Annotated in this window: 40 protein-coding genes and 1 pseudogene; 39 read left to right on the forward strand and 2 right to left on the reverse strand. The window is 33.3% G+C overall.

Annotation, left to right across the window (positions count from 1 at the left end; translation table 11 throughout):
• Positions 1–592: 592 nt before the first annotated feature.
• From BXY75_RS16625 to BXY75_RS16690, 14 genes are all read left to right on the forward strand, one after another.
• Positions 593–904 (forward strand): hypothetical protein, encoded by a 312-nt coding sequence (locus tag BXY75_RS16625; RefSeq protein WP_147437309.1) that lies wholly within the window; start codon positions 593–595, stop codon positions 902–904.
• 242 nt (positions 905–1146) lie between these two features.
• Positions 1147–1458: a hypothetical protein gene (locus BXY75_RS16630; protein ID WP_121908908.1), complete on the forward strand. Its 312-nt coding sequence runs from the start codon at positions 1147–1149 to the stop codon at positions 1456–1458.
• Between the two features lie 260 nt (positions 1459–1718).
• Entirely contained in the window at positions 1719–2576 is an 858-nt protein-coding gene (locus BXY75_RS16635) for a hypothetical protein (protein ID WP_121908909.1), read from the forward strand.
• Between the two features lie 18 nt (positions 2577–2594).
• A complete protein-coding gene (locus BXY75_RS16640; protein WP_121908910.1) occupies positions 2595–3017 on the forward strand; it encodes a forkhead box protein in 423 nt (140 codons plus the stop codon).
• Positions 3018–3280: 263 nt separating this feature from the next.
• The gene (locus BXY75_RS16645; protein ID WP_121908911.1) at positions 3281–3808 is read left to right on the forward strand and encodes a DUF6584 family protein; all 528 of its coding nucleotides are present in this window, start codon (positions 3281–3283) and stop codon (positions 3806–3808) included.
• 250 nt (positions 3809–4058) lie between these two features.
• Positions 4059–4547, forward strand: coding sequence for a hypothetical protein (locus tag BXY75_RS16650; protein WP_121908912.1), 489 nt, complete (start codon positions 4059–4061; stop codon positions 4545–4547).
• Positions 4548–5270: 723 nt separating this feature from the next.
• The gene (locus tag BXY75_RS16655; RefSeq protein WP_121908913.1) at positions 5271–5798 is read left to right on the forward strand and encodes a GNAT family N-acetyltransferase; all 528 of its coding nucleotides are present in this window, start codon (positions 5271–5273) and stop codon (positions 5796–5798) included.
• A complete protein-coding gene (locus tag BXY75_RS16660) occupies positions 5795–7510 on the forward strand; it encodes an alpha/beta hydrolase (RefSeq protein WP_121908914.1) in 1716 nt (571 codons plus the stop codon). The genes BXY75_RS16655 and BXY75_RS16660 overlap by 4 nt, the downstream gene beginning before the upstream one ends.
• Before the next feature lie 622 nt (positions 7511–8132).
• Positions 8133–8681, forward strand: a complete 549-nt coding sequence (locus BXY75_RS17035) for a hypothetical protein (protein WP_147437311.1) — start codon at positions 8133–8135, stop codon at positions 8679–8681.
• 229 nt (positions 8682–8910) lie between these two features.
• Positions 8911–9483 carry a hypothetical protein gene (locus BXY75_RS16670; protein WP_121908916.1) on the forward strand — a complete coding sequence of 191 codons (573 nt, stop codon included), beginning with the start codon at positions 8911–8913 and terminating at the stop codon, positions 9481–9483.
• Positions 9458–10315, forward strand: a complete 858-nt coding sequence (locus BXY75_RS16675) for a DUF262 domain-containing protein (RefSeq protein ID WP_121908917.1) — start codon at positions 9458–9460, stop codon at positions 10313–10315. Before BXY75_RS16670 ends, BXY75_RS16675 begins: the two co-directional genes overlap by 26 nt.
• Before the next feature lie 161 nt (positions 10316–10476).
• On the forward strand, positions 10477–10956 hold the full coding sequence (locus BXY75_RS16680) for a hypothetical protein (RefSeq protein ID WP_121908918.1): 480 nt from the start codon (positions 10477–10479) through the stop codon (positions 10954–10956).
• Between the two features lie 288 nt (positions 10957–11244).
• Positions 11245–11874, forward strand: coding sequence for a hypothetical protein (locus BXY75_RS16685; protein WP_147437312.1), 630 nt, complete (start codon positions 11245–11247; stop codon positions 11872–11874).
• 308 nt (positions 11875–12182) lie between these two features.
• Positions 12183–13361: a C45 family autoproteolytic acyltransferase/hydolase gene (locus BXY75_RS16690; protein WP_121908920.1), complete on the forward strand. Its 1179-nt coding sequence runs from the start codon at positions 12183–12185 to the stop codon at positions 13359–13361.
• A 769-nt stretch (positions 13362–14130) separates the two neighbouring features.
• On the opposite strand, the gene BXY75_RS16695 is transcribed toward BXY75_RS16690, so the two are convergent.
• Together BXY75_RS16695 and BXY75_RS16705 are read right to left on the reverse strand one after the other, a co-directional pair.
• A complete protein-coding gene (locus BXY75_RS16695; RefSeq protein ID WP_121908921.1) occupies positions 14131–14541 on the reverse strand; it encodes a type II toxin-antitoxin system HicB family antitoxin in 411 nt (136 codons plus the stop codon).
• 249 nt (positions 14542–14790) lie between these two features.
• Entirely contained in the window at positions 14791–14973 is a 183-nt protein-coding gene (locus BXY75_RS16705; protein ID WP_121908923.1) for a type II toxin-antitoxin system HicA family toxin, read from the reverse strand.
• Positions 14974–15334: 361 nt separating this feature from the next.
• On the opposite strand from BXY75_RS16705, the gene BXY75_RS16710 reads away from it, so the two are divergent.
• The 25 genes and pseudogenes from BXY75_RS16710 to BXY75_RS16825 all read left to right on the forward strand — a co-directional run bounded on the left by BXY75_RS16710 (position 15335) and on the right by BXY75_RS16825 (position 40261).
• Positions 15335–16072 carry a DUF6090 family protein gene (locus BXY75_RS16710; RefSeq protein WP_147437313.1) on the forward strand — a complete coding sequence of 246 codons (738 nt, stop codon included), beginning with the start codon at positions 15335–15337 and terminating at the stop codon, positions 16070–16072.
• A gap of 1203 nt (positions 16073–17275) precedes the next feature.
• Positions 17276–17965 carry a hypothetical protein gene (locus BXY75_RS16715; protein WP_121908925.1) on the forward strand — a complete coding sequence of 230 codons (690 nt, stop codon included), beginning with the start codon at positions 17276–17278 and terminating at the stop codon, positions 17963–17965.
• Positions 17962–18249 carry a nucleotidyltransferase domain-containing protein gene (locus BXY75_RS16720; RefSeq protein ID WP_121908926.1) on the forward strand — a complete coding sequence of 96 codons (288 nt, stop codon included), beginning with the start codon at positions 17962–17964 and terminating at the stop codon, positions 18247–18249. The genes BXY75_RS16715 and BXY75_RS16720 overlap by 4 nt, the downstream gene beginning before the upstream one ends.
• A gap of 243 nt (positions 18250–18492) precedes the next feature.
• Positions 18493–19122, forward strand: coding sequence for a dioxygenase family protein (locus tag BXY75_RS16725; RefSeq protein ID WP_121908927.1), 630 nt, complete (start codon positions 18493–18495; stop codon positions 19120–19122).
• Positions 19123–19357: 235 nt separating this feature from the next.
• Positions 19358–19783, forward strand: coding sequence for a lipocalin-like domain-containing protein (locus BXY75_RS16730; RefSeq protein ID WP_121908928.1), 426 nt, complete (start codon positions 19358–19360; stop codon positions 19781–19783).
• A 241-nt stretch (positions 19784–20024) separates the two neighbouring features.
• Complete coding sequence (locus BXY75_RS16735; RefSeq protein ID WP_147437314.1) at positions 20025–21056, forward strand: M48 family metalloprotease; 1032 nt, start codon at positions 20025–20027, stop codon at positions 21054–21056.
• A 243-nt stretch (positions 21057–21299) separates the two neighbouring features.
• Positions 21300–21470 carry a hypothetical protein gene (locus BXY75_RS17185; protein ID WP_170152918.1) on the forward strand — a complete coding sequence of 57 codons (171 nt, stop codon included), beginning with the start codon at positions 21300–21302 and terminating at the stop codon, positions 21468–21470.
• Positions 21471–21502: 32 nt separating this feature from the next.
• Positions 21503–22345 carry a hypothetical protein gene (locus tag BXY75_RS16740; RefSeq protein WP_121908930.1) on the forward strand — a complete coding sequence of 281 codons (843 nt, stop codon included), beginning with the start codon at positions 21503–21505 and terminating at the stop codon, positions 22343–22345.
• Positions 22346–23230: 885 nt separating this feature from the next.
• Positions 23231–23443 (forward strand): annotated as a pseudogene (locus BXY75_RS17215) (winged helix-turn-helix domain-containing protein); the annotation flags it as partial.
• 54 nt (positions 23444–23497) lie between these two features.
• Positions 23498–24160, forward strand: a complete 663-nt coding sequence (locus BXY75_RS16750; RefSeq protein WP_211331838.1) for a restriction endonuclease — start codon at positions 23498–23500, stop codon at positions 24158–24160.
• A 738-nt stretch (positions 24161–24898) separates the two neighbouring features.
• A complete protein-coding gene (locus BXY75_RS16755; protein ID WP_121908932.1) occupies positions 24899–25318 on the forward strand; it encodes a DUF1801 domain-containing protein in 420 nt (139 codons plus the stop codon).
• Positions 25319–26083: 765 nt separating this feature from the next.
• Complete coding sequence (locus tag BXY75_RS16760) at positions 26084–26317, forward strand: hypothetical protein (protein ID WP_121908933.1); 234 nt, start codon at positions 26084–26086, stop codon at positions 26315–26317.
• Positions 26301–26603 (forward strand): type II toxin-antitoxin system RelE/ParE family toxin, encoded by a 303-nt coding sequence (locus BXY75_RS16765; RefSeq protein WP_121908934.1) that lies wholly within the window; start codon positions 26301–26303, stop codon positions 26601–26603. Before BXY75_RS16760 ends, BXY75_RS16765 begins: the two co-directional genes overlap by 17 nt.
• A gap of 285 nt (positions 26604–26888) precedes the next feature.
• A complete protein-coding gene (locus tag BXY75_RS16770; protein WP_121908935.1) occupies positions 26889–27347 on the forward strand; it encodes a hypothetical protein in 459 nt (152 codons plus the stop codon).
• Positions 27348–27605: 258 nt separating this feature from the next.
• Positions 27606–28322, forward strand: coding sequence for a hypothetical protein (locus tag BXY75_RS16775; RefSeq protein WP_121908936.1), 717 nt, complete (start codon positions 27606–27608; stop codon positions 28320–28322).
• A gap of 231 nt (positions 28323–28553) precedes the next feature.
• On the forward strand, positions 28554–29396 hold the full coding sequence (locus tag BXY75_RS16780; protein WP_121908937.1) for a phospholipase D family protein: 843 nt from the start codon (positions 28554–28556) through the stop codon (positions 29394–29396).
• Positions 29397–29684: 288 nt separating this feature from the next.
• A complete protein-coding gene (locus BXY75_RS16785; RefSeq protein ID WP_121908938.1) occupies positions 29685–30404 on the forward strand; it encodes a DUF6090 family protein in 720 nt (239 codons plus the stop codon).
• A 48-nt stretch (positions 30405–30452) separates the two neighbouring features.
• Positions 30453–31178, forward strand: a complete 726-nt coding sequence (locus BXY75_RS16790) for a DUF6090 family protein (RefSeq protein ID WP_121908939.1) — start codon at positions 30453–30455, stop codon at positions 31176–31178.
• A gap of 656 nt (positions 31179–31834) precedes the next feature.
• On the forward strand, positions 31835–32701 hold the full coding sequence (locus BXY75_RS16795; RefSeq protein ID WP_121908940.1) for a branched-chain amino acid transaminase: 867 nt from the start codon (positions 31835–31837) through the stop codon (positions 32699–32701).
• 25 nt (positions 32702–32726) lie between these two features.
• Positions 32727–34403 (forward strand): dihydroxy-acid dehydratase, encoded by a 1677-nt coding sequence (gene ilvD, locus BXY75_RS16800; protein ID WP_121908941.1) that lies wholly within the window; start codon positions 32727–32729, stop codon positions 34401–34403.
• 23 nt (positions 34404–34426) lie between these two features.
• A complete protein-coding gene (gene ilvB, locus BXY75_RS16805) occupies positions 34427–36148 on the forward strand; it encodes a biosynthetic-type acetolactate synthase large subunit (RefSeq protein WP_121908942.1) in 1722 nt (573 codons plus the stop codon).
• A 5-nt stretch (positions 36149–36153) separates the two neighbouring features.
• Complete coding sequence (gene ilvN, locus BXY75_RS16810; protein WP_121908943.1) at positions 36154–36690, forward strand: acetolactate synthase small subunit; 537 nt, start codon at positions 36154–36156, stop codon at positions 36688–36690.
• An 8-nt stretch (positions 36691–36698) separates the two neighbouring features.
• Positions 36699–38168, forward strand: coding sequence for a ketol-acid reductoisomerase (ilvC, locus tag BXY75_RS16815; protein WP_121908944.1), 1470 nt, complete (start codon positions 36699–36701; stop codon positions 38166–38168).
• Positions 38168–39427, forward strand: coding sequence for a threonine ammonia-lyase IlvA (ilvA, locus tag BXY75_RS16820; RefSeq protein WP_121908945.1), 1260 nt, complete (start codon positions 38168–38170; stop codon positions 39425–39427). Before ilvC ends, ilvA begins: the two co-directional genes overlap by 1 nt.
• A 294-nt stretch (positions 39428–39721) precedes the next feature.
• Positions 39722–40261, forward strand: a complete 540-nt coding sequence (locus BXY75_RS16825; RefSeq protein WP_121908946.1) for a hypothetical protein — start codon at positions 39722–39724, stop codon at positions 40259–40261.
• The last annotated feature ends 789 nt before the right edge of the window (positions 40262–41050 follow it).

Raw genomic sequence — 41050 nt, forward strand, 5'->3', positions numbered from 1 at the left:
TCCGAATAATTGGAACTAAACGAGGAACAGAAAAACTGTCGCTGCTTCAAGCCGCACGCTGCGCCAAGCGCCACGATTATTATACAAACCCGTTACCTTTAATACTCGGAAAAGAATTCGGCTGAATTATTTTCCGAACACCGAACTTTGGAAAAAGCTAATCCTCGAACGAACGAACCACTCTCCTATCTGATTTTAAAACTGATTAACTTTTATTCAACTTTCTAATAATATGAAAGCTTCAATTTCCTTTCAACTTCTGATGTAACTACTCATTCTTTTATTCTCGATTCGATAAGGCAATAACTGAATACGAAGTTTATCGTTAATCATAAGGTTCGTGTCTCGTAAAAAAGGTAACACTGTATATGAAAACATGGCTTAGTTGGAAATTGAATTGAAATTATTACTTTTAATCAAAATATGATTCGTCGGAATAATTTGAACACGCTTGCCTTTCTGAGTCTCACGCAGCTCCGAACAAATGGAACTAAGAAGAGAATTGGATAACTGTCGCTGCTTCAAGCCGCACACTGCGCCAAGCGCCAAGTTTCATATACAAACCCGTTGGCAACAAGCTAGAAAAAAAGGTATGGGAAATAAACTTATCTGTACGAATTGTCAGAAATCCTTTAATTATGGGAATATCTCTAATTGTCCCGAATGTGGAAATGAACGGATTAAAATGCCACACCGTTTTCGCCCTCCTAAAAAAGATGACACTGAAAAATGGAAAGTAGTGAAATTTCTGATTGACAACGGATTTTACTATCAACATATCACTGATGGCGGAATTGATTCGGATTACTACAATAGGGTGCGAAAATACGTCGAATATCCTGATAACATGAGAGATGCAAAAATATTCGTTAAGAAATATGCCGAAATGGCAAGAACTGAATAAGCCAGTTGCCAACTGTGTATAATTTTCATTGCTTGTTCGGTAATAATTTTGAATTTTTAGAAAATATTTAGCTAAATTGGTTCTCGGAATAAGCCGAACTAGCTTGCTCTTCTGAGTCTCACGCAGCTTCGGAAAATAAAGCTGAAACGAGACTTGGCGGCTGTCGCTGCTTCAAGCCGCACGCTGCGCCAAGCGCAACAAACATTATACAAACCCGTTGGCAACAAGCTAGAAAAAAAGGTATGGGAAATAAACTTATCTGTACGAATTGTCAGAAATCCTTTAATTATGGGAATATCTCTAATTGTCCCGAATGTGGAAATGAACGGATTAAAATGCCACACCGTTTTCGCCCTCCCAAAAAAGATGACACTGAAAAATGGAAAGTAGTGAAATTTCTGATTGACAACGGATTTTACTATCAACATATCACTGATGGCGGAATTGATTCGGATTACTACAATAGGGTGCGGAAATACGTCGAATATCCTGATAACATGAGAGATGCAAAAATATTCGTTAAGAAATATGCCGATATGGCAAGAACAGAATAAGCCAGTTGCCAACTGTGTATAATTTTCATTGCTTGATCGGTAATAATTTTGAATTTTTAGAAAATATTTAGCTAAATTGGTTCTCGGAATAAGCCGAACTAGCTTGCTCTTCTGAGTCTCACGCAGCTTCGGAGAATAAAGCTGAAACGAGACTTGGCGGCTGTCGCTGCTTCAAGCCGCACGCTGCGCCAAGCGCAACAAACATTATACAAACCCGTTGTGCGCAATTTTAGCCAACTATTAACAACCAAATTAACTAAATGAATTCTATAGGTAAAATTAAAATCTTATCAGAAAAATTAGAAGATGAAATATTAAAAGCGCTTCGAGAAAAAGGGAATGATAATCCAATGAAAGGGACACCGCTTGAAAGTATATATTATCTTGATATAATGAACAATACCGCTAAAGAATTTAAGAACTTTCTAAATTCTTCAAAAGCTAAATTTGACATAACTGATAAAGATATTGAGGAAATTGGCTCAAAAGGTTATACAGCTGTTTATTCTAAACTCTTCGATGATAGTTCAGAAGAAGTTGAACAAAAAAAAGATGACCTACCAATTGTGTCTCAAGCCGAATTAGATGAAGATGAACGAAAAATAAAACTTATGTTTTATCAATTTTGTTTTGACGATGAAGTAACTGAATTGTTTTTAGAAGATAGTGAGAATAGTAGAATAATTGCACAAGAAATGGCAGGAACAACAACTGTAACTGGAGCAATCACTTATAAGCTTTTTAAAAGTTTTTTAAAAAAATCTGATGTTGAATTTACAGAAATTGATGTTACTAAATTTAGATTTAGTAATTTAGAATTTACTTTGACGGTTGACAGAGTTGTTATTGGGAGTGATGATAACTATTTGGAGATTTTAACAAATGATTTTGACGATATACCAACCGACGATGGTTTACCACTTGCTTTGGCAAATAATTTTGTAGTTTATGTTGAAAATTTTAGGCCGAAATTTCTATATGCAGTTATAAGAAGCCCGATTTTAGGGAATTACGCGTTAAGGAAAATTGCCGAAAAAGGTGTTAGTTCAAATGTAACATTTATACCAAATAATGAAATGAATACAATTATAGATGCAGTATTGGAGTATAGTAATTAATTTAAAAAAGATAAATAGATGATTTGGGTATTAGTAATCGGTATAGTTTTATTCATTCTTTTTTCATTTTTCCGAGATGCAAATAAGGACAAAGATGATTTAAGAAATATAAGTTTAAGTGAGAAGTTCAATGTAATTGTGAATACTTTGAATAATGCAGCTTATGACGGAAAAGGGAGTGTTACAAACCTCGATAAAAGGAGTTTTAATTTATATGAAAATGGTAAAAATCAAATCATAAAATTTCAATATGGAACTGGTCATTTAACAATAAATTGGAAGTATAAATACTTTCAAAAAGAAATTGTTCACGAAAAAACTTTTAACAATGTGCGAAATTTAAGTTTATTTGAACAGAAGAAAATAGCGGACAATATGATAAATGAGATGATGAATGTTGTAGAGAAACATAAAATTGATGTAGTAAAAGATGCATTTTAATCGCAAGATTCTGAATAAAAAACTGCGCACAACACCGTATAACGCTTATGTCTAAGAGTGTTGTAAACAGTATGTTTCTGACAAATAATTAACTATCTTGTAGGTCGGAATAAAACGTAATGCTTGCCTTTCTGAGTCTCACGCGGCTCTGAATAATTTGGCAAAAAGAAGTAACTTTGTAGTTATCGCCGCTTCAAGCCGCACGCTGCGCCAGGCGCCACAAGCGTTATACAAACCCGTTGTGGTACATTTGAAAAAAAAATTTGAGTTTAGAAGAAAAATTAGCGAAAATAGAACTGGACATTCAAAACGGTCTGAAATTCAAGGCTGCGGATCGATTAAGAAATATGATTAATCAATATCCGAATGAGCCAATTTTATGGAATCGACTTTCAGAATTATATTATGAAAGTGGTTTTTTAGCCTCTGCAGGAAAATATTGGATTCTGACTGAACCAACTGAAGACCGAATTAAAAAATGTGTCGAGATTTATGAGAAATCAGTTAATCATTCAGGTACAAAAATTTTAGAGGACATAACTTTTAGAGGCGAGAAATCTAAACTCTCCGAATTTGGAAGGAAGAAACTATCCGAATTAGAATCAGATAGTAAGAAAAAATCAAATTATGTCCCTAAATTTTCTTCCTTTACGAACATTAAAAAGAAAAAGGATTACCAAAAAATTACGTTTAAAGATCAATTAATTAAATACGGCTTCTACACATTAATGATTGTAATTCTACTTTTGATTATTATTGGATTCTTCACCGTTGTGAATTCGATATTCTGATAATAAACGTACCACAACCATGAATATGCAATCATGGCTTAGTGGGAAATTGAATTATATTTGCTAGTTTTAATCAAAATATGGTTCGTCGGAATAATCCGAACACGCTTGCCCTTCTGAGTCTCACGCAGCTTCGGAGAATTGAGCCGAAACGAACGATTGATAGTTGAGCTGCTTCAAGCCGCACGCTGCGCCAGGCGCCACGATTCATATTCAAACCCGTTGGTAACAATTAAAACTTTAATCCGTATTGATAGAAATAAGTAAAAAACAACTGATTCTTCTGATTGGAATTGGAGCCTTCATTTTCAATTCGATAAACGGATTTACCTACTTAACAAAGGTTATGTTTCGCGATTTACAAGTTTGGTTTGATCAAAAACCTATTTACAATTTTTGGATAACTGAACTTAGTATGATTCTGATATTTACGCTTATTGGAATACTTGTAATTAATAAACTGACCAAAAAGCAACTTAGATCAGATAAAGAACTAATGAAAATATTTATTCTATGGATAATTGCATATTTCGTGATTCAGTTATCGCAATATTTTTATACGGTTTATGGAACTAGTTTTGTGATGGAGAATAAACATATTGAATATGGTAATTATGTTGATTTTATACGTGAAGATTATACATTGCAATCTTTCCAGTCGATTTTCATTTTTACTAGATATCTGATTTTTGCGGTAATAGTATATTTAGGACAAAAAACTGTTACCAACCATGTATAGTGTTCATTGCTTGTTCGGTAATAATTTTGAATTTTTAGAAAATATTTAGCTAAATTGGTTCGCGGAATAATCCGAACACGCTTGCCCTTCTGAGTCTCACGCAGCTTCGGAGAATAAAGCTGAAACGAGACTTGGTGGCTGTCGCTGCTTCAAGCCGCACGCTGCGCCAAGCGCAACAAACATTATACAAAACCGTTACCATAAATTGCTCGGAACAAAAATTCTTCTGAATTTTGTTCCGAACACCGAACTTTGGGAAAAGCTAATCCTCGAACTAACGAACCACGCTCCTATCTGATTTTAAATTGATTCAATTTTAATTTATCTTTCTGATAATCTGAATGTTTCGATTTCAATTCAACTTCTGATTTATTTACTCTTACAAGTTCGTTTTAATTCGAAAAGTCATTTTCTGAAAACAGTAGTCTGCCTCTATTCAATGGTTCGTGTCTCGCAACTTAAGGTAACAATGTATAATAATCATGGCTTTTGGGCTGCAAAGTACTGTGTTTACTGCAAATAATTAACTATATTGGTTTCTGAAAAATCGAGGCAGCTTGCCTTTCTGAGTCTCACGCAGCTCCGAATAATTGGAACTAAGAAGAGAATTGGAGAACTGTCGCTGCTTCAAGCCGCACGCTGCGCCAAGCGCCACGATTATTATACAAACCCGTTGGCGGTCATTGAAACAAAACCCTGAACTAATCAACAGACAATTAAGAAATGCAACTTGAAACAGTAAGACTTCATATTAGGGCTTTAAATAAACAAGAACTTTTAAAGTATATTCTTTACGACCATTCGTTGGAAGTAGTATTGAATTTAAATGAACGAAAAAGGTATGTTACTGAAAAGATAAAAAAATCAATTGAGGACAAAATCATACCAGAAATAAATGCAAATCCTGCAAATTATTTATTCTATACGTTTTGGAATATTATTAATAAAAAACAAAGATTGATGGTAGGAGATATTTGTTTCAAAGGTTTGCCAAATGAAAAGGGAGAAGTAGAAATTGGTTATGGAACATACAAAGATTTTCAAAATAATGGTTTTATGACAGAAGCAATTGGAGAAATTGTATCCTGGGCATTCAAACAAGATAAAGTTCGAAAGATAATCGCTTATACTGACCCAAATAATATAGCTTCCAATAAAGTATTAAAGAAAAATAAGTTTAGAACTCAAAATCAAACTACTAAAACTGTATATTGGTATTTAGATAAAATTGATAATGACAAAAGAAAATGAAATTAATTATATTTTTATGTATTTGTATAACCTCACAATGTTTTGGACAAAATCCTGATTCATTGTATTTAAATTTCACAAAAGCCTACGACAGCTTAAATGCCGAATCAATAGCAAACCTCTATTTAGAAAATGCAGAAGTCCTAAATTTATACGATGGCGAAAAATCATCTTCAATGAAAGGAAAAGTAGAGGTTCAAAAATATTATAAAGAATTCTTTGAAAGGTTTAAAAGTAATGACCAAAAATTAAAGCTGACATTTAAAATTGTAACTCGTGAAAAAGTAGGGGAAAACATATTGGATAATGGTTTCTACCAACTTGAATTTATTACCCAAAATATGCCTTCCTTTTTTACATTTGGTAAATTCTCAACAGTTCTTGAATTTGAGAATGATATTTGGAAATTCAAAACAGATGCCACTACTAATACAGATTTTGTAGAATATGAAAATTCAGTCGAATCCAAAATTCCAGAAAGAGATGAACCGTTATTTTCAGAGTTTTATGATAATTTACTTGGAAACTACATATCTGATGATGGTCAATTAATTGTAATAGGTCGTTCACTTTATAGATTATACGCTTATTACGAAAAAACAGGCGAATATCGTGCTTTGAATAAAGTAAATGCTACAACTTGGACTATTGGTAAAACTATAATATCAAACGAAATACAACAGACTTATAAGTTTTCATCGAATAAAATTGAGATTTACGATAATGATAAACTTGTGAATACTGCAACCAAAAAACAGCTTTATAAAAGCTCAAAAGTTACTTATGCAAATGTAAATGGAATAAAAATCGGTGGAACGTTATTTGTTCCAAATCAATCAAATGGTAAAGCAATAGTCTTGGTACACGGTTCTGGTCCACAAGACCGAAACGGTTATGCATCGATAATACGGTTATTAGCCGATATTTTATCAAGAGACGGAACTACTGTCTTAACTTATGATAAACAAGGGATTGGGCAATCAGAAGGAAATTGGGCGTCCGAAAATTTTGCGGAACTTGCTCAAGATGCGATAGCTGGAATTGATTTCTTAAAGTCAAACAAAGAACTATCATTGTCAAAAATTGGAATTGGAGGCAGTAGTCAAGCGGGATGGATTATTGCAAAAGCAATCGAAAAACGACAAGACATCGATTTTGCTTTGACAATCGGAGCAGCAGGTAGCGGAATTCCAGTTGTAGAACAAAATATTTACAATACGGAAGTAGTTCTCAAATGCGATGGGTCATTTTCTAAAAAACAAATTGAGAATATAATAACTCAACAGAAATATTTTTTTTACTTTTTAAGCAACCCAAAACAATCAGATAAATTGGACAAATTCACAAAAAGCATAGAGAAAGATGAAAAAATAAGAGATTGGCTCTTTCCTACAAGCAAACAAATGGATTTGAACAATCGAAATCAATGGTTTACAGCATTAGAAGTTAATTTTGACCCATTACCGGTTTGGAAAAAATATGATAATCCAGTTTTAATGATTTTCAGCGAATTTGATGATTCTACACCAGCCTCTAAAGTAAAATCAAAAGTGGATAATCTTAAAAAGAAAAACATCAGAACAATCATTCTTCCAAATGCTCAACACATTGGTTTAGAGAATGATTCAGTTTGTGTTAGTAACATTGGTGGATTATCTAAATTCCAAAAAGACTTTTTTAAGGAAATGAAAATATGGATAAAATCATTGTAACGGAAAAACAACGAACCGCCAACAACGTATAACGCTTATGGCTAAGAGCGTTGTAAATAGTCTATTTCTTATAAATAATTATCTATCTTGTAGGTCGGAATATGACGTAAAGCTTGCCCTTCTGAGTCTCACGCGGCTCCGAATAATTTGAAATAAAGAAGTAACTTTGACGTAGTCGCCGCTTCAAGCCGCACGCTGCGCCAGGCGCCACAAGCGTTATACAAACCCGTTACCTGCAATTAGATGAGACACGATGACAAATTGTTAAAAACTTAAATTACTATAAAATATGGAGAGTTTCATAGTAAATAGCATTAACCGCTTTAAAAAGTATTATTTAGACAATAAAGAACTACTACCACTTCTCATTTTATTACCAACAATTTTAGGAGGTATTTTACAAACTGTCCAATTGTTATTTATTGGTCCTGAATACATTCGATTTTTTTCAATAACTCAACTAGTATCAGATGGTATTTTGATTTTGTCGATATTATCTATAATTTATTTATCTTATCTCTTCCTTAAAAAATTCTATAATTTTAAACCGTTATTGACTAAGCTGACCCCACCGAATACTAACTTAAATTATGCTTTACGAAAATTCGGGTTTACTCTTTTCATGAACATATTAATTTTCGTGTTTCTATACGCTCTAAAACTATATAAGTATGAAATTGAATTTAGCATCGGTTGGATTCTGATTCATAGTTTCTTTGTTTTTTTTGTTCTTCCTTCTATAATTGAATTACTCATTCTCATTTGCTTCTTCCTAATTCGGTTTATCGTTTTTATATTAATCAAATGGAAAGGGATTGGAAAAGTAGAAACATATTTTAAGGACAAAGAAAAGGTAATAGCAGATCTAGATCCTTATATAAATGCTCTCTCTGTTATTCTCTTAATTCCGGTTATAGTAGTTATATTTGGTAGTTTTATATTACTTATACAATTTAGTATTTCCACGAACAATCCTCATAAATTGGCAAATTTAGAATGTGTTTCATCTTTAGTAAAAGACAAATTCGGAGAAAACCAGAATTCTAAAATTCTATATTTTAATGATAAATATTTTTTTGTAAAAATCAAGGATCCTAACTCAGATAAGAATGATGATAGAATTGTATTATTTGAAACAGAGAATATTCTGTTTATCGACAACTGCAGGTAACACCGCATAATAATCATGGCTTTTGAGCTGCTAAGTACTGTGTTTACTGCAAATAATTGACTATATTGGTTTCTGAAAAATCGAGGAAGCTTGCCTTTCTGAGTCTCACGCAGCTCCGAATCATTGGAACTAAAAGAAGAACAGAACAACTGTCGCTGCTTCAAGCCGCACGCTGCGCCAAGCGCCACGATTATTATACAAACCCGTTGCCAACAATTTGAAAAAAAATATGAACATATTAATTCTAACGATTTTATTTTTTTCATTATCAAACTGTAAAAAGAATGAGAATGTTGAAAAAAAGGATGATTATAATACAATCGCAACCGAATTTATAACGCAAGTTTTCTCTGATGAATTTTATGATTGTTCTTACATAATTCAACCAAATTCTGATAGAAATTTCCTTGAGGTAATAGAGAATGAAATGCCTGCCCTTAATTATCGCAATAGACTGAATAAAATCCTTAAAATTGAAAATAAAAGTAAACTTGACAGTCTAATAGGACTTTCGAAAAATTTTGTTTACGAAAAATCAATGTTCAGAAAAAAGACAGAATTAATAGACTATCGGAAATTCGATTCCATAAGAAATGATTTTGATTCAATTATTCAATTTGGAACAGAAAAAGAAATTGATGCAGTTTTCGAAGAATGTCCGAATGACTTTTATTTTATCTCCAAACCTATATTTGATAAAAATTACCAAATAGCTATAATTGATATTCAAATGGGATTTACCTGTTTAAGGAGTCATCCATCAATTTATAGACTAAATGATGGCATTTGGGAAAAAGAATGAGAAGACCAAAAACTGTTGGCAACACCGTATAGATATAGAAAAAGTTCTAACATCTGAGGTAATCGTTGACGGACAACAACGTTTAAGTACAATAATCCAGTATATAGATGAGGAAGAAACGTCAAAAGATTTTGGGAAAGATGTAGAAAAATATAAAAATCTTACTGAAGATGAAAGAAACGATTTTTTAAATTATAATGTAGTTTTTCGTGATTTAGGTGATATTGAAAGTGATCTTATAAAAGAAGTTTTTAGACGAATAAATCTAACTAAGTTTGGACTAGAACAAATTGAAATTCACAATGCTGTTTATGATGGAGAATTTATTTCTACTGCAAAGGCTATTTTAGATAATATAGAAGAAGAACAGTTTCAAATTTTCAGTGAGTCGGAGCTTTCTAGAATGTCAGATTTGCACTATATTTTATTATTAATGTCAACCATTATAAACGATGGGTATTTTTCAAGAGATACTGAAATTGAAAAGATGGTTATTGATCATAATGACGAATTTGAATATAAAACTGAAATTTTCAATAATTTTATTGCACAATTTCAGTTTATCGAGTCTCTTGATTTACCAAATGATTCAATTTGGTTTAGAAAATCTAATTTCTTTACATTATTTATTGAAATTTATGGAAAGGCTTTGCCAGAACCAGCCGTATTGAGAAAGAATTTATTAGAATTTGAAGATAATATATTAGCAAATAAAGATAAATCTAAAGACACTAATGATTTTAGTTTTTATTATTCAAATATGTATACCGGTACAAATAATAGAACTTCAAGAGTTTATAGGGGAGAAATTTTTAATAAGTATGTAATATAAAACAAGGCACAACACTGTATAACGCTTATGTCTAAGAGCGTTGTAAATACTCTATTTCTTACAAATAATTGTCTATCTTGTAGGTCGGAATAAAACGTAAAGCTTGCCCTTCTGAGTCTCACGCGGCTCCGAATAATTTGAAAAACGAAGTAACTTTGTAGTTGTCGCCGCTTCAAGCCGCACGCTGCGCCAGGCGCCACAAGCGTTATACAAACCCGTTACCAGCAAGCGAAAAAAAACTGAAATTTATCGAGAAGCTTATAAATAATCCAAGAAAAGTCTTTCTATTTGATGCCATTGGAGCATTCATTTCATCAGTTCTTTTATTTGGCGTACTTGGGCAATTAGAAAAGTATTTTGGAATGCCTAGGAGTGTTGTTTATAATTTAGCTGGAGTCGCAGTTTGCTTATTTGCTTATTCAGTTTGTTGCCATCGATTTGTAAAAACTAAATGGAAGCCTCTTTTAGGTGTTATAATAGTATCCAATTCCATTTACTTTCTGATTTCCCTTGGACAAGTGATTAAGCATTCTGAAAAACTGACTGAATTAGGATGGATTTATTTCATATCTGAATTAATTATAATCGCAACCTTAGTAAATATTGAAATTAGAACTTATTTAAATCAAACTAATATTTGAACATTTGAATAAATGAAAAACACAGCGCCTGCAGGTAACAACGAATATGCAATCATGGCTTAGTGGGAAATTGAATTGAAATTCCTACTTTTAATCAAAATATGATTCGTCGGAATATTCCGAACTCGCTTGCCCTTCTGAGTCTCACGCAGCTTCGGAGAATTGAGCCGAAACGAACGATTGTTGACAAAGCTGCTTCAAGCCGCGCGCTGCGCCAAGCGCCACGATTCATATTCAAACCCGTTGCCACACATTTGAAAAAAAACCTAAATCGAAATGACAAACGAAATGATTTTACTTTTTCACTCAATAATTGGAATACTTATTTTTGTTACTGGTTTTTTACAAATTGTTTTAAAAAAAGGAGGCAAATTACATAGAATTTTAGGCCAGATATACCTTTATGGTTGGCTTCTTCTTCTAATTTCTGGAGCTTATCTTGGCGGTCTTTTGATAACCATTGTTGGTGTTTTTGGATTTTATTTTGCTTTGACAGGTGCACGAATTGGAAATCTGAAAAACAAAAAAATCGGATTATTGGAAAAGACGATTTTCGTACTAGGCACCATTGTTTCTATTTTGATGTTGTACTATGCGATAAATCTTTATTTTAAAGGAGAGGAATCTTTTGCAATTATATTTGGCGTTTTTGGTGGAATTTTTCTTTTTACCACAATTAAAGATGTTTTTAAGTATGTACTAAATAAACCACTTGAAAAACAAACTTATGGTAAATTGGATTGGTATTTCGAACATTTTAAGAGGATGTGTATTTCATTCATTGCTGCAGTTACAGCATTTGTATCTATACAGGACGTTTTCAAAAATAATACCGCAAACTTTTTAATACCAACACTGATTGGTACAATCTTAATTATAATTGCTACTAAATTTTACAAAAAGAAACTATTAAAATAAGACTGTTACTAATGCTAAAAGAATTATTTTAAAGCCCAACATCCTGATAAAAAAACGTGTGGCAACAACGAATATGCAATCATGGCTTAATGGGAAATTGAATAATATTTCCTAGTTTTAATCAAAATATGATTCATCGGAACAATTCGAACACGCTTGCCCTTCTGAGTCTCACGCAGCTTCGGAGAATTGAGCTGAAACGAGCTATTGATGGTTGAGCTGCTTCAAGCCGCACGCTGCGCCAAGCGCCACGATTCATATTCAAACCCGTTAGTGGCAATACCGCCAGCGCAATTAATATTCACAATATGAAAAAAAATATTACTCTTATTTTTCTAACATTGAGTATAAGTTTTACAACTTTCAGTCAAACGATGAAAAACAAAGAAATAAAAATCCCAACTGTAGAGTACAGACAAGGAATATACTATTTAGAATTAGAAAGTAATACCTCATATGAAAGAGGATATCAACATGGAGCAGCCTTAAAATTTGTCATCAAAAAATCTTTAAAGAATTTTGAAAACTGGATAACGGAGAATACAACTATAAAAATCCCTGAAGAAGCCATTTCTGAATTCACTAATAATAATCGATATATCCAATCAGTAAAAGTTCAATTACCTGAATTGTTTAATGAATTTCAAGGAATTGTTGATGGAGCTCAAGTTAATTTTGACAAACTTTTTGCTTATCAAAGTTTTGATGAGTTCTATTCTTATTTAGAAGCTGGCAATCACTTTAAGACAAATGAAGGTAATTGCACAACAACAGGTGTTTTTGGTAGAAAAAACAAAGCAAATTTCCTAACACATAATAATGACCTTCCTAACTATCATGAAGACGCAGTAACTATACTAAAGATTAAGTATCCAAATTCAGATTTAGTCATACTACAACAAACTTTTGCTGGTCAGATTGGTCAAAATGGAGTAAACAATTACGGTGTAGCTGTTGGAATTAATACAATAATAGACTTGCCTATTTCTAATAAAGGTATTCCTGTTTCATTTAATATAAGAAAAATATTAGAGTCAAAAAACAGTTCTGATGCTCTTGAATATCTCAAAAAGGTTAATTTTGGAACCTCAATGAATTACTTAATTGCTGATAGAGAAATTGCGATTTCAGTAGAAACTTGGGAAGATAATATTGAAGTTATTCATAATAAGAAACAACATTATATAGCGCATACTAATCACACATTACAAGAAAACGCACCAGTTATTTATGATATAGATGCTGATGCGAACGATAGTAGCTTTGGACATACTCATGGAAGATTAAATCTGGCTAATGAAGTTTTGGAAGATAAGGCTAACAATATAGATTTTGAAGGATTGCAAAACTTAAAAACAACTCGACCTATACTTAATAGTAGCACAATCATGGGTACCATCATAAGTATTCCAAAAAAAGGATTTCCTATTTTATGGACTACTGGAGGTTCACCAGATATTTTTCACCACGTTAAATTTACATTCTGAAATAATTACAGCCACTAACACCGTATATCGCTTATGTCTAAGAGAGTTGTAAACATTGAGTTTCTTACAAATAATTAACTATCTTGTAGGTCGGAATAAAACGTAAAGCTTGCCCTTCTGAGTCTCACGCGGCTCTGAATAATTTGGAAAAAAGAACTAACTTAGTCGTGGTCGCCGCTTCAAGCCGCACGCTGCGCCAGACGCCACAAGCGTTATACAAACCCGTTACCTTTAATACTCGGAAAAGAATTCGGCTGAATTATTTTCCGAACACCGAACTTGCAAAAGAGCTACTCCTCAAACGAGCGTACCACTCTCCTATCTGATTTAATTTTGATTCGTTTTAAAAAGATCACTTCAGTCAACTGAAAAAATCACTTTCAGTCCAACTTCTGATGTTTATACTCATTTTTTATCTTCTCCATTCGGAAAGACAGTTTTCTTTAAACTGATGATTCTTCTCAACAATTAAGTTCGTGTCTCGTAAAAAAGGTAACACTGTATAATAATCATGGCTTTTGGGCTGTAAAGTACTGTGTTTACTGCAAATAATTGACTATATTGGTTTCTGAAAAATCGAGGAAGCTTGCCTTTCTGAGTCTCACGCAGCTCCGAATAATGGGAACTAAGAAGAGAACAGGAGAACTGTCGCTGCTTCAAGCCGCACGCTGCGCCAAGCGCCACGATTATTATACAAACCCGTTGGCAATAAGTTAAAAAAAAGGTCAACTATTATGATAACCTTTTAAAAATGAATGATATTTAATATCTACAATCTAATTGATTGTAACTCTTGTCCTAATAAATGAAGCTCATTCTCAATTTTTTTTGCCCTTTCTTCCGAAATGTAAATGTCTTTTTTTACAGAATATTGCCTTAAAAGACTTGGACTAATTCCTATCCTAGTTGCAAATGCTGATTTATTGATCACTTTTAATTTCTTAAATAATTCTGACAATTCAATTTGATATTCTAATTCAATACCATCATCTAATAACTTCGAGATTTCAGTATTATTAATATCTTGAGCGGTTTCAAGATATAATTCCAATGCTTCTTGTAAATTTTCTTTTAATTCTTTTAAATCTTGTCCATCCGCAGATATTACTCCTGGAATATTTTGAGTAGTGCCCCAATATACCCCATCAGCGGATTTCTCTACTTTGACTATAATTCCCATTTTTCTATCTTTAAATTGCGTGTAACGGATTTGTATAATGTTTGTGGCGTCTGGCGCAGCGTGCGGCTTAGCGCGTGGCTTAAAGCTTTACATCCAAAATTATTGCTTTTAAATTCCAAATTATTCGGAGCTGCGTGAGACTCAGAAACACAAGCTAGCTCGTGTTTTTTTTTTAAAATAATCATTACTGTGTATGAATCAGTATTTTTAAAATAATGAATAATATCTTTGATCCAAGCAAGGCATACTTTACTTCAGCCCTGCTTGCTTTAAAATTGAATTTGTTGTTCCTTTCGGAATATCCTTTCTAGGATGAGGAACAACTACTATTCCAATTTTTTTTTGATGTGAAAAAATGTGATGAGAACCCTTTATTCTATTTAGTTCCCAACCATCACTTTTTAGCATATTAATCAAAGATTTACTATCCATTCCTCATTTATCATCATTTTTAATATTACAAATATATAACATTTTTGCAATATATAACAGAAATGCAATATTATTTATTAATTATCTAAAAACAACAATAATATTGATATACACCAATTGCCAACAACGTATAACGCTTATGTCTAAGGCAGCTGAAAACAGTGTGTTTTTTACAATTAATCAACTATCTTGTAGGTCGGAATAAAACGTAAAGCTTGCCCTTCTGAGTCTCACGCGGCTCTGAATAATTTGGAAAAAAGAAGTAACTTCGTCGTAGTCGCCGCTTCAAGCCGCACGCTGCGCCAGGCGCCACAAGCGTTATACAAACCCGTTGTGCTTCATTATCAGAAACCGCTAACCAATGATAAAATTTTTCAGAAAAATTCGCCAAAATATGCTGACTGAAAACAAGTTCAGTAAATATCTGATTTACGCCATTGGCGAAATAATCCTCGTGGTCATTGGGATTTTGATTGCTCTCTCAATAAACAATTGGCACCAAGAGAAGCAACAAAAAAAAGTATTGAATAATATTTATGCAAACATAAAAGCAGATTTACAACAGGACATAATAAATATTGATGAAATTATCAATTTTTCGCAACCTTTAGAAAAAGATTATTTGGCAATTATTAATAAAACAAGAGAAAAAGATGACTTTAAGGATTGTAAATATTGCAAATATATAAATTTCGGATATCCTGACATTAACCTAAGAAAAAACGGCTTTGAACTTTTACTAAATTATAATCAGCAAAACAACACTTCCAGTGGTTCTTTATCAATTAAATTAAATAGTTTATATGTAGATTTATCTAATAAAATTTCTATTAAAATAAAGGAATTAGCCCTAAACAATAATTCCTTTACAGAAATTGTAATAACTACACAACCATGGTTTGCTGATTTTAGCTTTTATGGTGACGTTTATTATAGTGATGATTTTATTGAATATGCCTTGACCGATTTAGGTTATAGAAATAGAGCTAAATCGAGTTATGACTTGTATTTTAATGGATATATCTCCTTTTTAAAAGAGTATAAAATCAAGAGTTTAGCAATCATTGATTTGATAGATGAAAAATTAGCAGATGAATAAAATAACGAAAGCACAACACTGTATATCGCTTATGGCTAAGAGTATTGTAAACATTGAATTTCTTACAAATAATTAACTATCTTGTAGGTCGGAATATAACGTAAAGCTTGCCCTTCTGAGTCTCACGCGGCTCCGAATAATTTGGAAAAAGAAGTAACTTAGTCGTGATCGCCGCTTCAAGCCGCACGCTGCGCCAGGCGCCACAAGCGTTATACAAACCCGTTACCATAAATTGCTCGGAACAAAAATTCTTCTGAATTTTGTTCCGAACACCGAACTTGGAAAAAGCTAATCCTCGAACTAACGTACCACGCTCCTATCTGATTATAAATTGATTCAATTTTAATTTATCTTTCTGGTAATCTGAATGTTTCGATTTCAATTCAACTTCTGATTTATTTACTTTTACACGTTCGTTTTAATTCGAAAAGTCATTTTCTGAAAACAGTAGTTTGCTTCTATTCAATGGTTCGTGTCTCGCAACTTAAGGTAACAATGTATAAAAATCATGGCTTTTGAGCTGCAAAGTATAATGTTTGCTACAAATTATTAACTATATTGGTTTCTGATAAATCGAAAAAGCTTGCCTTTCTGAGTCTCACGCAGCTCCGAATAATTGGAACTAAACCGAGAACAGAATAACTGTCGCTGCTTCAAGCCGCAAGCTGCGCCAAGCGCCACGATTGTTATACAAACCCGTTACCTTTAATACTCGGAAAAGAATTCGGGTGAATTATTTTCCGAACACCGAACTTTGGAAAAAGCTAATCCTCGAACGAACGAACCACTCTCCTATCTGATTTTAAAACTGATTAACTTTTATTCAACTTTCTAATAATATTAAAGCTTCAGTTTCATTTCAACTTCTGATGTAACTACTCATTTTTTTATTCTCGATTCGATAAGGCAATAACTGAATACGAAGTTTATCGTTAATCATAAGGTTCGTGTCTCGTAAAAAAGGTAACACTGTATATGAAAACATGGCTTATCCGGAAATAGAATTATGCTAGCTACAATTATTTGTCTAAATTGGTTCTCGGAATAAAACGTGAAAGCTTGCCTTTCTGATTCTCACGCAGCTCAGAACAATTGGAACTAAGAAGAGAATTGGATAACTGTCGCTGCTTCAAGCCGCACACTGCGCTAAGCGCCACGTTTCATATACAAACCCGTTGCCCACAATTATAAAAAACACAGATATTGATAAACATTATTGAAATTATTATTGGAATCATAACATCCTTTATAATAGGTGTTATTTTGGTATGTATAGGAATTTATCTCATTCCTCATCATTGGACTATTAGAATTATCAAATATCTAAAGCCGTCATTGCTTAAAGATATTTTTCGAAGAAACAATAAATACTTCAACTCTATTTTGGGGATTTTAATGGATGGAACTTTTACTGATAATTATAAAGATGAAGAAGAGGCAAAAAGTAAAATTGATGAGATTAAAAAACTAAAGGTTGATTTAAATAAAATCGAACAAAATATGTTTACGATTGACTTGTTGTCTGATTTATTTAAAACATTAAGTTTTGCAGCTATAAATTACACAATGAATACCACTTCTGATGTTATAGAAAATATAGCGAATTATTTTAGAAATTATACTTCCAGACTTGAAGACACTTCTTACAGAAGAAATTTTGCGACTGATATACTTAACAAATTCGAAGAAATGAACACTCACATTATGGAAACTAAAGATTATGAAAGCGAAGATAGTTTAGGCGAATATGGAACAAAAATGAGTCGTGGAAGTGCCTCAAGAAATTTTGGAAGTTATTTAGAAAATGAAAAGGTGGAGTTAAATAAAACACGAAATTTGATAACTGATAGCATTAAATTAAAAGCAATCGATTTAATGAATCAAGCGAGATGAAAAAGGAAATTCAAGAATTAATTAAAAACCTTCCAAACTTATCTAAAGCATATTTATTTGGTAGTAGAGCAAAAAATACACATAATGATGATTCCGATTATGATATTTGTATTGTTATTAAGGATTTAGATAAAGATTTAGTATTCAAAACCATTACAGATTATATGATTGCAAACAAGGATTTTATCCAACCTTTAGTTTTGACAGATGATGAATTTAATGAGAAAATTCAAATAGAAATATACAAACGAGAAATTGTTGAAAACGGAAAATTAATCGCGTGAAATAACTGTGGGCAACAACGTATAATAATCATGGCTTTTGGGCTGCAAAGTACTGTGTTTACTGCAAATAATTGACTATATTGGTTTCTGAAAAATCGAGTAAGCTTGCCCTTCTGAGTCTCACGCAGCTCCAAATAATTGGAACTAAGAAGAGAATTGAAGAACTGTCGCTGCTTCAAGCCGCACGCTGCGCCAAGCGCCACGATTATTATACAAACCCGTTGGCGATAATTTGACAAGACTATGAAAAATATAATTTACATACTATTATTCTGCATGTCAGTGGTATCTTGTCAATCACAAACAAAAAAGTCAGAATCGAACAGAATTGTTGGTGGACCGTGTGAAGGCTGTGAGGCAATATTTGAGTACGGACAAAAAATATTGACTTCAACTGATACTCTTCCTGATTTTCAAAATAATGAACCTAAATTAAAAATTACTGGTACGGTATATAAAAAAGATGGAAAAACACCGGCCTCAAATGTTATTCTTTACATTTATCATACTAATAGAGAAGGAATTTATGAAACTAAAGGAAACGAAAAGAATTGGGGAAAAAGGCATGGATTTATAAGAGGTTGGACTAAAACAGATGAAATTGGTCAATATACTTTTTTTACCTTTCGCCCAGCGGCTTATCCAAATCGTCTTGAACCTGAACATATTCATATGACAATAAAGGAATCTGATAAGAACGAATATTATATTGATGACATTATGTTCAATGATGACTCCAAATTAACCAATTCTATCAAACAAAATTTAAGAAATAGAGCTGGTTCTGGAATAGTTGAACTCAAAGTAGAAGACAAAATTTTGATCGCGAAAAGAAACATAATTTTAGGTTTAAACATTCCTGATTATGACTGAATAAAAACTATCGCCAACCATGTATAATAATCATGGCTTTTGGGCTGCAAAGCACTATGTTTACTGCAAATAATTAACTATCTTGATTTCTGATAAATCGAACTCGCTTGCCTTTCTGAGTCTCACGCAGCTCCGAATAATTGGAACTAAGAAGAGAATTGGAAAACTGTCGCTGCTTCAAGCCGCACACTGCGCCAAGCGCCACGATTATTATACAAACCCGTTGTAACCAATTATGAAAAAAGCGTTAAGCAAATTAAAAATTATTCTGATTTTTTTGATTGTTAACCTAGTTGGATGCGACTCAGTGAAAAATAAAAGCATTCAAAATGAGAAGAACTTAATTATTGGAACTTGGATAATTGAAAAGAGTACTTATAACGGACAGGGTTCACCTGTAACTAAAGGAACAAATCTAAAATTTACCACAGATAATCAGGTTACATATACTCTATCCAAATTCGGCCAAAATTTTGAAGATATAAGTGCTATTGGTTTGTGGGAGTTAAACAATGGAATCGTGACAATTGACTATGGAAATGAAGAACTATATGGGGAAAAACAAGTTTGGCGGATTATCAAACTGACTGATAAAATTTTGAAATGGGAAATGGAAATGCAAAGCGGAATACAGGAAGAAATTTATAATCGGAAAAAATAACTGGTTACAACCACGAATATGCAATCATGGCTTAGTGGGAAATTGAATTATATTTCCTAGTTTTAATCAAAATATGATACGTCGGAATAATCCGAACTCGCTTGCCCTTCTGAGTCTCACGCAGCTTCGGAGCATTGAGCCGAAACGAACGATTGATGGCTCAAGCTGCTTCAAGCCGCACGCTGCGCCAGGCGCCACGATTCATATTCAAACCCGTTGTAAGCAATTAAAACCAATGAAAATGAAATATATAATTTACACTTTAATGCTAAGTTCTTTACTTAGCTATGCGCAAATTGACATTAACCAAAATACTTTTGTAAATAAAGAAATTGAGATTTGCTTAGAAATTAAAGAAAAAATGGATTTACAAAACAGTAGATTTAAAACAGAATACTCATACGATGAGATATTTGATAGAATTTTATCTGTAATTGGTATTAACAGAAATTTTGAATTAGTAGAATGTAACAATATTAATAATGCAGTTGCTTATACTCGGTTTGAGGAAAATATCGGTTATGTTAGATATATAGCATATGATGATAATTTTATGGGGAGAATTGAAAAAAATTCAAATGATTGGGCGAAAATAGGAATATTAGCGCACGAAATAGGACATCATCTTAATTTTCATAATTTAACCTATATTGATAATCTTGCAGATAAAAGAAGCCAAGAAATCGAATCTGATGAATTTGCAGGTTTTGTTCTGCAAAAATTAGGTGCGACTTTAAATGACGCTAAATTATTTATCAAAGTCAGCAATGATGAAATAGACGACACGAATTCTACTCATCCAAAAAGGAGTTCGCGATTAAAGGCAATAGAAAGAGGATACACAAATGCTAAAAACGGTGAAACAATTAAAAAAACAAAGGATAAAAGCATTTCAGATGAAAGTGAAACTCCAGTTGAGCCGCCAAGTATAACAAGTGAATTAGGTGTTTATACAACTAATGAAATCGGTGAAGATTTGAGAAATGGAATTACGGCTAGGACAAAGTATGACAACAAAATAATCACTGTAAAAGCACAAGTTTTTAGTTTAGATCTAGAAAGAGATTACAAATCGAATAAAGAAATGAAAGTAATTAGAACTTCTGATCTAGACGATGGTAGGCTTAGGAGCTTAAGAGGTAGTTTTAATTGTTATTTTAATAAAAATTCAAATCTGTCTGATGTCAAACCAAATGACGTAGTATATATTACTGGTAAGGCAAAAATTGAAAATGGAAGAATATCACTTTTTGATTGTACATTGAAACATTAACTGCTCACAACAACGAATATGCAATCATGGCTTAGTGGGAAATTGAATTATATTTCCTAGTTTTAATCAAAATATGATTCGTCGGAACAATCCGAACTTGCTTGCCCTTCTGAGTCTCACGCAGCTTCGGAGAATTGAGCTGAAACGAGTGATTGATGGCTGAGCTACTTCAAGCCGCACGCTTCGCCAGGCGCCACGATTCATATTCAAACCCGTTGGCAATAATTAGAAACACGAATCAATATGACTCTAGAACATTTCTTCCTTGATCTTCCGATTAATACTCCAATAAATCTTTCTGAAAGTGATGAGAAAAATTTTAAACCATTTTTACATTGGTTTTCATCATTTAAAATAGAAGGTTATAATCGGGTAAGAAAAAAACAATCGACCTTCGAACTTATAGCTAGATAAAAAAAACTATAAATAATTAAGTATTATTAACTATGGATACTTTAAAAGAAATACTTAGCTATCTTAAAATCTTCTTCATTGTCATATTGATTTTTTTCATGTTCAGTTTAATATTTGAGCATAAACAAAATGATAATTTTCTTCAAGAAATAAAAAATAATACAAGTATACACTCATTAGAATCTAATGATCCTGACAAGGAAATGTTTAAAAATGAATTAGAATATTACTTAAAAAAACAGTCCATATTAGACTCCGTAAGGAATAATTTAACCGTAAATCAAGTAGATAAACTAATACGAAATTTAAGCACCTCAAATATTAGTTTTAATGTCCCCAAACAGATATACATCGGTGATGAACACCCAGTAATTTTATTAGCATCTTATGGCTTGACCAAAATAGACTTAGAGAAAAGTTTGGATTCAATTCTAGGAAAAAAAAATCAAGATAAAATTGAAACACTTAGTATAAGGTCAAGTGTCTTAATAGAAGCTCATTTAACTGGTGAACATTTTTCTATAACATCTGGAAGTCCAATAAGGCAACCTTTATCCGAATTCAATGCAACTAAATGGGAGTGGATTGTAGAACCAAGGCTGAAAGGTAATAAAGTATTAACATTAACTATAAACGCAGTGCTAAATTCCAATGGAAAAGAAATTCCATTTACTCTTCAATCTTTCAACAAAAAAATACAGGTAAAGGTTAAAAATAGATTTTTATATTGGATTAAAACGAATGAAACGTTAATTCTAGGTTTACTAACACTTATCACAACTTTTTTAGCAGTGTACTACGGATATTATTTAGGTAAGAATTCTTTAAAAAATAAAAAGAAGAAGCACAAGAATGATACAAAGAATAAAAAATAACTATTGCCAACACCGTATAATAATCATGGCTTTTGGGCTGCAAAGCACTGTGTTTACTGCAAATAATTGACTATATTAGTTTCTGAAAAATCGAGGAAGCTTGCCTTTCTGAGTCTCACGCAGCTCCGAATAATTGGAACTAAGAAGAGAATTGGAGAACTGTCGCTGCTGCCGTCAACGCGCTGCGCCAAGCGCCACGATTATTATACAAACCCGTTGTGTTTAATGCTGAAAATAACGTTTAAAATTAAATGACAAAAAAACGAATTAATACTAATTTACATTATGCTCAATACGTAATAGCCCGGATTATTCTTTTTGCTGGAATTGGATTTCTGATTTATAGCATTTGGATTCAAAAAATCGGAGCAATTATTTTTCTTTCCTTCTTCGTGATTTATATTCTAATTTTGATGAAAAAGGTTTTTTACAAACCGACAGAAATAGAGTTTGATGAAAACTATATTTATATCGAAAATGGTAATGAACGGATTGAAATAAATAAAATTATTAGAATTAAAAGAAATCGACTTATATTTGATTTAAACGGGGTTGAATCGAAATTGAAATTACCGAATCTTCGAATATTCGATGGAAAGTGGATTGAATTGAAAGAACTGATTCTAAATAAAAAGCACTAAAACACAACCACGAATATGCAATCATGGCTTATTGGGAAATTACATTGAAATTATTACTTTTAATCAAAATATGATTCGTCGGAACAATCCGAACACGCTTGCCCTTCTGAGTCTCACGCAGCTTCGGAGAATTGAGCTGAAACGAACGATTGATGGTTGAGCTGCTTCAAGCCGCACGCTTCGCCAGGCGCCACGATTCATATTCAAACCCGTTGCCAGTAATTATAAAAAAACCAATCGATAAATGACAGTTCCAGATTTCCAATCATTTTTTTATCCAATTTTAAAATTTGCGTCTGACAAAAAAGAACATTCATTAAATGAAGTTCGTGATTATTTGACAGAATATTTTGAACTCACAGATGAAGCAAAATCCGAAAGAGTCCCGAGTGGAACGTAAACGAAATTTGACAATCGAATTTATTGGACTAAAAGCTATTTTTCGAAAGCTAAACTTATCGAAAATACGAAAAGGTCACATTTCATAGTTACAGAAAGAGGATTGAAGTTTTTGAACAAACACAATTCAGACATCAAAATCAAGGATTTAAAAACGATTGACGAATTTAAAGAGTTTAACGAGGGAACTAATTCTACAAATGATAATCCAAAAAAAGTAGAAAAGACAGAAATAATTTCAACTGACGATACTCAAACACCTTTAGAAAAATTAGAGGAAACATTTGAGTTTATACAAAATGAACTTGCATCTGAACTTTTGGACAAAATAAGGATTAACTCTTGGCAATTTTTTGAGGACTTAGTAATCGATTTAATGATTAATATGGGTTATGGTGGCTCGAAGAGTAAAGCTGGAAAATCAATTCAAAGAACGAATGACGAAGGAATTGACGGAATAATAAATGAAGATAAACTTGGACTAGATTTAATTTATCTACAAGCTAAATTGTGGCAAAAAGAAACAACTATTTCAAGACCTGAGGTTCAAAAATTTGTGGGCGCATTACACGGAAAAAGAGCAAAAAAAGGGGTCTTCATTACGACTAGCTCATTTACAAAGGGTGCGATTGAATATGTAAAAACAATCGACCCAAAAGTGATTTTAATTGACGGAGAAACATTGACGAATTTAATGATTGAACATAATGTCGGAACAACAGTTATAGCAAGTTATCAAATTAAGAAAATTGATTTAGACTATTTCGAAAAATAACTACTGGCAACAACGAATATGCAATCATGGCTTAGTGGGAAATTGATTTGAAATTCCTACTTTTAATCAAAATATGATTCGTCGGAACAATCCGAACACGCTTGCCCTTCTGAGTCTCACGCAGCTTCGGAGAATTGAGCCGAAACGAGCTATTGATGGTTGAGCTGCTTCAAGCCGCACGCTGCGCCAAGCGCCACGATTCATATTCAAACCCGTTACTTTCAATCGCTCGGAAAAAAAATCATCTTATTTCCTTTCCGAACTTCAAAATTAGGAAAAAGCTAATCCTCGAACGGACGAACCACTCTCCTATCTGATCCAATTTTGATTCGTTTTCAAAATCTACAATTCGGTCAACTTAAAACTTTGCTTTCAATTCAACTTCTGATGCAATTATTTTTACTCGTTATTTTCAATCCGAAAAGTCTATTCTGAAAACAATGGTTTGTATTAGTCTTTAGGCTCGTGTCTCGCACAGAAAGTAACAATGTATAAAAATCATGGCTTTTGAGCTGAAAAGTATCATGTTTGCTACAAATAATTAACTATCTTGGTTTCTGATAAATCGAGGAAGCTTGCCTCTCTGAGTCTCACGCAGCTCCGAATAATTGGAACTAACCCGAGAACAGAACAACTGTCGCTGCTTCAAGCCGCACGCTGCGCCAAGCGCCACGATTGTTATACAAACCCGTTGCCAGAAATGGGAAAGCAACATTATACATTTAAAAAACAGATAGAATGGAATTAACTAGCGATCCAAAAGTTAAAGAGGTTTTTGACAATTATCCTAAATCTGCAAAAAAGCAATTACTTAAGTTGAGAGATTTAGTTTTGAAAACAGCAACTGAAATTGACGGACTTGAAAAACTTGAGGAAACGCTTAAATGGAGAGAACCAAGTTATCTAACAAAATATGGAAGTACCATACGAATGGATTGGAAAGAAAAAACCCCGGATGAATATGCCATATATTTCAAATGTACTTCAAGTTTAGTTCAAACATTCCGAATAGTCTATAAAGACAAATTCAAATTTGGAGGAAAAAGAGCAATTATTTTTCAACTTGATGACAAAATCCCTGAAAAAGAATTAAAGCATTGTATTTCTATGGCGTTAACATATCATAAAGTAAAACACCTTCCACTTTTGGGTGCTTAGAATGACTGAATAGAATTATCACTCAAACGGAATTGACGAGTGCGCGAAAAAAAACGAAAAATGACAAGCAGATCTGAAACCACTACTGGCAACAACGAATATGCAATCATGGCTTAGTGGGAAATTGAATTGAAATTCCTACTTTTAATCAAAATATGATTCGTCGGAACAATCCGAACTCGCTTGCCCTTCTGAGTCTCACGCAGCTTCGGAGCATTGAGCCGAAACGAGCTATTGATGGTTCGAGCTGCTTCAAGCCGCACGCTGCGCCAAGCGCCACGATTCATATTCAAACCCGTTACATATTATAGCTCGGAAAAAAAATCATCTGATTTCCTTTCCGAGCGGACAATTGGTTCTTCTGAGCTTATCGCGAAGTCGGCAAATCCTGCTTCTGATATTATTACTGGTCAGTTTCATTTCCGATTGGCTTGCGACTGAATAAGGTGGTTCTCCCCTGCCCGATGGTTCGTGTCTCGCTACAAAATGTAACAATATATATCGTTCATTGCTTAAATTTTAACTGAAAGAATGATTTGTATTTAGAATTAACTATTTTAGTTCATCGGAATGAATCGTCAAGGCTTGCCTTTCTGAGTCTCACGCTTCTCTGAATAATTTGGAAAACAATCGAATTTTGCGATCGAGAAGCTGCCAACAGCGCGCAAGCCCATTCGCAACAAACATTATACAAACCCGTTGTAAAGCAGTTAAAAAATTTCAGGAAAATATAATATTTGAACGCGAATGTTGTAAATTTGAGTTATGGAAGTGAATATTCAAGATAAAAAAATAGAATTGATTCAGTGGTTGTCCACTTTGAACGATATTTCTATTATCGAGAAGCTCATGAAACTTCGCGATCGTGAAAAAACCGATTGGTGGAATGAAATTTCAACATTGGAAATAGAATCTATTGAGAAAGGACTGAAAGATGCCGATCAAGGAAAATTAAAATCTCATTCAGAAGCAAAAAAGCTTTATGAAAAGTGGTTATAAGATTCATTGGACGGATCACGCACTTTCAGAACTGAAAGATACAATTGAACACTTAGAAGAAAATTGGTCTGATAGAGAATTGAAAATTTTTAGTGAAGAATTAGATCACACAATTGAATTGATTTCAAAGAATCCTGATCTGTTTCAAGTCTCGAAAAAAGCAAAGAATATTCGTAGGGCTGTGGTTCTAAAATACAACAAACTATATTATCGAACGAAAGATAATTCTGTTGAAATATTATCATTCTTCTCAACTCGAACTGATCCAAAAAAATTAAAATTGTAGATCACCGCTTTACAACACCGTATATCGCTTATGGCTAAGAGTGTTGTAAACAGTGAGTTTCTTACAAATAATTAGCTATCTTGTAGGTCGGAACAAGGCGTAAAGCTTGCCCTTCTGAGTCTCACGCGGCTCCGAATAATTTGAAAAAAGAAGTAACTTTGTAGTTGTCGCCGCTTCAAGCCGCACGCTGCGCCAGGCGCCACAAGCGTTATACAAACCCGTTGGCTGTAATTTAAACAAAACGCTTCGTAATCAACAATTTAGCATTAATTAGAATTATAACTTATGAATACTATAATAGCAATATTTATGTTTTCTTTACTTTTCATAATTGGTATAATTGGAATAGTTTATACGATAAAGAATAATGGAAAACTGAATGAAATAGTATCTAAAGAGAAGTTAATAGAACAATATAGTAATTTAAAAATAAGCGATACTGAAACTTTAAAAATGAATTATTGGAATGGAAATTTAAAAATTTATGAGAATATCTTAATAATTGAAAACTCAACATATTTCCATCATATTATACTTGATAAGAAAAGTAAAAATGTAAAAAAACAACCAATGACAATCAGTCTGGAAAAAATAACTATTGAAAAAAATACACTGATTTTACAAGGAGTTAAACATCGTCTTTTAGGAAATAGTAATATAAAAATTAGGCTTAAATCAAATAGTGAATATGAAATAGTAGACATTAATAAATCTATAAATAATCTTATTGTTAAAAACATATAGAAAAAATATACTGAATATAAAAAACTACAGCCAACAACGAATATGCAATCATGGCTTAGTGGGAAATTGAATTGAAATTCCTACTTTTAATCAAAATATGATTCGTCGGAATAATTTGAACACGCTTGCCCTTCTGAGTCTCACGCAGCCTCGGAGAATCGAGCCGAAACGAGCGATTGATGGCTGAGCTGCTTCAAGCCGCACGCTGCGCCAAGCGCCACGATTCATATTCAAACCCGTTGTAGCCAATTAAACAAAATGAAATCTAACCTATTCAAAAAGAAACCCATTCACCTTTATGATGACCTCAAACCTGGGGCAAGAATAGATAAACTTTTGGTTGATTTTTTAGCTGCTATTCTAGAACCTGAAGGATTTAAATACTTGAAATCAAAACGGGAGTTCAAGAAAAGAGGAGAGTTTTTTGATTTTCATTTAGGTTGGCGTGGTCGAAAGTACAACGAAGGAAAAAGAACTGTTAAGTTCGATATATCTATTAATTCATTCTCACCTAAATATCGAAAATGGGAAACTCAATATTATCAACTTAACGAGAATTGGGGGAATGCTGTTGACGGTACAAGAGTAGATTATATTGATGGTTGGGACAAAGAGTACTATGATTTAGGTTGGTATGATTTAGTCAAATACGATAATATCAAACTAATGGAGAAGGTTGTGGAAAACACTAAAGTAGCTGGATTTACCTTTTTTCAAAATTATACCTCACTCGATTCAGCAATCACTAAGCTAAAAAAATACCCAATAGCTAATCTTGAAAAAATTGTCGATTTCTACATATTGCAAGATAAATGGAAAGAAGCTTTTGAATTTTTTGAGGAAAATAAAGGATGGCACGAAGAAGAAGAGAAACTGGAGGGAAGTGACCCAAATTCACAATATTCAATGAATAGGAGGATGCCTTTTGAAAAGAGAAAAGACAAGTTAAATAACTGGCTACAACAACGAATATGAAATCATGGCTCTATCGGATTTTCAAATAATGTTCATTGCAAATAATTAACTATATTGGTTTCTGATAAAATCGAACTCGCTTGCCTTTCTGAGTCTCACGCAGCTCCGAACAATTGGAACTAAGAATAGAATTGGAAACTGTCGCTGCTTCAAGCCGCACGCTGCGCCAAGCGCAACAAACATTATACAAACCCGTTGTGCTTAATGCCCGAAAAACAAACATTACGATAAATGAGTAAATTTATTACTGGCAAAGAATTAGAAGATGCCATTTACAATACAATTTGGGAAACAGAAAGTAGATTACTTATAGTTTCACCTTTTATAAAGCTCGATGACTATTTTAAAGAACTTTTTGATAAACACGAAAATAATCCAAAAATACATTTGACTTTAGTATTCGGAAAGAATGAAAAAGCAGTCCGAAAAAGTATGAGCAAAGCTGATTTTGACTATTTCAAAAAGTTTCTGAATGTCAGTATAATTTACGTTCCGAATTTACACGCTAAATATTACGGAAATGAAAAACAAGGTGTTATAACTTCGATAAATCTTTACGATTATTCATTTAAAAATAATATTGAGTTTGGAGTTTATTCTCAGCAAAGTATTTTAGATAGGTTCAAACAATCTGCTGATAACGATGCGTGGAATGAATGTATGGAAATTGCAGAAAACAGCGAAGTTGTTTTTATCAAAAGACCAGTTTTTGAGACTAAAAAAATGATTATCAACTTAGGTAAAATCTATATAAAATCAGACATTCTATTTGATTCAACGGATAAGTTTTACGGATTTTCAAAAAATGAAAAATCTGAAAATAAAAGACTCAATGATTTTCCAGAAGAATTGGAATTAGGCTCAAAAGCGGAAATTAGACCAGAAAGAGGAATTGAACACGGATTTTGCATAAGGTCTGGCAAAAAGATAAAATTCAATCCTAAACAACCAATGAACAGAGAATCATGGAAAATATGGAATGAATATGGGAATGAGGATTTTCCTGAAAAATATTGTCACAAAACAGGAAAAGCGTCTAACGGCAAAACATCTATGCGGAATCCAATAATGTGAATGCACTAAGCACAACCACGTATAATAATCATGGCTTTTGGGCTGCAAAGTACTGTGTTTACTACAAATAATTGACTATATTGGTTTCTGAAAAATCGAAGAAGCTTGCCTTTCTGAGTCTCACGCAGCTCCGAAAAATTGGAACTAAACGAAGAACAGAATAACTGTCGCTGCTTCAAGCCGCACGCTGCGCCAAGCGCCACGATTATTATACAAACCCGTTAGCCTTCATTATTCGAGTTCTCGTATTCTACTTTATTAGTTTACCTTTAGAGAAACTAACCCCTAATGATAAAATTCTTTCGGAAAATTCGACAAAAAATGCTGACTGAAAATAAATTCAGTAAGTATTTACTTTATGCTATTGGCGAAATATTATTAGTGATGATTGGAATACTACTTGCCTTTCAGGTAAATAAATGGAATGAAATTAAGAAAGATAATATTCTTCAGAAGAATTTACTTAAGGAAATAAAAATTGGTTTAATTAGTGACCTTAAAGATGTCACTAGTAATATCGAAAGGCAACAAGAAATATTAACGAATCAACAATTGATCATAAATTGGATTCAAAGCGATAAAGAATACCAAGATACAATCGCAAAGTCTTTGGCAGATTCGTATCAAGGAACATATTTTGGAGCTAATGACGGTCCTTATGAAACGTTAAAACAAATTGGGTTGAGGCGTATACAAAATGACTCTTTAAGAAACCAAATTTCGAATTTATATAATATAGTATATCCCCTATATAGAAAGTTTGATGACATTTATGCAGAAAACCAAATGGGAATGTTTGGGAAATCATCGGAACACTTAAGTGAAATAACTTGGTCGCAGCTAATAACAATAAACGATATTGATAGGTTTAAGTCTGACAATAAATATTTATTTGCAATGAAAACAACAAAGAACATTGGGAAAATATTAATTAATCTAGGAATGATTCCAACAAAAAATAGTATTGAATTTACACTTGAATTGATTGAACAAGAATTAGAAGAATAACGAAAGGCTAACACCGTTTAGCCTTCATTATGACCAACCACTAACCAAATGATTAAATTCTTTAGAAAAATTAGACAAAAAATGTTGACTGATAATAAATACAGCAAATATCTGCTTTATGCCATTGGTGAAATCATACTTGTGGTGATTGGAATATTGATTGCTCTTTCAATTAATAATTGGAATGATAGAACAAATGCAAAAAAAGCAGAATTATCATCATTAAAGGAACTTAAAAACAACCTTAAAAGTGATATTATTGATTTAGAAAATAACATCAAAACAGACTCGCTTGTGATTATTAGCTTCGATGTTATTATCAATAATTTGACTAAAACTCAAAAATATCACGATTCTCTAGCAAAACATTTTGGCAAACTTGCAGGCTTCACTAATTTTCTCAATAACAGTTCTGCTTACGAAAGTTTAAAATCTAGTGGATTAAACAAAATAATAAATGACTCTTTAAGGTTTAAAGTAATTAATTATTATGATTTACATTCTAATGAATTAAAAACTATTGAGAAAGAATTTATAAATAACGCGCATCATACATATATAAAACCTTACTTGATAGAAAACTTTTTGTATTACGGAAGAAACTCAAGAGCTTTCCCTAATGATTATTCAAGTATAGTAAATGACAAAAAACTCTTAAGTATTATTGAATCAACGAAAGTGAATTATGTTTGGAAATTTGAGCTTACAAAAAATTGTCTAGTTAAAGCAAAAGAATTACAAAAAGACTTGCAAATTTTGACAAAAAATAAATAAAATAACGAAAGGCTAACAATGTATAATAATCATGGCTTTTGAGCTGCAAAGTACTATGTTTACTACAAATAATTAACTATCTTGGTTTCTGATAAATCGAGGAAGCTTGCCTTTCTGAGTCTCACGCAGCTCCGAATAATGGGAACTAAACCGAAAATAGAAAAACTGTCGCTGCTTCAAGCCGCACGCTGCGCCAAACGCCACGATTATTATACAAACCCGTTGTGCTTAATGTAAAATAGCAAAAAATATTACCACATCATTTTCATAGATATTGAGCAGATAAAACCAAAATAAAATTTTCTTATTAGGTTTTATTAAAAGAATGTTTACATTTGACACCTCAATGAAAAACAGAAATATTATAGCATCTATTATTGAAATCGTGATTATTAATCACGAAAGATAAGGATGTCTATAATTTAATATACTTATAGCCATCCTAATAGGATGGCTTTTTTTATTTAATAAACTATGAAAACTAAAAACTTAAATACAATCAATATGATAACTAATGTAATAACCAACATTATTATTAGCATTATTATTTTACCCTTTAGGTGAGAAAGTAACTGTATTGATATTATACAAAATCCCTTCTCATTCAACGAGAAGGGATTTTTTTTTGAATATAAATAAATAATTAAAAAACAACAATGTATTTCAACAAAGAAACCTTATTATTTTTAGATGGAGAGTGGGTAAATGCACAAGATGGAAAAACCAATTTATACAGCCAAACACTACATTATGGAGCTGGTGTTTTTGAAGGTATTCGATCTTATAAAACAGACAAAGGCGTTAGTGTTTTTAAAGCCAAAGAACATTTTAAACGATTACATTATTCAGCAGAAAAAATGCACATCAAACTTAAGTATTCAGTGGAGGAATTAACTGATTTAAGCTATGAATTACTGGAAAGAAACAACTTGGTAGATGCTTATATCCGCCCATTAGTTTATTTGGGTGAAAATATGGCACTTCAGCCAACAGAAGATGTTCACGTAATGCTTTGTGCATGGGAATGGGGAAGATATTTAGGTGATACGCAACTCAAACTAATGACTTCTTCTTTTCAAAGACCTAATCCGAAATCTTGTTTTGTAGAAGCAAAAGTAAGCGGACATTATACCAATTCCATATTGGCAACCACAGAGGCTAAGCAAAAAGGGTTTGATGAAGCTTTACTATTAGACATGAACGAAAATGTAGCCGAAGGACCTGGAGCCAATTTCTTTTTTGAAAAAGACGGTAAATTATGTACTGCTCCACTTGGTAATATTCTTTCCGGAATAACGCGACAAACCATTTTTGAATTAGCTGAAGATTTAGGTTTTGAAGTCGTTGAAAAGTTTTTTAAAGTAGAAGAAGTATATCAAGCAGATGGCGCTTTTTTTACTGGAACGGCAGCAGAAGTTGCCGCAGTGGGTAGTCTTGATAATCATAGTTTCAATTTGCCTTGGGAAAAAACAATGGGCTATCAATTGGCAAAAGCTTATCAAAACTGCGTGCATACAAAATAAGCAATAAGCTTTTAAAAACATAAAAATGGAATTAAATAAATATAGTAAACGAGTAACACAAGACGATTCGCAACCAGCAGCAAAAGCAATGTTGTACGCCATTGGTTTAACCAAAGAAGATTTCAAAAAAGCTTTTGTTGGAATTGCTAGCACAGGTTATGAAGGTAATCCGTGCAATATGCACTTAAACGATTTGGCTCTTGAAGTAAAACAGGGAACAAAAAATGCAAATTTAGTAGGGTTAATCTACAACACCATAGGCGTGAGTGACGGTATTTCTATGGGAACACCCGGAATGAGATATTCTTTGCCATCAAGAGATGTCATTGCAGATTCTATGGAAACTGTGGTGGAAGGAATGTCATATGACGCTTTAGTTACGGTAGTTGGTTGTGATAAAAATATGCCGGGTGCTTTAATGGCAATGCTCAGAACCAATCGACCTGGCGTTTTGGTTTACGGAGGCACCATTGCATCTGGTTGTCATAAAGGTAAAAAACTGGATGTAGTTTCTGCTTTTGAAGCTTGGGGACAAAAAGTAGCAGGCAAAATGGATGATGAAGAATATCAAAATGTAATAGAAAAAGCTTGTCCTGGAGCAGGTGCTTGTGGTGGAATGTACACGGCAAATACCATGGCATCTGCTATTGAAGCTTTGGGAATGTCTTTGCCTTACAACTCGTCAAACCCGGCATTGGGAAAAGAGAAAAAACTAGAAAGCATAAAAGCGGGTGAAGCGATTCGTTTATTGCTTGAAAAGGACATTAAACCAAAAGATATTGTCACCAAAAAAGCATTAGAGAATGCCATAAGATTAGTAACCATAATGGGAGGTTCTACCAATGCCGTTTTGCACTTTTTGGCTATTGCCAGAACTGCCGAAGTAGAATTTACCTTAGATGATTTTCAAAGAATAGCAGACACCACACCTTTTTTGGCCGACTTAAAACCAAGTGGTCAATTTTTGATGGAAGATGTTCATAACATCGGTGGTATTCCAGCTGTTTTAAAATATTTATTGAAAAGCGGCCTGTTACACGGAGATTGCTTAACTGTAACTGGAAAAACTTTAGCCCAAAATCTTGAAAATGTTCCTGATTTAGTAGCTGGTCAAGAAATTATAAAACCACTAGAAAACCCGATAAAAAAAACCGGGCATTTGCGAATCCTAAAAGGAAATTTAGCCCCTAAAGGATCTGTTGCAAAAATTACAGGGAAAGAAGGGTTACAATTTACTGGAACTGCCAAAGTATTTGACTCTGAATATGAAGCCAATGATGGTATTAGAGATGGAAAAGTAGTAAAAGGAGATGTTGTGGTTATAAGATATGAAGGTCCAAAAGGTGGACCAGGAATGCCAGAAATGCTAAAACCAACTGCCGCTATTATAGGAGCAGGTTTAGGAAATGATGTTGCTTTAATTACAGATGGAAGATTTTCTGGAGGAACACACGGCTTTGTGGTAGGGCATATTTCGCCAGAAGCACAAGTAGGTGGACCAATCGCTTTTGTGAAAAACGGAGATAAAATTACTATTGATGCTATCAAAAACACCATTGATTTTAATATTTCCGAAGAAGAAATTAAAAAGCGAAAAGCAAAATGGAAACAACCCGAGTTAAAATATAAAAAAGGGGTGCTTTATAAATATGCAAGAACCGTTTCGTGTGCCTCAAAAGGCTGTGTAACAGATGAATTTTAATTAAAAATTAAAACCATAATAAAATGGAAACTTTAACAAAAAAAACAAAAGTTAAGCAACGCTTGATGACAGGTTCGCAAGCGGTTGTTCACTCATTAATAGCAGAAGGTGTAGATTTAATATTTGGATATCCGGGTGGCGCTATTATGCCAGTTTACGACGCACTTTATGATGTGGAAGATAAATTAACACACATTTTAACCAGACACGAACAAGGCGCAACTCACGCTGCACAAGGATTTGCTAGAGCAACAGGAAAAGTTGGGGTTTGTTTAGCAACTTCTGGTCCTGGCGCGACTAATTTAATTACTGGAATTGCAGACGCACAAATAGATTCTACACCCTTGGTGTGCATTACAGGGCAAGTGGCAAGCCATTTATTAGGCACTGATGCTTTTCAAGAAACAGATATTATTGGTATTTCTATGCCAGTTACCAAGTGGAATTTTCAAGTAACCCGAGCAGAAGAAATTCCTTTTGCCTTGGCCAAAGCCTTTTATATAGCTAGAACCGGCAGACCAGGTCCTGTTTTAATTGATATTACCAAAGACGCTCAATTTGGAACACTTGATTTTGATTATCAACCTTTTAAAGGAATGAGAAGTTACGTGCCTACGCCGCAATTGAGTTTAACGAAAGTAGCTGAAGCCGCATCTTTAATTAATGCAGCCAAAAAACCTTTTGTAGTGTTCGGTCAAGGCGTCCTTTTAGCAGAAGCAGAAAATGAATTTAAAGCTTTTATAGAAAAAGCGGGTTTGCCTTCGGCGTGGACCATAATGGGGTTATCGGCATTAGATTCTGACCATTATTTAAATGTTGGAATGTTAGGAATGCACGGCAATTATGCGCCAAATAAACTAACCAACGAATGCGATTTGTTAATAGCTGTCGGAATGCGTTTTGACGATAGAGTTACTGGCGATTTAAGTCGATATGCCAAGCAAGCAAAAGTGATTCATTTGGAAATTGACCCTGCGGAAATAGATAAAAATGTAAAAACAGATGTTGCCATTTTGGGAAATGCCAAAGAAAGTTTAAAAGCATTAACAGAAATGATTAATGAAAACGAACACAAAAACTGGTTAGAAAAATTCAGAGATTTAGAAAAAGAAGAGTTTAATGAAGTGATAGATGAAGAACTAAATCCTACGTCAGAATTAATGACTATGGGCGAAGTGATGAACAAAATAAACCTTCATTCTAATCAAAATAACATCATTGTTACAGATGTTGGGCAGCACCAAATGATAGCTTGTCGATACGCTAAATTTAAGCAAACTCGTTCCTCAATTACTTCAGGAGGATTGGGAACTATGGGGTTTTGTCTGCCTGCTGCCATTGGTGCAAAAATGGGTAGACCAGATGCACAAGTTATTGGAATTATTGGTGATGGAGGTTTTCAAATGACCATTCAAGAATTAGGCACCATTTTTCAATTTAAAACAGCTGTAAAAATTGTGGTATTAAACAATGAGTTTTTAGGAATGGTAAGACAATGGCAAGAGTTGTTTTTTGAAAAAAGATACGCGGCAACCACAATGGTTAATCCGGATTTTCAAACCATTGTAAAAGGCTACGGCATTAAAACGAAAAAGGTAGAAAAAAGAGAAAATTTAGAGGATGCAGTAAAAGAAATGTTGGCACACGAGGGTTCCTATTTTCTAGAAGTAATGGTTGGAAAAGAAAACAATGTGTTTCCTATGATAGCGACTGGTGCTTCTGTTTCAGAAATAAGATTAAAATAAAACTAATGGAAAAGACAAGATTTACAATATCCGTATTTACAGAAGATGTAGTGGGAATACTCAATAGAGTGTCCATTATTTTCACAAGAAGAAAAATAAATGTAGAGAGCATTGCCGCTTCTGAAAGTGAAATCAAAGGAATTTATAGATATACCATAGTGCTTACAGAAACGGAAGACCAAGTTAAAAAAGTAGTTGGGCAACTGGAAAAACAAGTAGAAGTAGTTAAGGCCGTTTTTCATCCTGATGCTGAAATTGTACATCAAGAAATAGCTCTTTACAAGGTGAAAACAGGTGTTTTAGCTTCAGGTGGTAATGCAGAAAAAATAGTTCGTTTTCACAATGCCCGAGTTTTATCTGTTGAAACAGAATTTACCGTCATAGAAAAAACGGGACACAAGGAGGAAACACAACAGTTATTTGATGATTTAAAACCTTTCGGAATCTTAGAGTTTGTTCGTTCTGGAAGAGTAGCCATTACCAAACCAATGAAAACATTGTCATCAATCGTAGAGTCATTAGAAGAATTATTAAAAAAGTAAAAAACAAAATGAAAAATTATTTCAATACCTTATCATTAAGAGAGCAACTGTCACAATTAGGTAAATGTGACTTTATGGATAACTCAGAATTTAAAAACGGCGTAAATGCTTTAAGAGGAAAAAAGATTGTCATTATAGGTTGTGGAGCACAGGGCTTAAACCAAGGCCTAAATATGAGAGATTCTGGATTGGATGTTTCTTACACCTTGAGGGAAAGTGCCATAAAAGAGCAAAGACAATCTTTTAAAAATGCCAACGAAAACCAATTTAAAGTGGGTATATATGGAGAAATGATTCCTACAGCAGATTTGGTTATAAATCTAACTCCCGACAAGCAACATACAGACGTGGTTAGTAAAGTAATGCCTTTGATGAAAAAAGGGGCGACTTTATCGTATTCTCATGGGTTCAATATTGTGGAAGAAGGAATGAAAGTAAGAGAAGATTTAACGGTAATAATGATGGCTCCAAAATCGCCAGGTTCAGAATTAAGGGAAGAATACAAAAGAGGTTTTGGCGTACCTACATTAATTGCAGTTCATCCAGAAAATGACCCGAAAAAGGTAGGATTAGAATTAGCAAAAGCCTATGCGGTTGCCACAGGTGGCGATAAAGCTGGTGTGTTGCATTCTTCTTTTGTAGCCGAAGTAAAATCGGATTTAATGGGCGAACAAACCATACTTTGTGGTGTATTACAATCTGCATCTATTTTATGTTTTGACAAGATGCTTGAAAAAGATTTAGATAAAAATTATGCTGCAAAACTAGTTCAAAACGGTTGGGAAACTTTAACAGAAGCCTTAAAACACGGAGGTTTAACCAATATGATGGACAGACTTAGTAACCCAGCAAAAGTAAAAGCTTACGAATTGGCAGAGGAAATAAAAGCCATTATGACGCCTTTATTCCAGAATCATATGGATGATATTATGTCTGGCGAATTTTCTAAAGGAATGATGAAAGATTGGGTAAATAACGACAAAGATTTGTTGAACTGGCGAAAAGCAACAGGCGAAACCGTTTTTGAACAAACCAAAGCTACTGACGAATTTATTAGTGAGCAAGAATATTTTGATAATGGAACTTTATTGGCTGCATTCTTAAAAGCAGGAGTAGAATTGGCTTACGAAACAATGACAGATTCAGGAATAAAACCAGAATCTGCGTATTACGAATCACTGCACGAAGCACCATTAATTGCCAACACAATTGCAAGAAAAAAACTGTATGAAATGAACAGAGTTATTTCTGATACTGCGGAATATGGCTGTTATTTATTTGATCACGCATGCAAACCTTTGTTAGCCGATTTTATGAAAAATATTGATACAAACTTAATTGGCAAACCATTTTCAACAGACAATGAGGTAGATAATAAAAAATTGATAGCCATAAATCAAGTCTTGAGAAACCATCCCATAGAAAAAATTGGTGCGACTTTGAGAACTTCTATGAAAGCTATGCAAAACTTAAATTAATGACAACACAAACCCAATATATTAATTTAAATAATGTGAAAAAAGCAGCAACGCTTTTGAGGGATATTGTTTTGGAAACGCCTTTGCAAAAAAATTTATTTTTGTCTGAAAAATTTGATGCAAATATTCTATTTAAACGAGAAGACTTACAAGAAGTGCGTTCGTACAAAATAAGAGGTGCTTATCATAAAATTTCATCATTAACTGCGTTAGAATTAAACCAAGGCGTAGTTTGCGCAAGTGCTGGCAATCACGCTCAAGGTGTTGCTTACTCGTGTAAGCTAAAACAAATCAAAGGCATAATTTTTATGCCTACACCTACACCAAATCAAAAAATAGAACAAGTAAAAATGTTTGGAGGAGACTACGTAGAACTTATTTTAACTGGCGACACTTATGATGATGCGTACGAAGCTGCTATGCATTATTGTACAGAAAAAAAGATGTCATTTGTTCATCCTTTTCACGATATAAAAGTGATAGAAGGACAAGCAACCATCGCTTTAGAAATATTAGCCCAAAGCAAAAAACCAATAGATTATTTGTTTTTGCCTGTTGGCGGAGGTGGTTTGGCTGCTGGTGTTTCTAGTGTTTTTAAAGAACTTTCTCCCAATACCAAAATTATTGGTGTAGAACCGATAGGCGCGCCTTCAATGTCTATTTCTTTAAAAAATGGATTTAATACTAAAATAGAAAACATAGATAAATTTATTGACGGAGCATCTGTGCAAAAAGTGGGCGATTTAAACTTTGAAATTTGCAAAAATAACTTGGATGAAATGGTAACGGTTCACGAAGGAAAAGTGTGTCAAACTATTTTAGATTTATACAATAAAAACGCCATTGTAGTTGAGCCAGCAGGAGCATTAACCACAGCTGTTTTAGATCAGTTTTTAGATGAGATAAGAGGTAAAAATGTGGTTTGCTTAGTCAGTGGTTCTAATAATGATATTACTCGAACGGAGGAAATAAAAGAACGTGCTTTGCTTTATTCTGGACATAAACATTATTTCATTATCAAATTTCCCCAAAGAGCGGGCGCATTGCGAGAGTTCTTGAACGATATATTAGGACCAAATGACAACATCACACATTTTGAATATTCTAAAAAACACAACAGAAATTCTGGTCCTGCCATAGTTGGTTTAGAATTACTAAACCCTCAAGATTTAGGAGAATTAATTCAAAAAATGAAAACCAAAAAGTTCTTTGGAGAATATCTGAATGATAAGCCCGATTTATTTCAGGTTTTGGTTTAGCTTCATCTCTAAAAGATTAAAAATAATTAGACTTACTGTAAGGAAGCACTAAGCACAACAACGAATATGCAAACATGGCTTAGTGGGAAATTGATTTTAAATTCCTACTTTTAATTAAAATATGATTCATCGGAACAATCCGAACTCGCTTGCCCTTCTGAGTCTCACGCAGCTTCGTAGCATTGAGCCGAAACGAGCGATTGATGGCTGAGCTGCTTCAAGCCGCACGCTTCACCAGGCGCCACGATTCATATTCAAACCCGTTGTAAAACATTTAAGACCAAACGATAATAAATGAGTAAAGTAAAATACTATTACGACTCTGAAACGCTTTCGTATCGAAAAATACAAAGTGAAAAAAAAAGTACGTTAAATTTATGGACTGGTTTCATTTCGACAACAATAGCAGGATTTGCCATATTGATTATCGTATCGGGAGCATATCAAGAGAATTTTGGTAAAAAAACTGATATTGAAATCAATGACCGAATTGAAAATTTAGATAAAATAACATCTGATTTAGAAAGTTTAAGTCGATTTATAGAAAATCAAAAGACCAATCTCAAAGAACAAAATAAAGTTCTGTCCGAATTAAAAAATGAGAATAAAAAACTCGAAAAGGTTGTCGGAATGAATAAAGAAAACGTGGATGCGTTATTTCAAATTCAAGAAGACAACGCGAGGAAAAGAATTTGGACCGACAGAATAATTGGTTTCTTATTTGGTCTTGCTGGCTCTTTTCTAATAGCTTTACTTTTCCGATTTTGGGATAGGAATAAAAAGCGAGAATTACCAGATGGCGATGATGAAATTTATATAAAGAAACCCAAATAGTAGCGGGAAAAACGTTTTACAACAACGAATATGCAATCATGGCTTAGTGGGAAATTGAATTGAAATTCCTACTTTTAATCAAAATATGATTCGTCGGAACAATCCGAACACGCTTGCCCTTCTGAGTCTCACGCAGCTTCGGAGAATTGAGCCGAAAAGAGCGATTGATGGTTGAGCTGCTTCAAGCCGCACGCTTCGCCAGGCGCCACGATTCATATTCAAACCCGTTACTTTTAATCGCTCGGAAAAAAAATCATCTGATTTCCTTTCCGAACTCCAAACTTAGGAAAAAGCTAATCCTCGAATGAGCGAACCACTCTCCTATCTGATTCAATTTGAAACGTTTTCAAAATTTACAATTTGGTTATCTAAATTCTAAACTGTCAATTCAACTTCTGATGTAATTATTCTTACTCTTTTGTTTCAATTCGGAAATTCAATTCTGAGAACTCTGGTTCTAGTAAATCGGTTGGATCGTGTCTCGCACAAAAAGTAACAATGTATAATTATCATGGCTTTTGGGCAGCAAAGTACTGTATTTACTACAAATAATTGACTATCTTGGTTTCTGAAAAATCGAGGAAGCTTGCCTTTCTGAGTCTCACGCAGCTCCGAATAATTGGAACTAACAAGAGAACTGAAGAACTGTCGCTGCTTCAAGCCGCACGCTGCGCCAAGCGCCACGATTATTATACAAACCCGTTACAGCACATATTACTAAAAATTTCGAATTATGAAAATATCATATTTATTACTCCCGATTTTCTTGATAATGTTAGGTTGTTCTTC

It is taken from the genome of Ulvibacter antarcticus, assembly GCF_003688405.1.
Classification (GTDB): domain Bacteria; phylum Bacteroidota; class Bacteroidia; order Flavobacteriales; family Flavobacteriaceae; genus Ulvibacter; species Ulvibacter antarcticus.

Excerpts from the sequence above, each read along its gene's own strand:
- BXY75_RS16625 (WP_147437309.1), top strand. The coding sequence starts at position 593 with ATGGGAAATAAACTTATCTGTACGAATTGTCAGAAATCCTTTAATTAT.
- BXY75_RS16630 (WP_121908908.1), top strand. The coding sequence starts at position 1,147 with ATGGGAAATAAACTTATCTGTACGAATTGTCAGAAATCCTTTAATTAT.
- BXY75_RS16635 (WP_121908909.1), top strand. The coding sequence starts at position 1,719 with ATGAATTCTATAGGTAAAATTAAAATCTTATCAGAAAAATTAGAAGAT.
- BXY75_RS16640 (WP_121908910.1), top strand. The coding sequence starts at position 2,595 with ATGATTTGGGTATTAGTAATCGGTATAGTTTTATTCATTCTTTTTTCA.
- BXY75_RS16655 (WP_121908913.1), top strand. The coding sequence starts at position 5,271 with ATGCAACTTGAAACAGTAAGACTTCATATTAGGGCTTTAAATAAACAA.
- BXY75_RS16660 (WP_121908914.1), top strand. The coding sequence starts at position 5,795 with ATGAAATTAATTATATTTTTATGTATTTGTATAACCTCACAATGTTTT.
- BXY75_RS17035 (WP_147437311.1), top strand. The coding sequence starts at position 8,133 with ATGAACATATTAATTTTCGTGTTTCTATACGCTCTAAAACTATATAAG.
- BXY75_RS16670 (WP_121908916.1), top strand. The coding sequence starts at position 8,911 with ATGAACATATTAATTCTAACGATTTTATTTTTTTCATTATCAAACTGT.
- BXY75_RS16675 (WP_121908917.1), top strand. The coding sequence starts at position 9,458 with ATGATGGCATTTGGGAAAAAGAATGAGAAGACCAAAAACTGTTGGCAA.
- BXY75_RS16685 (WP_147437312.1), top strand. The coding sequence starts at position 11,245 with ATGATTTTACTTTTTCACTCAATAATTGGAATACTTATTTTTGTTACT.
- BXY75_RS16690 (WP_121908920.1), top strand. The coding sequence starts at position 12,183 with ATGAAAAAAAATATTACTCTTATTTTTCTAACATTGAGTATAAGTTTT.
- BXY75_RS16695 (WP_121908921.1), bottom strand. The coding sequence starts at position 14,541 with ATGGGAATTATAGTCAAAGTAGAGAAATCCGCTGATGGGGTATATTGG.
- BXY75_RS16705 (WP_121908923.1), bottom strand. The coding sequence starts at position 14,973 with ATGGATAGTAAATCTTTGATTAATATGCTAAAAAGTGATGGTTGGGAA.
- BXY75_RS16710 (WP_147437313.1), top strand. The coding sequence starts at position 15,335 with ATGATAAAATTTTTCAGAAAAATTCGCCAAAATATGCTGACTGAAAAC.
- BXY75_RS16720 (WP_121908926.1), top strand. The coding sequence starts at position 17,962 with ATGAAAAAGGAAATTCAAGAATTAATTAAAAACCTTCCAAACTTATCT.
- BXY75_RS16725 (WP_121908927.1), top strand. The coding sequence starts at position 18,493 with ATGAAAAATATAATTTACATACTATTATTCTGCATGTCAGTGGTATCT.
- BXY75_RS16730 (WP_121908928.1), top strand. The coding sequence starts at position 19,358 with ATGAAAAAAGCGTTAAGCAAATTAAAAATTATTCTGATTTTTTTGATT.
- BXY75_RS16735 (WP_147437314.1), top strand. The coding sequence starts at position 20,025 with ATGAAATATATAATTTACACTTTAATGCTAAGTTCTTTACTTAGCTAT.
- BXY75_RS17185 (WP_170152918.1), top strand. The coding sequence starts at position 21,300 with ATGACTCTAGAACATTTCTTCCTTGATCTTCCGATTAATACTCCAATA.
- BXY75_RS16740 (WP_121908930.1), top strand. The coding sequence starts at position 21,503 with ATGGATACTTTAAAAGAAATACTTAGCTATCTTAAAATCTTCTTCATT.
- BXY75_RS16755 (WP_121908932.1), top strand. The coding sequence starts at position 24,899 with ATGGAATTAACTAGCGATCCAAAAGTTAAAGAGGTTTTTGACAATTAT.
- BXY75_RS16760 (WP_121908933.1), top strand. The coding sequence starts at position 26,084 with ATGGAAGTGAATATTCAAGATAAAAAAATAGAATTGATTCAGTGGTTG.
- BXY75_RS16765 (WP_121908934.1), top strand. The coding sequence starts at position 26,301 with ATGAAAAGTGGTTATAAGATTCATTGGACGGATCACGCACTTTCAGAA.
- BXY75_RS16770 (WP_121908935.1), top strand. The coding sequence starts at position 26,889 with ATGAATACTATAATAGCAATATTTATGTTTTCTTTACTTTTCATAATT.
- BXY75_RS16775 (WP_121908936.1), top strand. The coding sequence starts at position 27,606 with ATGAAATCTAACCTATTCAAAAAGAAACCCATTCACCTTTATGATGAC.
- BXY75_RS16780 (WP_121908937.1), top strand. The coding sequence starts at position 28,554 with ATGAGTAAATTTATTACTGGCAAAGAATTAGAAGATGCCATTTACAAT.
- BXY75_RS16785 (WP_121908938.1), top strand. The coding sequence starts at position 29,685 with ATGATAAAATTCTTTCGGAAAATTCGACAAAAAATGCTGACTGAAAAT.
- BXY75_RS16790 (WP_121908939.1), top strand. The coding sequence starts at position 30,453 with ATGATTAAATTCTTTAGAAAAATTAGACAAAAAATGTTGACTGATAAT.
- BXY75_RS16795 (WP_121908940.1), top strand. The coding sequence starts at position 31,835 with ATGTATTTCAACAAAGAAACCTTATTATTTTTAGATGGAGAGTGGGTA.
- ilvD (WP_121908941.1), top strand. The coding sequence starts at position 32,727 with ATGGAATTAAATAAATATAGTAAACGAGTAACACAAGACGATTCGCAA.
- ilvB (WP_121908942.1), top strand. The coding sequence starts at position 34,427 with ATGGAAACTTTAACAAAAAAAACAAAAGTTAAGCAACGCTTGATGACA.
- ilvN (WP_121908943.1), top strand. The coding sequence starts at position 36,154 with ATGGAAAAGACAAGATTTACAATATCCGTATTTACAGAAGATGTAGTG.
- ilvC (WP_121908944.1), top strand. The coding sequence starts at position 36,699 with ATGAAAAATTATTTCAATACCTTATCATTAAGAGAGCAACTGTCACAA.
- ilvA (WP_121908945.1), top strand. The coding sequence starts at position 38,168 with ATGACAACACAAACCCAATATATTAATTTAAATAATGTGAAAAAAGCA.
- BXY75_RS16825 (WP_121908946.1), top strand. The coding sequence starts at position 39,722 with ATGAGTAAAGTAAAATACTATTACGACTCTGAAACGCTTTCGTATCGA.